This is a genomic window from Paenibacillus mendelii, assembly GCF_024498075.1.
Lineage (GTDB): Bacteria > Bacillota > Bacilli > Paenibacillales > Paenibacillaceae > Paenibacillus_Z > Paenibacillus_Z mendelii.
Genome location: NZ_JANHOF010000015.1, coordinates 1 through 57,671 on the forward strand (window position 1 = coordinate 1; position 57,671 = coordinate 57,671).

A 57,671-nucleotide genomic window follows, 5' to 3' on the forward strand; every position below is an offset into this window, starting at 1 on the left:
TAGCAGGTTTTATTATTTCACCTGTCTACCGTAAGGGGAGCATATCAGCGGCAAACTGCTCCTGTTTCGTTCAAGTAAAAAGACGCACCGGCTACGGCTAGCGACCGTGCCGCGTTTGTTGCTGCCACAGCTCGCGTATTATCGTCACAAGCTTGCCGGCAATTTTTTCATGACCATAATCAGAAGGATGCAATTGATCTTCGAAATCCGGCAGCCCCGCGTCCACCCACCCTTTTGTATCGATAAAGTGAACGTTGACATCACCGGCGGCTGCTACCTGTTGAACGGCTTGAATTGTCGGCTCAGTCAGCATGTCTGCCAATGTCCCAAGGACAAGAATAGCGGCTGCGGGATAATGACTGCGGATGCGTTGGATAAATGCAGCATATTGCTCCTGAAAAACTTCGGCTGTGACGCCGTTGTTATAATCGTTTGTTCCCAGATTGACGACAACCATGTCCGGTTGTCTGCCTGTAAAAGACCAGGTCGGTGAGTCCGGAACCTCGACGGTGTGCAGTTTGAAATACTGCTTGCTCATTCCGATTTCATTAGGCGAAGCACACTTCACCCCATCGACAAGACAGATGCCCGAATAGGCGATCTGGGTATGATCGGCCTGGAGCTGTTCAGCCGCAAGCCACGCATAGCTCCTCAAGACCCAATTCGCATTGGATGCGCAGCAGCCGGCCGTGATGGAATCGCCAACAAATTCAATCCATTTTTCCCGCCGTTCGGCAGGTAAAGTCTGTGCATTTTCATCCAAAATCAATCCTGCAAAAGCAACCTTATCCTTCTCAGAACGAGCGGTTACGCGCAAACTGTGTATCCCCGGCTCCAACGGTGTCGGCGTCAAATTGACCATCCCGTCTTCACCCGGCATATAGGCGTAATAAACATCTGCTCCGTTATCAATGCTGACAAAAATATCACTGCCTGCCTCCAGCTTCAACCGCGCTGTCGTTCCCGTGAAGTTGACCCGGAAATACGCACCCGGCCAATTGCTCTTGAACACCTTAGGATTGCTTTGATCCCATCGGCCGACATAGTGAATATGAGGATCGTCAGGAATGCCTGCCCGTGCTCCTACAGCCGTTTTTTCTATGTATGGGTCTGTTTTACTGTTCAGTAGTCCGGCTATCACCATAACTGCCGCAATCACGAAAGCTGCTGAAAGGAATACTTTTTTGTTCACACGATTCATGCTATACCCCGCCTTTCTCCAGTACCCTTCTATCATACAAAATGGAGTTCTGAGGCAAAAGCGCTATTTTATTTGGATTGGATCCAATTTCTTTAGTGATTGAGAAATCCGGGCAAGTTCGGCTTGTTTACAGACTCATCCGAGTACAGCTTTGTATCCGGTCCTGTCAATAAACGAAGAAAAAACCATCCATTGTGTTTCGTAAGGATGGCCGGTTGAATGAAATTAAAATCCAAGCATTGATACATACCGAAAATTTACGTTCAAGCCGCCTTGCTTCAAATACCATTAACCTTGATACCTATGTTCTCCATTACTTCTTTTGTTTTCTCTATTAGACTTGGCTCACTTGGAACCTCATCAGTTGCTTTTCCATCCAGAATTATCTGAGCTTTATCACCATTCATTTCGTTCAGATCCTCAGATTGGATAACCGTTTCATGTCCGCTATTTTCCACTTTAGACTCCTTTGTTTAGTATTCTTTGTATCTGCCATTGTCATCAACAATTACTATTATTCCGATATCCCCGATCCTTTATGCAGGTATGCATGGATCAGCCATTCTCCTTGATCCGGCTCTCTACCACCATTGCCCGCTTCCCCATATCAAAGGCTGAAAATCCGGGAGTGCATGATTTGCTTTGGCTAACACCTTACATATTTGCGTTTGAAACCAATTTGCCCTTTATCAACTGCCTTTTGAATATTGTCGGATGCGAGTAGAAACTTGCTTTTTTTCTTGTCCTGTTTGACTTCTACTGGGCCGACTGCCTTTGCGGTCTCAACCGCCTTTTCATGGAGAGGCAAATAGGATACCGCCATTGTGTAAAGAAAATTATTCATAGCGTATTTTGTTCGTTCGGGAGAATCGTGAATCGTATTTTGCACAATTTCGAGCATATGGGCAAGTTTGCTTTCGGAAAATTCATGGTCCGGTCGATTACCCAAAAGCCAGCAGTAACAACTCCAGCCCGCTGACATTCTCAGCTCTTCGCCGCATGCGATCCATTGATCGGCAACTTCTTGTGCAATATCTGTTTCTGCTAAGGTTACAGCCACCACATAATCGGAAAGCATATAAAAATAAGCCGAATCGATCCAGCGCTTAAAATCAGCTTCATTCATTGCTTTGGGGTCTGCAATTACACCGGCCATGTACATGGCGTCGTAATTCCCCGTTGCATAAAGCTGCTCAGCCAAAGATTGATTTTTTTTAATTTTCTTGGCGATGGGCTTCATTTGGCCTGTAGCCACGCCAAAAAGCGGTTCGTGCGCGCCATTGGATACATACATTTTCTTGGTTCGTTCCTTGCCGAGAGCTTCAAGCTCCTGCATAACCATTTCGAAATTCATTATTTAACACTTCCTTATTCTTTGAAGGATTTCATCCATTTTATCATAACCGTAGACTGGACAGCGATCGTGTACTCACTTCTGCCCTTTAACACTTCATGGCATGTCCAGAACGTTTCAATCTCCTGACCTACTGTTCCAGCAATTTATTTGCCGCTCTATCCGCACGCGAGTCCCTCCAGGTATCAATCAGAACAATGGCAACTCCTATACAGAGTACGGAATCCGCAACATTAAATATAGGGAAATCAATAAAATATACTTGGAACATATCCACGACTTCCCCCTTGTAGATACGATCGATAAAATTACCGAGCGCTCCGCCTAATATAAGGGCAAAACCATACGAGAGAAGCTTTTTCTCACGATGAATTTTATACAAATAAAGAATGATGCCGATCAGAACAATTGACGTTGCGATAATAAAAAAAACACGTTGACCTTGCAGCATGCCAAAGGCCGCACCTCTGTTACGGATGGAGGTCAATCCGAACACGCCGGGTATAACTGTAATTTGCTGGCCTATCGTCATATACATCGATATAAGCCATTTGACAATATGATCAGCAATAGTCACGCCTATTACAACCAGAAAATAACGAAACATCCCGACAACTCCTTTTTTCTACAAACATTGTTTGTCGCTCATTCCAACCGACATTAGATCGACTTCCCTATAAAAATGATCCAATTTGGAGTAAGCAATACCTGCCGTCCATTTGATTATACGACATTAAGATGAGATATTCATCGTTATCTCCTTCGCAGGATAATGGAAACCTAGTTAAGACAAGGCCACCGATCATTATCGGCTAACGTTCTTCCGTTAGTTAAACGATGCTTCGTTTAAAGCACTATTCAAACTTGACTAGCATAGTTGTTTCTACTATACTGGGATTCGATTCCAAGAAAGGAGGCTAATTCATATGTCCACAGCAAGACTACTGGTTTTAGGAATAATACTTCGACGGGGAATTACTCACGGTTATGGAGTTTATCAAGAACTAACTTCATGGCGGGCCGAAACGTGGACAAATATAAAACCTGGTTCGATTTACCACGCTTTAGAAAAACTTGAGTCTCAAGGAATGATCAAAGCCGACGACTCAGGGGATCGTGTCAAGCGCGGACCATCCCGTACTGAATATACACTAACTATACAAGGCGAAAATGAATTTATAACCCTTCTTGAATCAGCGCTTAAGAGCAATGATTTTCAGGTGTATGCAGCGGGGATCGCTTTCATGGAGATGCTTCCTCGTCACCATGTCATTTCGCTCTTTGACGAACGTCTTGTCTCACTTAGAGGAATTCTTACTTTCTTGAGATCATTACCAACCGAGTCCTTACCTTCCAACCCTTCTAAGCATCCTGAGCTTGTTGGCATGTGGGTTGGATACTTTGAATACGCAATAGAGGCCACTCAAAAGCTCAGGCAGTCTCTTATATCAGGTAACTATATTTTTAAAAATGAGGAATCTGAACTGGAGGGCGTTGACCATGATTAAAGCATGCTTGCATGACGGAAGTATTATCCATGTGGAAGTTCATGGAGAGGGACCCAACCTATTGCTTCCTGTAAATCCCCAACCAATCGAAGGACCCCAAGCTGACGAAATGCGAAAGTGGGGAGCAGACCCTGCACTGGGACGTTCACTAATAGATGGTCTTAGCGATAAATATCGTGTAATCGCCTTCGACTATGAAGGTCATGTCTTAAATACACCTAAACCAGATACATTAACACCAACTAACGTTACTAGAGACTTGCTGGCAATAGCCGATTCGGCAGAAGCAAAGCAATTTGGCTATTATGGCTACTCATGGCTTGCTCTTTGTGGAATGCAGCTGGCCATTCGAACGGATCGACTGTCTGCACTAATTATGGGTGGCTTTCCTCCTATTGACGGCCCGTATAAAGAAATGTTAGATGTAACAATGGCGACACATGAGATGTCTGCTCAGAGGAGTTCATCCCCCTCAAAAGAAACTTCAGATGAATTTGATTGGTCACATGTTGAGGTCACCATGAGTGATTCTCAAACAAGGCAGTTCGTCACGCTATATCAGGAATTACAAGCTTTCAACGATCGGATAGTCCAAGATAAAATCTCTTGCCCTCGCCTTTGCTTTGCAGGTACTGCCGATAAAATCATTTATGGCGAACGTTGGGGCAATGTCATTGTAGATATAGCTGGACCACTCATGAACAGACGCAAAGAGATTGAAGCTCTCGGCTGGGAAGTTAAGGTTCTTGAGGGTCTCGATCACACACAAGCTATGCAAGCCGCCAACATCCTTCCCATCTTACGTCCTTGGTTAAATTTAAAATTAATATGAGGATTGTAAAGGCCCGTTGCTTCAATGAAAAAAGCAGACTGCCGCTGCAATCTGCTCCATTCCGCTATCGACTCCCATGAGTTGCCGTATTTCCTTGCACACCTTGTAATGATCCCTCGAAAGATTGAAACATGATACAAGCAGCAAATCAGAGTCGCAAAACCGTTATTAGCTCGTCTCCAATGATTTCGCTGTTGTCACGGAAGCCGAAGCTTTCATAAAGCCTTTTGGCGGCCACGTTATCAGCCTTATAAGATATCCAGCAGTAGTGTGAAGGCCCTGCCGGAAAGGTGCGGATAAATTCCAAGATTTTGTTCATAGCTTCCCGACCGTACCCCTTGTTCTGGTATTGCTTGTCAATCATCAGCCGCAGGATGCAATAGCTGTCGTCTGCGATTGCCGGGAGTTCGTACCCGGTGATTCGATAAGTAATCATAACAAAACCGACCGGCTGTTCATCTGCATAAATGGCAAACGGAAATGGATGTCCCCCATTGGTTGCAAGGACATAACACGAAGCCACGCTTGACAGATTGGACGCAACGAAACGGCGTTGATCTTCTAAAACCTCCAAGTTAAATATGGCACGTCGGTTTTCCAGCGTGATTTTTCTGAGCGTAATCATGCAGGGCTTCTCCTTTCATTAACTTTGGTAAATTACTAGTTACGTTGTTGTTTGTAGCTGTTTACCGTCCCTACAAAATGGTTCCGTGTTTAATCTCTCTTATCGATTTTGCGCCGCGGTCGCTTCATAAACATACATTTTATGCCAAAAAAGTAATAGACTTATGTTGAATTTTTTTATAGACTATTATGTATCCGTGGCATTTTTAGGGCTCATCCTTTTTTGGCATTATTGGTTAACCGGCACATATTTGTGCCGGTTTTATTTTTTCAATAACGTAAACTCCTCTTAAGCGCAACGAGGCTACCAATCCAAGTTGGCAGCCTCCTTCTGATCATTATTGAGCTCGTTCTCGTACCCGTTTGTTATATGAATATGTTAACGCATTATAAAATTAGTGACCGCTGAAATAGCCATTAAAACCAAAATAATTAGTGCAAAAACAATTACAAAGCTTTTAACAATACCAATTATAAAGGATGGCTCACCCTCTTTTCGTGGACCAAGATAAATTTCTCTGATCCATAGAACGACAGTTGTTGCTAAGCTTGCCTTTACAGAAAATCTGAGTAATTTAAGCACATACTCTCGCATCGGGATTGTATAGCTTGTAGACACCCCTGATTCTACATGCGTAATAGTATCAGCAATAAATATAATTGCAAGGGCTAAGCCAATTAAAAATCCGTATATAGCTCCCTTAACCAATCTCTTTTCGATTTCGATGACCTCCTTTTATTATAGGGATGACCTTTAACCATCGTTCGATTTCAGACATTCTTTGTGAATAACGTATTAAAGGCATTTATTGTTACTGTAACTTGTTCAGTCCCCATCTGCTGTTCTTTTGCCAAGCTTCTCGAATACCGATCGGAGAGGTATTAAGTGAAATGGCTAACAAGAATCTACCTTAAGTATGTTGATTGTCATCTATTATAGCAACGCTTTACTGTCAATAGGATGTTATAACAAAATTAAATATTCCAATTTTGATATATATATCCATCTTTTTAACGAGAGAGAGAAACTTTTCTCACATGTTAGACGTTTAAGTTGACGTGAGTTTAATGTTCTGACCCACCGGGAACGAGCAATAGGGGTTCAATTAGCGGAAGAAAAAGGAGATGCGACATGAAATCATTGAAATGGTTGTTGATTTTGTCACTATTAGCCGCCCCTGTTGGAGCGATTGGCGCAAAGGAAGCAGCGGCCCAGGGTGCTGGGAACCAGCTGACGCTGAAGCTGAACAGCAAGGTCATGATCAAGAACGGTGTCAGCTCGATGTCGGCACAGCCGGTTACGGCGAAGAACGGTACGTCATTTATTCCTCTCAAGTCGGTTGCTGATCAATATGGCTATAACGTTTCATTTGATGCGAAGACGAAGGAATCTGTCGTGAAGAATGCGCTTCATGAGTTTCGCTTCAAGGCCGACCGGAAGACGATTACGCGGGATGGCCAGCCGGTCCAAGCGCCGCTCGCACCGTTTGCGCTGAAAGGATCTATGATGGTGCCGATCCGCACGTGGTCGAATATGACCGACAGCCAGCTGAACTTGACAGGAACGACGATCACGCTCGCCTGGGGAACGAAGCCGACCGCGGATTTCGAAGTGACGCCGACCAAGATTTACGCGGGCGAAACGATTGTCACGTATACCGATCGGTCGACGAATCAGACGGGTCAGCCGTTCATGAACGAACAATGGACCGGTAAAGAGGAGATTTTCTCCGAGGCGGGCATTCATACGATTACCCGGCAGGTGCAGGACGTGACGGGCGAATGGAGCGCCCCGTTTTCGGTATCGGTAGAAGTGCTGCCGCCGAACCAGCCGCCGGTGGCAGATTTTAAGATGGAACGCGAGATATACCGGATCGGCGAGAAGATTATTTTCACCGACCTAAGCACGGATGACGAGAACGCGATCGGCAAGACGAAATACACCGGGCGCCCGGAGGGCGATGCGTTCTTTGAAGCGGGTGAGAAATCTGTGACGCTCGAAGTGACGGACAGCCACGGACTGACCAGCTCCGTGACGAAGACGATTACCGTGACAGAAGAAGTGCTCTATACGAAGGAAGAATATGGCCGTCTATTCACGAACGTTGGAGACAAGTTCACGGTCAATGGCTCCGCAGTATTACAATACCAGGCGATAAAATACGCCATTCAGTCGGATACGGCACAGCTGGTGCGCAGTAACAGCCCCGAGACGCTCATTAGCGAAGGGATCGTTTATGAGGATCAGCTGACGGGCAACGTACGCTTCCTGTTCCACAACTACAATCAGATCGGTTATCCGGTACGCATGTATTTGCTGGCAACGAACAAAGGCAACACGACGGTCAACGTCAATACGAGCACATTCGGCATTGGCGGTCCGGACGCTTACGTGGAGAATACCGGCAAGCTGTCGGTTGTCCGCTACCTGCAATCGCTCCAGAACAATCCTTCGCCAAGCTGGACGACGATTAAGCCAGGCCAGACTATTGAGCTGCTGCCGGAGCTGAGCAAGATGCCGATCAAGGCGAATCAGATTTACTCGGCTTACGCGGACTTGTATTCGGATCAGGAATTGGTGTACGACGTGGTTGTCGTGGCCGCGGACAAAGACCCAAAAACTGCGCTTCCGACACTGTCCGTCATGCCGCGCGACGGCAAGCATGTTCGTGGGACGTTCGATAACGCGAATCGAATGATCGAGATCGTCGAGCCGCTCGGTTACGAAGAGAACCGCATGACGTTCGGTGACGGCACGATGGACTCGTTTTTGTACGGCTACGATTCCTCAAGCGGTGTCAACGAACTGAACGTAGGCAACTTCGGCGTCATGTACACGATGAAGCTCGATCACGTTGCGCCGAATACGGTCATCGCGCTCAATCCGCGCGGAGGCGTTTATACGGGGGCATTCCTCGTGAATGGCCAGTTGGTCACCGTCACGAACAAACACGTGCTGCTAAACAACAATGAAGCAGCCGTCCTGTACCGGACGGGCAGCACCGAGGAATCGGTCGAGATCAAATTCACACTCGCTTCCGGCAGCTTCCTGCCGCTGGCGATGCTATTCCTGCCACTTCCGGAAGTAAGGAACTAGAGGTAAAGGAACTCATCTTTTTTCATCACTTTCTGCAAGAACCCGCCCTCTCCCGATGGCGGGTTTCTTGTATCGAACGCAAGGAAAGCATTTTTAAAGCATGTAGAAACTACCGTTAGTCTAGTATTCAATCATTCCATGAGCGCCCGCGAAAAAGGCAGCCGATCTTTTGAAGCGGCTGCCTGTACATGATCTAAATATTCTCTACCGGTTGTTTTTCTTTCCACAAGACTGTAATACCGAGGCCTATGACCATAATGACTGCAGCGAAAAGATACGGATAGTGGATGTTTACATCAAATAATATCCCGCCCATCGCCGGCCCGACGATATTGCCTAAGCTCGTATAGGTTGAATTCATTCCGGCAACGAACCCTTGCTCTTTTCCGGCAGTTCTTGATAAATATGTCGTCAATGCCGGACGAAGCAAGTCAAATGCGAGGAAAATGAAGCATGTTACCGCCAGCACGGCCCAAAAACCAGAGACCACGGTAGACCCGACCGCCAATATAGCTCCAATAATTAAACAGAGTTGGATCACTTTCTTTTCGCCGAGTTTGTCTACCATTTTTCCAAACAGAAATATTTGCACAACTACACCGAAGATTGAGCTAATCGTAATAATGGCTGCAATTTCCTTGGGCGTATAACCGAATTTATGATCGGAAAACAGGCTAAAAACCGTTTCATATGCGGATAAACCGAATGCGAGCACAAATACAATGACAAAGGCAATAAAATATAGTGGGTTAAGTGACCTCTTTAAATCGCTGAAAAAGTTAACCTGTTTGGCATTCGTAGAAAACTCTGCAAGCTGTGCTTTGGTTAGCGGTTCTTTTAAGATAAACAAGGATAAGAGGCAAGCAATAAAGGCCATGCCCGCCGCAGCGAAGAAAGGCATACGTATGCCGTATTCTGCAATAAAGCCGCCGACGCCAGGCCCGATAATAAAACCGGTGCTAATGGCGGCAGACATATACCCCATCGCCTTCGGCCGTTCCTCTATCGATGTAATATCTGCGAGATATGCCGTGACTGCGGGCATAATAAAAGCAGCGCTAAATCCACCCAGAATCCTCGATATATAGAGCACCGATACATTCGTGCCCAAACCAAATATAAGTTCCGAAGTACCGAAGAGGACTAAGCCGATTGTAATCATGTTCTTTCTGCCGAAACGATCTACCCAACGCCCTGCTAGCGGCGACATAAGCAGCTGTGCCACCGCAAATGCCGCAACAAGATACCCCATCGTTTTGCCTGATAAATGCATAATATTCATAAAAGACGGCATTACGGGGATGACTAGACCGATGCCCAGAAATGCAATGAATATATTGCTTAGAAGAATAATCAATACGGTTTTTTGTGATCTAATTGTTTTTTTCATGTTCATGCCCTCATTATGTTATGAATCACCGATGTGAAATCCCTCTCCAAAATACTGTCCAAGAGGCTTCCAATTTATCCTTCAGCCGTTTCTCATCATTGACATATACAAGCTCCAGCATAATGGAATCAACGATTCCCAAGAAGGCTAGGGTCGGCGTTTTTGCTGAATCCCCGAAGATTGCTTTAGCGTCTATCCAATCGTGAAACTTACTTTCCAGTATCGCCTGCACCTTTTCCTCGATATCGATCACTTCTTTTTCAATCGCTTTTACAAGGTGAGCCGGCGGAAAAAAAGACATGCGAAGCCAAAACTTTAACTGCTCATTTTCTTTGAAAAGAGCGATTACTAATTGTAGAAATCCGTATAAATCCTTCTCCGGATGTTGTGAGCCAATGTTACTGAAATATTGGAGTTTTGAAGATAGCTCAGTCTCTTTCGCATCACGTAAAACCTGCAAAAAAAGATCATCTTTTCCTTTAAAATGAGCGTAGATCGATTGTTTCTTCATACCGACTTCATCCGCGATCTGAGAAAGGGATGCTCCTTCATAACCATGAATCGTGAAATATTTTAGAGCTGCCTCCTTAATCTCATTGCTTTTCAATGAAACCACCTCCCCTAACGAACGTTCGTCAGTTTATAGTATCAGATTGAATCAATAAATGCAAAGCTAGTAATCGGCCATCGGACAGTTGAAAACATAAAAAGCCGCCATAAGGCGACTTCACATGGAAAATGGGATCTATACTATTCTTCTTCTGTATCTCTGAATGCCCAGGGAAAGCTAATCGATGCACTTGCTGTTGATCCGAGCCTTCCTTTGTTTGGCGACGCCCACACCAAATGAACGGTATTAAACTTATAGCGTTCCATATGATCGATATGGATCGGGGACTGCTGAAAAATAGTGATCATATTACGATCCAGATGGCAGCCGACAATGCGTAGAAATATCGGTTCGATGATCTTTTGGGAACTGCCAATCAATCGGTTTGAACTGAGACCATGCTCCATTAACAAAATTTGACCGCCTGGCTTGCACCACCTGCAAAAAGATTCTAACACTTTAACAGGATGTTCGTAACCGCAAAAGGATAATGTCGAGACGATGGTATCAAATGAGTTTTCAGGAAACGATATAGATTCGATATCGGATTGAATGAATGTGGCCTGAACATTGCTAGCAATGGCGGACTCTTTTGCCTTGGATAACATAGCATCGCTGAAATCGACAGCAGTCACATCCACATTTGGGGGGTAAAAGTGAAAATTTGCTCCGGCACCAACAGCTACCTCAAGAACCTTCCCTTTTGCACTCCCAATCAATTTCTCCCGCCAAATTCGTTCCGTCTGCTTCTTCCTTCTCATTTCGTAAACTCTGGATTGATTATCGAATTTACGGATGAGTTTCTCTTTGTCCATAGTATCCTCCTTCTATAAGTGACGATCAGACTTTTGTTACCGCAGCGCTACTTATTTGTTCAACTATAGTACTGCTTGCCTTTATATACCGGTAACCGAAGGGCAACTGTTGTTCCTTTGTTTGGACTACTCACGATCTCAACATTACCTTTGTGTTCATCCAAAATCCATTGTGCAATTGATAATCCAAGACCCGTGCCAGGCGTGTCACCTCTTGAGGAATCAGCACGATAAAATCGTTCAAATATTTGGGGAATTTCATTCATAGCCATGCCGATCCCACTATCACTGATCGTGAATAGAATATCATCTGCTGTTTTGGCTGACTTAAACTCAACCAAACCTTCCAAGGTGAATTTGAATGCGTTATCAAGGAAGATGAACAACAGATGCTGAAGGTATTCTTGATCACCTGCAATATATAGGTTCTCAAGCACGCTGAGGTCTTCAACCTTGAAATGAACCGATTGAGGTAGTAATTGTGCTTTTCTTACTACTGATTCTACAATTGGTTTGATTTCAAAAACGTCTTTTTTTATCTGCTGCCCCGCATCAGCTCTTGCAAGGGTTAAGAGATCATTAACCAATCTCCTCATTCTATTTGTTTCATCTACAATGTCATTAAGAGCCTCCACCGATATTTCAATCTCGTTTTTATCAACTAAATAAGGTGGTTTATTGTAAGCTATCCATATTTTTTTAAGGAACTCCGCATTTCCACTAATCGTAGTAAGTGGAGTTCTCAATTCGTGAGAGGCATCTGAAACAAAGCGACGTTGGTTTAAGTACATCGTCTGAATACGTTCTACCATTCCATTAATCGTCTTACTTAAGAGACTAACTTCATTTGTGTTTTTCTGAGATTGTATTCGTATGCCTAAGTCCTCGCTTCTTTGAATTTGTTGTGTCTCCTCAATTAAGGTGTAGATTGGTTGTAAAGAGCGCTTAGCAGATATCCACCCGATATATGAAGCCACACATACAACAAGTAATGATAAAAAAAAAGAAGAGCTCGCAATATCGATAAAAATTCACTTAATACACCTATATTATACGCCGACTGTAAAACCCCAACTACATTACCGTTCAGTATTAACGGATCTGAGTATATCAAGAAAAGAGAATTTTGGATTTTAGCAGTAACGTAGTATCCTTGTTTCTTTTCTTCAAGGGTCTTCTGGGAAAAAGGTAATTCGACAATACCTAGGTTGATTGACCTTGCCCTATCACCATTGTTCAAATTTATAACCTGTATATACATTCCTGTATGCGCAGTATCGAATTCATCTAATCGGATAAACAAATTCCAACCTAAAGGGTTATATTTTACATTTTCTTGTAATTCTCTTGTTTGATCTTTGAGCGAAGACCTCAGATCGCTATATAGGTAGAATTGTAAAAAGCTATATAATACAATACCGAATAGTAGTAAAGTAGAAGCTAAAATGCCTGAATATAATAGAGTCAACCTCAAACGGATCGTCATTTAATCCTCCAATGGCCTTTCCTTTATTATCCAATCCATTGCTTAAATCAATCTTAATTGAACATAAAAAAAAGTTTTTGACTCGCCGTCAATTACAATGTGTAAAATATCACTTCATTTGTCTATCACACTATCAACCTTCCATGCATAAGCTGTGTATTATCGCTAGAGGAGGTGTATCGATATGAATAAGTTTTTTAACTATCTGGGCGGCGTCATTGGTGGTTTCGGCCTAATTTACGTCCCTGTATCGGATTTGCTGACAAGCCTGGAACCTCTGTTCGACGCGGTAGGCATTATCACCGTGAGTGTATTCGCCGTCGCCTTAGTCGTTAATGGCGTACGTTCCCTGTTAAACAAAGTGTAACGTCATCTCATAATGACCGCAGCCTGTTCTGCGGATGGGGGTATCAATTCACTTATTACCGGTGCTGACGGGATCACTAGGTAATGGTTTTTAGATGGTTCTATATATTTGTGCCGGGCGTCGGTCTTAGTCAGTTTATGATTCATTTACTGGACTCTTACATGTTAAGTAGAGTCAACGTAGGTTGGAACCAACGAGCCCTACTGGCTGAGCCTGGCACGTTATTTTATGATAAAGGGGTCGTAGCCGTCCTCGCAAATCGGCACGGCTGCTATCCCCCTATCCGTTTATAAGTCACCACATCCCTCACCTCCGAATCGTTGAATCGACTATAATTTTAATGTTCAATGACGGATATTGCTCTTTCCATATGCGCTCATCCCAATTCCTTACCCGACTCCGGACAACATTTCCAAGCCCCAGGGGGTCGGTTCCCCATTTTTGCAGCTTCGCGATTACCGTTTCGCACTGGTTTGTAAATTGTTTATTAATCGCATTGCGAACCTCACTAAGCTCAATGGACTTGGAAAGATCAGATTTTGTGAGCTTACCTTCAACTCGTATATAGATATTAAATTGGTTATGGTTGGGCAAATATTTATATCTCACTCGGGTTGTCGAATCTTGAATGGTTGTGTTTTGCTCTGGTAAACGAACGACATACGATCCGTTGCGGGTATTTTTTTTCATCCAGGTAAAGGGGACTATTTCTTCCACCGTGAGTTTCCCCATATACGAATCATCTTTCAATATTGCGATTCCGGCGAGAGTCGCTTTCTTCTCGGAAATTTCAATGATAGGCATCACAGGATCCATTCCGATCCCTTTCCATTCATAAATAAATTGATGTAAGTTCATTCGCGGCAAATCAAAGGTTTTGAAATTGTTCTCAACGATATTACACAAATACCTCCCGACAGGTTGATTATTCGTTCGGAAATCACCTTGAAGGATATGCTCAGCACGCCCTTCTGTCATAGCAAGAATCAATCTGCCGCTAATTAACGGATCGGCATTGAGTGTCTCTGCATATTCGCCAATACCTGAGCGTAGAACATTCTCGCTGAATAGGACGGCTCCCAGTTTGCTGATCGATAAGTATTGATCGCTCTTATGATTAATACTGCTGATCGTTTCCTTAAGTGTAATCCCGCTTTCTTTAAAAGAAATGCTTTCTACCTTGTGGTCCGCTGTATATAAGGGGACGGAAAGGGTTAAATCTATCCCTTTTCTACTCCTATCAAGACTGGCTTCGTCATCGTGGGTTGGCTTGAAATCGACTGCCATCGCCAAAGCCATGTAGATGTCTTCAATAACTTCAGTTTTGGCTATGCAGGAGGTTAGCAGCGTAACCATTAACAGTACAACGATAAACGGTTTCATAGTCCCTTTCCTTTCACTGGAAGCCATCTGGTTACAATTATTAAAAGAGGCACATAAACGAACAAGAGAACAAAACCAACTTGACCGATGATCGAGTAGCTCTTTAGTACCTGTTGAACATCGTGAAACATTAAACTGCCTATAAACACGATGACCAAATAAACAGGGAGCATCCTTCTCTTTGAAAATCGAAATTGCTGCTTTGAGGTTTGGAGAGCCGACCATAAATATAAGGACAAGATTGGAGTTACACGAGACAGTTGAAACGTTGCCCCGATGAATTCGACTCTTTCCATAAAAGGAAACTCGACAAACTTAAATAGGGTAAGCGTCGGCCACATCTCATCCTTTAATTGTTCTTGAGAGAAAAACATAAGAGTAAAAACGAGGATAATCAGGTATACCGTCATGGTTATAGCGTTAGCTCCATGCGACCACCTCTGAGCTTTTTTCCCATTGTTGAGATAGGGGTAAAACATAAGCAGAGCTTCAACTCCCATAAAACTCGGTATGATGCTCCACACAGCTTGCGATATCTCGGGTATCGTATGGGTCATAATGGGAAGTAAGTTCGTTGGGTGATAATAATTTCTCAGGAAGTAGAAAATTCCATTCAAAACAATAAATAATTGTGAAAACATAAAGAATCCGGCAATAACACGAAGACCGCCAGAGACAAGGTAATAGGATAAAAGCAATAAGATCAGTTCCAATACCCATATATGAATGGTTGGAAATATCCAAATCCTCACAATCTCCGAATATAATCGAATACTCATCATACAGATCAATAAAAAATATACGATTAGAGCCGTATTAAACAATGCTCCGATCCATGTCCCCAGCAATCGCTTATTGATTGTCGCCAAATCAGCCTGCTGCCGATTCAACAACGTAAACATCCACCAAATAGCCAAATGGATGAGAAGTGCGGTTATGAGTAACGCGATCCAAGCATCCTGCCCGACAGCTTGCGTGAGCTTCCGCTGAAAGGTCAAGTAATCAAGGCCAACCTGTGTGCCGAAAATGATATACAGCGCTGAGGAAGAAGGAATCTGTTGATTTGCTTGTATGGAATGATGGGATGGCAATTCGGAACCTCCTTCCTACTCATCAATATCCGGCTTTTTTGTCCTTGTTCTGTCTTTCCGTAGAGGGCGAAAGGCTCCAGGTCTTTTGTTGAAGGAAGCGGTAGGAACCCGGAACACCGAATCTTGCCAATCCTGGAATCGCAAGGGGTAAAAGGGCTGCAAATACGGTGTGCCGAGCGACTTAAGTCGCAAAAGATGTACCAACAAGAAGCTTGCACACACAACTATACCGACAAGCCCAAGCATTTGTGCGCTCAATATAAATGGATACCGAATTACTCGGATCGTATTACTGAAGTGAAAGATTGGCACTGCGAAAGACGCTAATGCGGACAAAGCGACGATTGTAAGTAAAATATTGCTCGTTAGCGCAGCCTGAACAGCAGCAGTTCCAATAACAATACCCCCGACGATGCCAATCGTTTGGCCGATTTTGGTGGGCAGTCTTGCACCTGCTTCCCGCAGCAGCTCGATCGTCAATTCCATAAAGATTACTTCCAAATAGGGAGGAAACGGAAGGTTGATTCGCGATGATATAATTGGTCCGATAAGTAGAGTCGGGATAATGTGATAGTGGTACGTGAGGATGGCTATGTAGACAGGAGTAGCAAAGATGGAGAACAATATCGACAATATCCGTAAAATACGAAAAAATGAGCCAAGATGCCAAGACAAGTAATAATCCTCATAAGCAACAAGAAATTGGCCAATCGTTACTGGGCCTGTAAAAGCTTGAGACGATCCATCTACCAATACCGCTATTCCTCCAAACGAAAGCACGTGCGCAAGCCGATCCGGTCGCTCAGTTTCAAGGAATTGGGGAAATAACGAATATTTGTTGTCCACGATGATTTGGATGATGTTCGTACTATCCGTAATGACATCCATGTCGATTTTATTTAAACGCTTCATCATATAATCCAAATTTAGCGGGTTAGCAATACCTTCTAGATGCATGACTGCGCATTTGGTTTTGGATAATGATCCGATCTCCATACGCGTAACACGCAATTCAGGTACGGGCAATCTTCTTCGGATTTGCATAATATTCGTATCTAATTGTTCGATTAATGCATCCTTAGGTCCGATGACGCTAAATTCAACCTCTGGCGCGTTAATGGAACGGGATTCGGTACGGACGGCTTGAACAGCGATACAGGCCTCCTCTGTTCTGTTTGATAATAAGATATATCCAATCATAAGCAATTGCGTTTGCTCATTGGTATCCGTTACGATTTGTTTTCCTGGAAAGGGTAAGCTTGCATATAAATCCTCGATCTTATCACCGTTCAACCGTACAATGACCGGGAATAAATCCTGTAGCAAAGATTTTGAATCAACCATGGTTTCGTAATAGCTAATAAAGATCGATTCATCTACGGCAATGGCAACTGATACAAAATCAGAAGATTTCGAATGAAAATTAACCAGTTCATCGAATTGCTTACCCAACGCTTAAGCCCCCTATTCCATTTATTTGAAAAATGATTTCTTTAGTTTGCCAACGAGTGTTTTAATTATTCATTTCAACACGTAGTATGCTTTAAGACACGAACGCGACTTCAAGCAATAGAAAAAAGAGGGCCCGAAGCCCTCTTCTCCGATGTATTCTTCTATTCACTCACCGCCAGTGCTGCTTTGGGTCTTGTTTTCCAAAAAATAAAGAATGAGATTACGGCAATCGCCAGACAGACCCAATTCACATAACGAAACCCGATATACTGGGCAATGAAACCGCCTCCTAGACTTCCCACTAACCTTCCAATGGTAGAACTGTTGGCATAGAACGTTGTGGCTAGCCCTGGTGAATCAGGAAGAAGAGACGTGAAATAGCTTAGTCCATTGCCCATGACAATAGCCACAAATGTCGCCTGAAGGAGCTGTGCTGCAATCAAATGCCAGGAATCGCTCGATACACTTAAAATTATAAAATAAATGATCGCGATCACGCAGCCGCTGATCATCAGAACCTGGTTCGATATTTTTCTGTTCAAGGCTCCAAGCGCAATCATAATGGGAATTTCCAATCCGGCACAAATGCTCACCACGAGCCCTACTTCCGTATGCGTCCCCTTAAGCTCATTCACAATAAATAACGGCGTATTGATGCTATTGATGGCATTGACGGCGAACAGAAAAATAAAGGCAATTAGCGGATACCGGATCTGTTTGTTTCGAAGCGAAGAAATACCTTTCGTTTTATTTTTCCTTGTATTGCTGTGAACTCGGCTTTGTAGGAATAGATATACTGCAGAGGCAATGATCAGATAGATGACGGCAGTTCCTCCAAAAAGGCCATTGTAATCTAGAGCTCCCAAAAGTAATACCCCGCCTAATGGTCCTACAAGAAATCCGAGAGAAAACAGCGAACGCATCGTAGAGATCGCGAACGTCTTGTCATCGGATTTGCTCTCTGTTGCTGCTTCGTGTGCGCTGGCATAAATTTGCGGTATGGTAGCAGCCCCTATTCCATTCAACAGCGTAACGGCAATGAGCAGGATATAATAATTATGAAACAATAAATATGCAATATAGCTCAACGCCGATGAAAGCGTGGCTGCAATAATAATCCATTTTCGGTCCATTCCGCTGTCTGATCTCTTTGCAATAAGTGAATTGACCACTACGCCGCTTAACGAACTTACCGCCATGAAAACGCCAAACGCTCCCGTACTCATCCCCATAACTTCTGTAAAGTATAGAGACAAATACGGCGATGTAATCGATATTCCGATCCCTAATAGCAGCATACAAAGGACGAATAAACGATAACCTTTGATTGCAAACAGGCTTTTTACACGTAGATACAAATTAGTTTTCCCTCTTTCGATATCATTTCTGTTGTGGTAAAACCATTTCCCTCTAAGCTCACTTTATTATTATGCAGCAAATGAAGTGGAGACCGTTATCCCTTTCGTCTCATAGGATTGCCTAATCCTCTCACAACACTTACATATCAGATGAATGTTGCATTATAATGTATCTATCAAGAAAGAAGTGAAATGGAGGAAACTTATGTCTGAAACCATACACCAGCAGCAGGAAGAGCTCGCTAAACGAATTACAAGTCATTCAGATCAGGAAGGAGTTTACGAGACCGCTATCCCATCGTTGTTTTTTATTCACCGCTCGAATGTGACCGAGCCTGTCCATAGAGTTTACAAGCCTGCCTTATGTTTGATCGCTCAAGGTTCCAAAGAAATATGGCTGGCACAGGAACGTTTTGAATATGGTCCTGCCGACTATCTTATTTCATCCATGAACTTGCCGGTGATGGGCCAGATTGTCAAAGCATCTTCCGGCGCTCCATACTTGAGTTTGAGACTCGAATTTACGCAAAATCAAATTTTAGAGGTTTTAAATGAGTCTCAACTTCAGATCACGTCTAAAGAAAATGCTGCCCGAGCTATGTTCGTCGGCCCAATAGAATCGTCTCTACTGGATGCGGTACTTCGATTGGTTCGTTTGTTGGAGCATCCCCAAGACATTCCGTACCTTGCTCCGATCTACACAAAGGAAATTCTGTACAAGCTTCTTCAAGGGCAATATGGAGTTACGCTGGCACAAATTGCAATGAAGGGAAGCAGCACCTATCATATCAGGGACGCCATCGAACAAATTATGAATAACTTTGATAAGTCTTTGCGAATTGAAGAGCTTGCAGACACAGCCAATATGAGTATTTCATCATTTCACCGGCACTTCAAAGAGATTACCGCGATGAGCCCTATTCAGTTTCAAAAACGACTGCGATTACAAGAAGCCCGGCACCTTCTATTATCCGAATCAGCGGATGCTGCCGATGTTGCTTTCAGGTTAGGCTATGAAAGTGCCTCCCAGTTCAGTCGTGAATATTCTCGGATGTTTGGTTTTCCGCCTCGAGAAGATATCAAGCGCCTGAAGGCACAATTTGACCAAAGTATACACGCATAACCCCCTTTTAAACGAAGTCGAGCTGCCGATACCGAATGAGACCGCTCCTCAAAGGAATTCTGTATCCGTTGACGAAACCATTTATACAGAGATTCGGTAGCGATTAATAAATGTGATGTGGAGGATAATTGCTATGGACGATAAGAATAGGAATTTTCTCGCTTCAATGAAAGAACAAGACAAAGAAGTCGTAGAGCAAGTCACCCAAGCAATTAACAATGACAATGTCGAGACTGTAGAGCGTCTGTTACAAACGCATGCCTGGCTGGTTTCTCTAATTGATGTACCCTGCTTTTCTTTCGATAGTCCGGCAATTGTTACAGCAGCTTCAAAAGGAAATCGCGAGATGGTTGATGTATTGCTTGAGTATGGTGCGGACATTAATGCAAAAAGCCAGTGGTGGGCTGGAGGATTCGGAGTCTTGCATCATGAGCATTACGATCTTTCACGTTATCTGATTGACCGCGGTGCCCATGTCGATCCCCATGCAGCAGCTGCATTAGGAATGATGGAGATGCTTACGAAGATGGTGGAAGAGGATCCTTCTATCGTTAATCATCGCGGTCCTGACGGACAAGTTCCCCTGCACTTTGCCAAAGAACACAAGATCATCGATTTTCTCCTTGTTCATGGTGCGGACATCGATATGTGCGATATTGACCATGGCGGCACACCTGCTCAATGGGCCGTGGATGATCCGGAGAAATGCAGGTATCTCGTCGAGCGGGGCGCTGAAACGGATATCTTTATGGCTTGCATGCTGGACGATCTTGAAATGGTAAACCGTATATTGGAGAGAGATCCGAATGTTCTAAATGCTCAAGTTGGCAAAGGAAACTTTACATCCGGCGATTCAGAAGGCGGACATATTTACGAGTACAAAATCGGAATATATACTCGACCGTTATTTCTCGCTCATCGATTGAACCGTCATGAAGTAATCGAAATGATGCTGAGATACAGTTCAACTGAACAGAAGTTTTTGCTTGCCTGTTTACAAGCGGATAAGGCAAATCTTCATTCCATCTTATCCGAACATCCGAATATGGTAACTTCCCTTCAGCCGATGGATGAAAGTTTGATTGTTGATGCGGCAGGAGATAATCGGTTTGATGCGGTCCGAACAATGCTGGAGGTTGGATTCAATGTCGATGCGCGACGCAGCCCTCAATCATTCACAGCCCTGCATACATCCGCATCTCGAGGGAATCACGAAATCGTTAAATTGTTGCTTGCAACAGGCGCATCCGTACACGCGTTAAACGAATTTGGAGGAACGCCGTTGAGTAGCTGCATTTGGGGGTCTCTGCATATCCAAGATCCTTCTGGGGATTACGCGGCGGTAACGGAAAGCCTCATCGAGGCCGGAGTGAAACTGCCTGATCAAGCGGCGGGCAGCGATATCGTGAAGAAGATACTGATCGAGCACGGAGTAACGGGTTAAGGCGGTACCACTATAGTTGAACAGAAATAATCTCAATAACAATCCGATGTTATTGAGATTATTTCTGGTTTTGACAACAAGCGGTTCGATCGTCCATCCTCATCTTCAGACTCTTGATGGTCTTACGCCTGGAAGTTCACTCCTTGCCTCGACCGCAAACTCTACTTCCATTTCGATTATCCCGACCACGATGGAGTCCTCTTCTCCGGGATAGAGGTTGAATGGCACTTGGCTAAGCTCGAGCTGAACATTGCTGCTCGTATGAAGCTGGATCTCCCCGCTGACGGTCTGCTTGCTATCATTTCGCAAGGCCAGAGTAAGCTTTCTTTCCCCCTTGTGCGAATAGGTTAAACTTGTTAAGATCTTAGGCGGATTCACATCCCGATCTGCTTCTATTAATCCGACCGTTCTTATCTCCCTGCGTTCGTATCCATAGTCGTAAGCTTCGGATCCTTGGCGGACGGCAATGTCGCCCCACTTGGCATCCTCAAAATCAGAAGGTTGGGCTGTAAAATTCTTCTCAAACAGCCATGAGCCCTTTCCGGCTGACCATTCCATATGAATGTCTTGCCTTGAATCTATAATAACGCTGAGCTGTTCCTTGGTCGGTTCTATCAGAGCACCGTCATCATACATCCTCTTGTTATTCTCATCCCGCTTGTCATAAAAATAGCGGAACAGCGTTTTAGAGCAAAATACATTCTGAGAGATTCGTGCTGCGCCCGTCATCGGCCGATTCTCTTTAAACATCCGATCGATCTCGGCTAGCTCAGGGTAGCGATCGATATATGGACTTTGACTTGCGTCCAATGTAGGCTCACTCTGGTCCTTGTGCCACGATGACGCCCCTTCATAGAAGCTCTTCTTAAGCACACCATAGGCCGGTCCCCAGAAATACTTTGTATGCGCGACGCGGCTATCCACTGTAATTGCAGGATAGCACTTGACGAAAACATTGTTCTTCACTATATAATCCACACCGCCGCCCATAAAGGCAGCCCGGCCGACTTCGAGGAAGAAATTGTCCTCCATCACGGTTCCCGATAAACCGTCGTCATTGTATATCCCCATGGTTCCCAGGCCGACACCGCCCAGGTGATGAATGAAGTTATGACATACGCGATTGCCTCTTGCACTTAGATCGCGACCCGAGTATATCGCGCCCGCATCCCCTGTCTCCATACATACGCTGTAAATTTCATTGTGCTCGAGAACGATATCGTTGCCCCAGTACAGAATGCCAATGTGCGGAAGGTCATGAATCAGGTTATGAGTCGCGTGAATCCCAACGCCCTTGATATTGATCGCCGTGTTGTAGCAACGGCTCCATTGCCCGATCCGGTAAATATGATTATTCGTAATTGTAAATTCGCAGGATGCAAGCGTTACACTATCCCCGCCGAATGCGTTGATTCCTCCATCTCCGCAGTGATGAATCGTGCAATTGCGAATGGTATTCCGTACACCGCCTTCCATATGAATCGCTGTATTCCCTATGTGGCGAAACAAGCAGCGATCGACAATCAGGTCGGATCCCTCTTCTGCCTGCAGACCAATTCCACGGGTGCATTCGAATGTTAAGCCAATAAGAGATACCCGCTGACAACCCTCAAGCTTGCAAATTGGGGTCTCTAGCATCGATAAAAGCAGTTCATTATCCGCATCCGGCGCTTCGGAATCCGGGTAGAAATACAACTTATTGGTCTTCCGGTCAAGATAATAATCTCCGGGATTACGAACTTCTTCGAGAATGTTCAGAAAATAAAAGCGCTGCCCGACTCGAAACGGCGATACTGCATACGGCGGGTGCGTAAGGACATGCTTGCTACGCAAATCGATCGATTGGATATGTTCATAGGATTGCGCCCAATCAAAGCTCCAGTAGCCATGCACCCACAGATCATCTTTGGCCGCCCATGCTGCCGGACGCTCGTCGTCGTAATAAAAACCGTGCTCCTGGATTCCAGCCATTTCTTCTAGTTCATTCATGCGTCCCTTTGCAAATCCGGTGATCTTCAAAAACTCGCCCCGCTTGGGATACTGAGAGAGGGATAACGGTCTGCCATTCCAGATCGGCTCGGCATGCGAAGGTGCGCTCTGGCGCCCGAAGCCGCGCGAAACGAGGCCACCCGTTTCATCGATTTCCTGTTCTGCTAGCTCGCAAACCATGACATGCCCTCTAACCTCCGGGTCCAGCCGGGACAATTCCTCCGCTTCCTCAACCGGCTTCCATTTCTTGATCCGCTTGCCGCCAATGAACCTTACGCGTCCTTCCCCTCGCAAAACCAGGTCTTGATAGGCTGCGTCAAGCACTAAAGTGCTATGAAGGAAATAGTCCCCTTCTGCTAGTACGATTTCTGTTACACCCGCTGTACCGCGACACTCGGCTAATATCGCTATCAATTCTTCCGTCGAGGATACCCGATACACCTGGTTTACATTCATCTTCGTAACACCCTTTCTAATTGGGACTGCAAAATAACGGTTATTTCAAATCTTTGGAAGGTTAAAGGAACCGGTTCTCTATGGCTGCCCCATCCCGGTCATCTAGTTGGGACGTGCTTTCCGCACGGCATCATAACAGCGAATCGATAAGGTTTGTCTTAATGGGGTGACGCTATTAATCGTCAAGCGGATCACATCCGGATTCGGCTTTTCGTTACGCATCACGACATCCCGATGCTTCTTCTCCCCCGGTCCGATCTCGATGCATTCCCCGTCATATTCGTAGAGGGCATACCCTTTCGAGAGCTGTAGAATACCTGGAATCTCCGTCGGCCGAACCCCCTCGCCGCCGATCTCGCCGTCCGAATCGAACTGGAACACGTGCTGGAAATAGACGCCTGGCACATTATCGGAAATCAGCGTAATATTCAACCCGTCTTCCAGCAGCTCGAACTCTACCGCGGCCTTAAGAATCGTGACATGTGTCTTCGCACGCTCAAGGTTAGGCATGTCGACAAAGGAGCCGTTCAAGCCTCGAACCCTCTCCGGCGGAAGCGAATCGAAATAACATCCTTCCAGCTCGATCTCCATACGGTATCGTGAATCCCCGACTTGTTCGATAGAGGGGAAAGTCACGTTCGCTATCCCGAACCAGCCAAGCCCTAGCTTGTAACCCACCATCCGCGAACGGCCGAACTGGACATAGAGCAGTTCAGGCTGACCCGACATGACCGTCACGCTTAACTTTCCGCGGCGATGCCGTACGAGCGGGGCACCATGCGGATGTCTCCTGATCTGATTCCCGTAGGGGATGTTGACAGGGACGTTCACCCGGTTCCCTTCGCCTAGAAATACCGTATAGTTCTCGGGCATGGGTTCGATCTGACCCTCGGGCAATGCCATCTTCTCGGGATATAACATCCAATACATCAACGCATTGGACCCGACCTGTGCGGTTTCTTCCGCTAGCACGGCCATGGAAATGAGTAATGGATTACGGTCCTTCGACGCCATGAGATGCAGGGATGTATAGTACCAGTCATTCATTGTCGCGCGCTGGCCCAGATCCTGACGCCCGGAATACTCGGTCACAATATGGTTGTCCGGATGAAACATGTATTGCATCATGAATAAATTACTGCGAACCGCTTCGTACGATGGCTCATGATCGAACACCTCGGCGACGTCGATCAAGTGAATGGCAAGCGCAGAATTATACATCGCATTGCTTCGTTCGGTCCATTCACCATAATCCGTGATATCCAGACCCTCTTCGAGGAACTGGAAGGCCCGATTCTTAAACGCCTCGTCACCGAATATTTCATACATGTTGGCCAAGGCGCCACATATGACCCAGCGATGATTCGGCGTATGAATGCCGCCGGTTAGCAAACAAGGCTTCGCCCGTTCCAAGAACAGCTTAATTCCCCCGGTCACATCTGAAAGCTCAGGGAAACCGCTTCTCTCCAATACATGGTACGCGATCGCGGTGCCATGCACTTGGAAGGCCGTGTCCGGCGGCGAATCAATGTTGCAATTCAGCAACGAAATACAACCACTATCCAATTGATCCTTCAGAAGGCATTCCACCCCCTGCTCTATCCAAGGGAGCAGTGACGCATCCCTATAATAGTTGGATTCTGAATGGCAGTAGAGCGGGGACAGCAGGTTGATTAATCCTCTAGAGACCCATGCTTCCCTCTCCAATTCATCATCAGTTTGTTCGATTTTGTTCAATAGCTGCTCCCAATGCTCTTCCACCATCCGAAGGATCCGCACAGCCTCACTCATTCTCTTCATCTCCTATTCCATTGGAGTTCTTGGTTACATTAAACCAAGGAATGAAAGCGTATTCCATTCTAATAATTGAACATTATATTAGATATTTCGTCATGGTCGGTAAGCACCCGACCTCTCACACCACAACAAAAAGCACCCTCACGAATGAGAGTGCAATTCGTACTATTTCATTTCTTCCATAAAACCCCTGAAGCTCTCAACGATTTCTTGTGAGTGGGTATGGTGTAAATAATGTCCTCCATCTAATAAGATCACTTTTCCAAGTACAGAATCTTTTACTTGCTCTTCATGCAGTGGTATCCAACCTTTCACACCTGTATTATTCGCTTGTACAAAGAGTAAAAGCGGGAGATTTTTGGGGAATGTTAAATTTCTAGATGCTACAAAATTAGGATATATATGTTCCATTTCATTTAAGACACTGGGATTATACAAGTTTTTGAGCGTAATCATTCTCAATTGTTCTTTTGTTTGATCATCAAACGGTAGTGCAGCATATGGGTCAGCACTTAGTTTCATTATCAATCTGGCAAAACCTGATTTTTTGAGCAGCTTAAACGTTTGTATTGGAAATTCAACATCCATACCGCCTTGCGTTGGAACACTGCTATCGATCCCGACAAATGCACTCACTTCGTTTTCATATTTGTTCACATAATCTAGTCCGTAAATGCCTGCAATGGAGTGACCCATTAGAATATATCGGTCAATTTTAAGACTTTGTAAAGCTTCATGAATTTCACTTACAATATTCTCTGTATTTCGTTCCTTTTCGGTCAGATCACTTAATCCATAACCAAAAGGCTCAATTACGACTACTTTGTAAAATGGAGATAGCTCTTCTACGAGCGGCTTAAAATCAAGTGCTGGTGCTGCTGTTCCATAACCGGTAAGAAGCACGATTGTTTCTTTACCTTCTCCTTGAATGGTAACATTCATATTTTTTCCATCAACAGGTACTAACTGGCCATAGGGTTCTATTTTCCCTTGCTCCGATTTGTTGCTAATCTTATCCACAATAAAAACAATGGCTATAAAAACTCCGATGGCAATAATTAATACGGCTATTGATTTAAGTATAAACATAAGCCATTTTTTCTTCATAGATGCACCTGTCCTCATCGGTTATTGGGCTTCCTTAACGGGCCGCTAAGGAAAAGCTTAAACGATGAAGATGTACTCCTTATGACGACAATATGAACTGAATATGAACAGGTGCAAAAAAATGCTTCGGCGTCCGGATGATACGATAGGAACGATAGTAATCTATTTACTCGACCGGCGTTGTGATCGGCAAGGTGACTATGACGGTCGTTCCTCGGCCGGGCTCGCTTTCCACACGGATGTCGCCTTGATGAAGCAGTACGATCTGTTTAACGATGGCAAGTCCCATACCACTGCCGCCATTTTTACGACTGTGGGAACGATCGGCTTTAAAAAACCTCTCGAATATACGCTTCTGGTCCTCTGGAGAAATTCCAATGCCAGTATCGGCTATTCGGACTGTCACGAGTTTGAGTTCTTGTTTGATGCTGACGTTAATAACGCCGCCCTCCTTAGAAAATTTGATGCTATTGCCGAGTATGTTCGTCCATACCTGGTTTAATTGATCGTGATCCGCTCTTAGTCGAACGGCCTTCAAATTGAGCTCGAATCGGATGCTGCGAGCCGACCATTGCGGCTGGAACGCGACGATGACACGTCTGATCTGTTCATCAAGGCTGAACGTGACCAACTGCAGCTGCTGTGACTGCGATTCAAGCAAACTCAGCTTTAGCAAGCTATCGCTCATCTTTGACATTCGATCGGCTTCAGCGATGATAATATCAAGATATCGGCTTCGCTCGTGATCGGCGAGGTCTACTTGCTTGAGCGCTAGAGCATAACCGGATATCGAGGTGAGCGGCGACTGAACCTCGTGAGACACATTCGATACGAATTCCCTGCGCATCTGCTCTAGCTGCTGCAGATCGTGTGTCATTTCCTCGAAGCTGCGAGCCAAGGTGCCTAGCTCACCCTTCTGCTTAATGTTCAGCTTGACGTTGAAATCTCCGCCCGCTATATGCCTAGTCGCTTTTGTCAGCTTTTTGATTGGTCTGACTAGGAACATGGCAGCAACTAGAATCATTAGACTTCCTGCTAGCAATGAATAGGTTGAAAAGTTTAAAATCCATTTTATTACAAAAGGGGTGGATGGGGGTCCGATCGGTTCTACGAACATCGCTTTGGTTCCCATTTCAGTTGTCAACGGCAGCCCTAAGAGAATAGTAGAAATACCACTCGGATTGACATGAACAACTTCTCCATCCAGTACTTTTTTTACTTGTTCCATCGTCACAGTGGCAGGATTGTGACCGTTAAGCGCTCCGTAAGATTGAAACTGACCCGTTACTTCGTAAATTCGAATATGATAAGATTTGAGCTGATTCATCCCACTTACGAATGAGTCCGCTTCACGTAGCGGCACTGTATCGTAAATCCGGGCGATGTCCTGGCCGAAGTGAAGTAAGGGGATTTTCAAGTTTTCGTTCAATTTATCTCTAAATACCCAAGTTGCCACAAAAAAGGAAATGATCGTCCCCCCGATTACGGAGACTAGAAATGCCAGGACGATACGTGTATATAAGGAACTGATCATTCGCTAACCTCAAGCCGGTAGCCAAGCCCACGCACCGTCTCGATACGAAAATCGGGTGTAGTCGCGAACCGTTCGCGCAGGCGTTTAATATGTACGTCTATCGTTCGATCATCTCCAGCATAATCGATCCCCCAGATTTGATCGATCAACTGCTCGCGCGTATAGACTTGTCCAGGTGTTCCAGCGAGCTTATACAGCAATTCGAACTCCTTGAGCGGCAGCGTGAGCGACTCCGTCCCTCTCATCACCTTATAGGTCTTCCGATCAAGGATGACGCTGCCGAACTGGATCGTCTGCGTGGAGCCAATCCTGTATCGTTTCAATAGTGCCCTAACACGAGCCGTCAGCTCCAAAGGATCGAATGGTTTCGTTAAATAATCGTCTGTCCCAAGTTCGAACCCTTTCACTTTCTCCCATGTTTCGCCTCTCGCAGACAGCATAAGTAATGGAAGATCAGGATTTCCTCTTCGGAGTTCCTTGCATAACGTCCAACCATCCATTATCGGCATCATTATATCGAGCACGACAAGATCGACATGCGTAGAGGCAAATACGTTCAGTGCTTCCTTGCCATCCGCGGCTTCGGCTGTTTCGAATCCGTCGTTGCGTAGAAATAAACAGACGAGTTCGCGAATGTTCGCATCGTCGTCAGCAACCAGTATAGTAGGCATTCATTCCCTCATTTCCTGTTATTCATCCTGACCATTGTACTACAATTGAACTTATAATATACGTTCAACGAAACTCCCCGTTAGCTGAGAAAAGGCAGCCAATATACCGGCTGCCTTTTCTTTGTATTTATGAAGCTACCGTTCCTTCGGAACAACTCTGTTTATCATCTGGCTTCGAGGTCGTTACGGACCGACTAATACGCCATGAATGAACTTCTCCAGTACGTCAACATCCGTTATGTTCTTGTTGCAAACCTCGCTGTTCACACACAAGTAATTTCCGATGGCTCTGTAATAATCGGGCGATACACCCGCCGGTTTCCACTTGGTCACCGCTGTGAATAACGCGACCTCAGCATGCCGATTGCACACGAAGCAAACGCCCTTCTTATTCGTCGGCGTATACTTCCCTTCAATGCCGATGAGCTTTCCGTTCAGATCATAGACAATGAACAATTTATTACTTGCAATATCGGTCCAGCCCAGATAGGTCACGAATCTATCATGATTACCTTTAAGATCGGGTACTTTCAGTTTCTTGTGCTTAGGGAAAAGTTTCTTCAGCTGATTGTCCGTCACATGCGCATATTCCTCCACTAAATAAGGCTCTAAGGAATGCAAATAGCGCTGAAAGTCCGTAGTGGTTTGCAGCTGTTCCAGGTTCCCAAGCAATTGCTTTTGTCCATCGGTTGCATCCGGGAACAATCCGCTTAGCTTGGCTTCTGTATCATTGCGAACGGCTAAGACCACTTTCAAATCGGAAACGGTGTTACAGGCCCTTTGCAACTGACCGATCTGCTTCTTAATCTCGTTGTATTGATGGTTTCTAATGAACGGTTGACTCATGGCTTTCAGCTCCTAATTTTTATTAGAAATAAAAATAAGCTGCAAAGCCCCCATGATTAGAAACGATCATATTTTCTCGGGCGATCACTATCAACGAATCACCCCATGCAAAGATCGCCCTAATGAAAGGCTCTGCATGAGTCGCTTCTTATTCCGGCAAAATGATTTGCCATATTTACCGCCTCCTTTATACATTATAAATTATAAGGGAAGTCCTACTCTACCCGCAAGTACGGAGCCCGTTGTGAGCAATTGCGCTGTGGACAATACAAATACTGTGCCGGCTTACTATGCTTTGACTTCATCCACTGAGGAAGCTTACAGAAATACACCAGCCAGGATAAACAGAAGCAGGAAAGGAGAGATCCCTGACTTCTCCAGATGATTCGAACTCGGAATCTTCTTTGGTGTAGAAAATCTCCCGAGCGTTTCCATCCGGATCATGGAATCCACCTCATTTCCCTTCTTTAACGAACTGCTCAATCCGGCTCTTGATTGAATCGCGAACGGTGCGGAACTGATTCATGATTTCTTCTTCCGTGCCCGTCGCCTTTGCCGGATCTTCAAAGCCCCAATGCCATTTGGTGACGTTCTTGTTGGCGATCACGGGACAATGTTCGTCGGCGTGACCACACAGGGTAATGACATAATCGGCACGATTCAAAATTTCCGGATCAATTACATCCGAGCTGTTTTTACTAATATCCACGCCAGCTTCATTCATAACTTGAACCGCACGCGGATTGAGTCCATGCGCTTCAAGCCCCGCGCTTTTCACTTCGTATTTGTCACTGCCCATAGCCTTTAAAAACCCATCTGCGATTTGGCTTCTGCAGGAATTACCTGTGCACAGAAAGTATACTAACGGTTGTTTCTCCATGAATAAAATTCTCCTTATACGATCAATTATTTATGTGCCTTGATGCCCTCGTTTAGCTTGTTTGCTGCCCAAAAACGACTTTATGATTAACGCAGTCACGATAAGTACTACCACAACCGCTGCAATACAGAGCCATACATTCACTTGAAAGGTTTGAAGAACGTACAGCCACAGATAAAGACCGGTAAGCGTAATGAACAATGTGGGAATGGTCAACAAGATGCCAACTTTGAAATAATAGCCCCAGCTGATTTTCATGTTTTTCGTAGACAGCACATGAAGCCATAGCAGGGTTGCCAGTGAGCCGATCGGTGTGATCTTCGGACCTAAATCCGAACCAATCACATTCGCGTAAATCAATGCTTCACGAATGAAGCCATCGGTTTGTGTCCCCTGGATGGCCAGCGCATCAATCATAACTGTCGGCATGTTATTCATTATGGACGACAGGATCGCTGCAATAAAGCCAGTCCCTAACGTAGCCGCGAATAGCCCATTGTCTGCGACCGCTTGAATGATGCTGCCCAGCGCATCGGTAAGTCCTGCGTTTCGCAAACCGTAAACGACCACGTACATACCGATGGAGAAGATCACGACTGCCCATGGAGCACCCTTGACGAGTTTCCATGTATGGATAGCAGGGCTTTTTCTCGCGGCGAACAAGAAGGCAAATGCCGCAACCCCGGCAATAATGGAAACAGGGATCGCCAAATATTCACTGACGAAATACGCAATAAGCAGCGCAGTTAGAATGACCCAAGATAATTGAAACAGCCGAATATCTTTGATCGCTTCCTTCGGTTTTTTTAGTTGGGTAAGATTATAACTGCTCGGGATGCTTTTTCGAAACAACAAATATAACACGATAAGGCTCGCAATGATCGAGAAGAAATTCGGAACAATCATACGGCTCGCATATTCGGCAAAACCGATGTTAAAATAATCCGCAGATACGATGTTGACCAAGTTGCTGACGACAAGCGGCAAGGAAGCCGTATCGGCGATAAATCCACTCGCCATAATAAATGGCAGGATCATCTTATCATCAAATTTAAGCGCCCGCACCATGGCTAGAACAATCGGTGTAATAATCAGTGCCGCGCCATCATTAGCAAACAGGGCAGCCACCGCTGATCCAAGCAAAATGATATAAATAAACATCAGCAGACCGTTTCCGCGCGCCAATCGAGCCATGTGCAAGGCTGCCCACTCAAAAAATCCGATTTCATCCAGTACGAGTGAAATTAGAATAATAGCCACAAAGGCCAAGGTGGCATTCCAGACGATGCCAGTCACGGTGCCAACATCTGCGAAGCTGACTACCCCGAAAAGTAACGCAAGAACTGCCCCGGCGCCCGCGGACCAGCCGATATTCAATCCTTTGGGCTGCCAAATAACAAACGTTAATGTTACTAAGAAAATAAGAAACGCTGTGCTAGCCATATTCTCCTCCTGCACTAGTCGCAATCATTTTTTAATTGATCCATGTTTTCTTTTAACGAAGGAAGGTGACCCAAAATCATCTGAATATGGGGTTTATCTTCAATATTTAAGGAATAATAAATCCATTGCCCTTTCCGGGTTTCATTCAGAAGCCTCGCGGCTTTTAATTTACGCAAATGCTGGCTGGCGTTGGGTTGTGATGTTTCCAACAGCTCCACAATGTCACAAACACAAAGGGCGCGTTCCTTCAATAAAACCATGATCGTGAGTCGGGTCTTGTCTCCAAGCAATTTTAAAGTTTCAGCCATCTCATTGATCGGGTCCATGTCATACCTCCCCTCAATTGCTATAACGATCTCCATAAGCTTGCAAGCTTAGTTCAAACCCCATTTATAAATATATACGTATTCACTTATATAATCAATTGATTATATTATTAATAATTTGTAAAGTGTTTAACCAAGATGCTTCGGCATTTGGTAACCGAGGAGCGTGTTGTAGTCCAGCGGTGATTTTGGTACAGATCGACATAATCATGGCTATCATGAAAGAAGAGTTAACCAGCGATTGGTTAACCCTCTTTTTTATAATAACTTGCTTATATTAATATTGGTCCGGGAGTCTCTTTGGCACCTGCTCCGGCTGGTCTTGTATTCTTATTATTACAAATGAGATCCGCCGCTTGCATCAATCAATTGACCGGTTACCCAACGACTGTCCGACGAGGCGAGAAAGGCGGCGATATCCGCCACATCTTGAGGCTCTCCCCACCTGTTGAAGGTTGAAAGGCCAGCGGCATATTTCTGACCATTGGGATCTTGCAGCGTCCCTTCATTCATCTCTGTATTGATAATGCCAGGAAGGATCGCGTTCACTGTAATGTATCGGCTCCCTAGCTGCTGTGCCAAGACGTGGGTAAGTGTGTTCACCGCTCCCTTCGATATGCTGTAGGTGAACACATTGGGAGAAGCCGCTCGTTTACCAAAGCAATTTTACCTTTCAACTTACTCATACTCTCATCTCCTTGTACTTCATTCATGTATAGTTATAGCACAAGTGGATTTGTGAAATGTTGCTCTCATATTCGTGCACACTCACCCAGACATGACAGGATTTTCGAGGAATTGTCTTGGCAGAAATCATTCAGAACCTAGCTGTACAGCAGCTTGATCTATCTTATGCTAGTGTTAAGGATGGGACAGGCCTGATCGTTTCACGATTTTCCCGTTGCTGCTTTGATGGGATAAAGTTGGATGGTGCGATGGTGTCTCGTCAATTCATCCATTGTTCATTTCGGAAGGGTGTTTGAGGAATGCAGCTTTGAAGGGGCAATCTTTCATCACAGCTCATTAGCTGGAAGCCGGTTTGTGGGAGAGACCGACAAGCTTCCTATTTGGGGAGATACGATCGTGACCAGCGTCAAAATCAACGGAGAAGCTCTAATTTAACCGTCGGAGTCAAAGCTAACTCCTCCTCTTGCTCCAATGAGAAGTAACGATATAAATGCTTGTCCGTGAGTTGGGAGAAGGACTTATACCGTTAACAACTAGTATGTTCATGACCAGGACTTGATGAGATTTAAATAATCTAATTATCGAAATGTCGGTCAATTTGGATGGAATCTAACCTCTTAATAGAAGTGCGCCTTCCCGTATACAATTCAATGAACGGTTCCAAACCTCTTCTGTATTGCGGAAATCAGGAATCGAGACGCTGATCGCAGCGATAATGCTCCCGACCGAATTATAGATTGGAGCCGAGATGCAGCTGATGCCTTCCACGGACTCACCGCGATTGTAAGAAATGCCTTCCTTTCGAATCGTCTCAAGCTCTGCAAGCAACGCCGTTACCGTCGTAATGGTTTGGCTCGTAAGCGGCTGAAGATCTTCTTCCGGATATAAGCTGCGTATGACAGTCTCGGATAGGCCGCTCAACATCATTTTTCCTGATGCAGAGGCATATAGCGGTAACGTTTGTGTGAACTGGATGGCAAACCGCCGCGGATCGGTCGGATTCTTCTGCGCGACATAGACCAGTTGATTACCTGCACGAATACCCAACATGATTCCCTCGTTAACTTCCTCGGCCATCCTACCGCCGATCGTCTCGAATTCGGTCACCAGATTTGTATTCTTCTGGCATATGCTGCTAATTTCGAATATTTTATAGCCGATACTGAATTGCTTGCCCAAGCTGTCAGATTCCAGATATCCTCGGGAGAGCATGTTGTGCAAGAGCTGATGCGTGCTGCTTGCGGGCATATCGAGCCGTTTTGCTATATCCGAAAGGCTAAAGCTATCGTTCTCTCCTTTAAACAACTCTAGAATATCCATCACGCGTTCCGCCGATTTCACTTTAGTTGATTGCGCTTTCATAAAGTTAGTCCTCCTGCCTCGCCTGTAATCGGAATGATTCCAAATGTAAGAAATAGTTATACCATGCTCCAAGATTGCTTATACGATACAGCCAATCACTAGAATCCCTCCCTTAACTATATTTACCATTTATTTTAACGAACGCTTGTTCTCGTGTCAAGGGTCCGTAATGAGTAGTAACACCCTATTTCTCTATCCATTAGAACGCCTCCTTGCCTCTCACACAAATATAAAAACGTTCAGAAACGAAAGTACGCCAAACTCTGATTTTGCGCACTTTATGCAGCACATATGTTCCCGCAACACCCTTCGCTCCTCAAGGTTTTACATAACAAAAAAACGTGGAGAGAATACTCTCATTCCACGTTTTCATTTCCCCAGGTACAGCTAATCTTTACTCCGTTATTTTCTTGGCAAGCACCATCATATCTTGTAGATCGATCACGCCATCATGATTCAAATCCGCCCTCTTCGCCTGCTCCCAATCCGGACTGTTTACATTGCTGTTAAAGTACGTTGACATGATGGCCAAATCGCCAACAGTTACTTTTCCATCCAGATTTAAATCTCCTTCATAGCCGATTACAATCGTGATGTTCGCAGGTGTACCCTGGGTTTCGCTGCCTTGGGCATTCCCAAGAATCACACTTGTAATGGAGATGACTCCAGAAGCTGTTGACGTGATGGGTTTCGCCTTGAAGGTAAGCTCGATAAGCTCTTTATCACTCGACACTGCGTTCCCGGCACCTGCACTAGCGAGAATGAATTGAAGCTTGCCATCTGATGGTTTTACCGTACGGACAAGCTTCACTCCTGTTTGGACCGACTTGGCCGATACGAATTCCATGACCGATGCATCATAATCCAGCTTGATATCCTGAGCGTATACATCACCGACAACGCTGCTCAGACCATATCTGACGGTGAATTTTTTGCCCGGCTGCACGATGCCTTCTCCCGTTAGCGTGGTCTTCGCAGCTGTAGGTTCTGGTTCAGGGGCTATATTCACCGTCACCACAGCTGAATTGGAATCTTGAAGACCATTATTGGCCTTGAAATGGAAGGTGTCCGTTCCGCTGGCCCCCGAATTTGGGGTGTATGTAAATGCCCCTGAAGCCGCATTCGTAATCACTGCCGTTCCTTTGGTACCATTGGTTACAATGCTGTACGTTAACGGATGACCTGCCGCTCCGTTTGCGACTAATGTTCCGCTAACCGCCGAGTTGGCTTGTGTCGCAATGGTGAGATTGCTTGCTGTCAGCTCACCTGCAGACGGTTCGAGTGCATATAGCCTGCCTTCCCCGGGTTCAAATTCAGCTGTCAGTTTCCCGGTGCCGGCATTATATGCAGCAGCCACTTCCAAGCCGGTCGTCTTGGATACTTCGGTGACGGAGGCTGGCGTATTCGACAATGTAAAATGCGCGCTATGCGCGTTCTCCAGATCTTTGTTGACCACCATCACAAACTCTCGGCCGTCCTCGTTCTCGAAGCGCGATACGATCATGGGCATCTCCGGTTCACCGGGAGTTGGCTGCCAGAAATACGTTGCTGGAAGCGCTGTGGCAAAAGGCGGTACCCCACCGGTATGATACACATCTTTGGACGTCAGTGAAAGCAGCGTTGTTCCCAGCTTCAATACCTCGCCATTAACTTCCTTCGCATAGTCGTACGTATCATTCTTTGTACCATCCGGCATAATCAGTCCATTGTCCATCCCCGCAGGGGTATGATAAGTAAAGTACACATACCCTTTAGCCCCATAAGCCAGCGTCGAATAGACTTGGAATTTCAGTTGACTCTCGGATGGCTCTATCATATTGAAATAATCATAAGACATCGATTGAATATAAGCCCAGAGATCCGTTCCATTCAATAAAGATTGCTTGCGAAAATATTCCAGGGATTGATAATAGGGTTTCTCGTCAAATCCGGTCGATAAATACGGATAGGAGTCAAAGGAAATCATGTCCGGGTCCGTTGCCAGCCAGCTGTTCACGTAATTCTCGTAGCCGCCATTCACCGGATCATCCGTACCGCTGTAGTAATGCTGGCAAACATCGCATACCCCGTATAAATTCGTATATACCATATGGTCCGGATCGATCGCCTTGATCTTGTCCGATACGGATTTCAGCTTAGGGAACACATCAGCGAACGGTTCATCGACCAGGTTATATCCGAGTATGGCGGGGTTGTCTTTATAGTGATTTACATAGGCTGTAATATATTCATCGGATAAATCGGCCGTCGGCGAGAAAGCGTTCCAATTTCCTCCACCTGCTCGGGGAAGCGTCATTTGAAAATATAAATCGTTGTTTAAAGGTGTGCCGTTGGCATAAGCTTGGCCATCGGCATAAGCGTCGGATACGCTTGTGAGGAATGGCCCCAAATCAGTCGTGCTGTTTGTCGTCAACTCCATATAGTAGGTTGTGTCGGGTGATACGACCGCGCCGTTGATGACAAACTCCGGATAATTACTGACGATTGGCCCGTTAAGTGTAGAGGTGCCGATCAGCGTTGTTTTGGCCGGGCTGTCATAAATGCTGATCGTGGCTGATTTGCCTGACGGCCACGCGCCGCTTTTCTTGAATGACAGCTTCCAAATCGCCATCTCCGGCTGCGCGGGCGTTCGGAAGGATTGGCCGATGGATTTATCGTTGCGGATAGACAAAGCATCTCCATCGTCATCGTTCTGGGAGACCCATTCTGATCTGTACCAGCGGATTCCCGTGTCCGTAACCAGCATCTTCAAGCCATTCGCTGCTGCCTTTTCCAAAGCCCAGTCGGTAGTGGCCGGCGTCGTATTCAGATTGCTGGCAACAATAAAATTAGCATTCATCGCCCGAATGTCTGCGAATGAAGCATCGGAGACGTCAACTGGAGGCGGTTCAACAAATATCCCGATCGGAAACTCTCCGGACACCGTCGGCGTCGGGTTAGGGTTTGCGTTTGCGTACGCGAAAGAACCAAACATCAGTCCAAATGCCAGCATAAATACGTAAAACCCCGCCATTGTTTTTCTCAGCATTACGTGTTCACCTCATCCATCCTCATCATTTGTTAAGCATCAAACCAACGCAACGATAAACCTCGTCTCGTTATACCCTCCCCCTTCTTCGAACCATTGACTACATACAGTAAGCGTTTACATGGTTATTATAAATGGCCCCCACTTGTGAATGCTATTTGCCAATGTTGCTTTTATTGACATCTATTGCGTTCCTATCATCCTAAGGAGAGGTGGCTGCAAAAAAGTTCAATCCCCTCATTCTCCGGATCCAGCTCATGTCCGCCGTCGAAAGCTCGGGAAGCAAATCGGTTCGCGAGGTTCAATTGCTTATATAGATCTGCCACCTTATCGATCTCAGGCTGCGCATGCTTATAAAGGAATAGATCATCCCGCTTCCCGACCTCCAGGTAGAGAAAGCGCGGAGCAATCAGCGCACAAACCTCGGCATCCAAGAATCGGTTACCGGCATTAAACCAGGTGAAGTCCGACCAATCCACTTCAAAGCGATTATTAATAAAACAGGAGGAATACACAGCTTTGATTCTCGTATCAACAGCAGCCGTAAACATCGTATAAAACCCGCCATAGGATAACCCGATCATTCCAATTCTAGAGCCGTCAATGTCCGGCCTTGCTATCAAATAATCGATCGCCCGCCGGATTTTGTGAATTTCCACTGCAGCTATCGAACTTCCGACCTGCTTCAGCTGGTTATCGTATTGATTACGATGGAATTCAGGGCCGTACGAATCCGGGTGCCAAAGCAGCAGCTGCGGTGCGAATACGGCCGCACCCAGCTTCAATACCCGGCGTGTCATATCGTTATAATTAGAGGCTCCGTAGAACCCGGAACACAGCTCAGGAGTTCCCCACCCTCCATGCTGAGCAATAACAAGAGGATAAGGCTCGTCCCCGCTTGGAAGAAATAAGAGACCATAGGTCGTTAAGCCATAGTCCACCTCTACCTCGACCCGGTAGATCCGTCCTAGCTTATCCTCGGATACGAAGTTAACCTTGGCCTCCGGTATTGCCGGAGCGCTGTCCCGGAAGCTGGATTCATGCCCCATCGTAAGCGGCCAGCCCAACATATGCTTAAGCTGCTCCCGCATGGGAGCAGCCTCTTTCTCGAATGCGGCAGCACTCGATGTATCCAGTTTAAAAAAAGATTCCCTCTTCTCTTCTGCTTCCTGACGCAGACGATGAATCAAATGATCGAATTGGAATTTTTGTTGTTCGCGGAACACATTACCGACAGCTGGATCCTCCTTGTACAGATCGTGGTCCATAACCTTTCATTCCTTTGCTCAAGATTCTCCCAGTGCGTATAATCTCCCGTCTCCAGGTGCTAGACTCACGGATAGCGTCCCTTCTGCAGCATGAAAGGTAGTCGCAATCTCATTACCAGTAGATTTGCAAACTTCTTGGACAGCTTGCAGTTCAGCGGACAGTGAGAACGTGAGCGATTGAGCTTGCTCCAAGTCCCGATTGACAACCATAATGAACTTTCTGCCGGTTTCATTCTCGAAATAAGAGATTATGAGCGGAACGGCAGATTCGCCCCCGGCGAGCTGCCAGAAGAAGTCCTCGGGCAGCGGCTCGGTAAACGGCGGCACAACACCCGTATGATAGACAGCCAAAGATGTAAGAGATAATAACACGGACCCGATATTCAGAATCTCTCCGTTAATCGTTTTGGCATATTCATAGGTTTCGTTTTTACTTCCATCCGTCAGAATAATGGCGTCATGGATCTGTGCCAATTCGGGATCGGCACCCGTTGGTGTGCAATAGGTCCAATAAACGTATCCCTTGGCTCCATAAGCTAAGGTTGAATAAATCTGAAATCTCATTTGAGGCTCGTTTGGCTCCAAAATGTGAAAATAATCATAAGCAACACTTTGAATATATGCCCAAAAGTCAAGCCCATTTAACAGGCTCTGCTCGCGGAAAAACGCCAATGTCTGATAGTGGACCTTTTCGTCGAACCCCTCTTTCTTAAACGGATAATAGTCATAGGAAATCATATCCGGATTCGTTGCGATCCAGTTCTTATAATAATCCTCATATCCCATAGGCGGGGTACCCTCAAGGGAGTAATAATGTGTGCCTTCCTCATTGAGCGCATAATGATTGGTATAGATCATACGACCTGGATCAAGCGCTTTGATCCTGTCCGATGTCTCCTTGAGCATGGGATATAACTCACCGAAGGGTTCGTCAATTAAGTTATAACCAAGCACGGCTGCATGGTCCTTGTAATGATCAACCAGCGTCTCAATATAAGCATCCGATGGCCTGCCCGTTGGCGAGAATGCCGATATGCTGCCTCCATGCGGCGTTTTCAAAGTGATTTGAAAATAAAGATCATAGGATGCGGGAGAACCATTCACATACGCTTGCCCGCCAGCATAACGATCGGCTGCACTCGTACTGAAAGGACCGAGCTCTGCCTGGCTATCTGTCGTCAATTCCATATAATAGGTTGTATTCGCTGCTACCGGATAATGAGGCGTATCCGGTTTTACCGGCATATCATTCAGTCTGAATTCGGGATAATGACTCTCGATTGGTCCTATAAGCGTAGAGCTTATTATGTGTTTTTCTTTGCTAGGTGAATCATAGACGCTTAAGGTCGCTGCTATTCCTTCCGGCCATGCGCCGTTCTTCTTGAAGGAAAGGATGGCAAGGCTCAAATCATCCACCCCGGGTGTTGTGAAGGTTTGACCGATCGAATGATCCTTGCGTAGATATACCCCTTCCCCATCATCGTCATTCTGGGAGATCCACTCCGACTGAATCCAGCGCATACCCGTGTCAGTGACGAGGATCTTCAATTGATTCGCCTCAGCCTTCTCCAATGCCCAATCTGTTGTGGCCGGAGTAGTCAGCTGCTGGGCAACGATAAAATTCGCATTCATCGCCCTGATCTCAGCATAGGTGGCATCGGATGTTGCAGATGGAGACGGTTCGACGAAAATACCGATCGGAAATTCCCCTGAAACAGTTGGTGTCGGGTTATTATTTTTACGTTTTCCCATTTCTTGTAGCACCTCATTTGTTATCATTTACTCAAGAATGAAGCCTTTAAAGTCTGCTTGAGTTGATGTACCTGTGAATACTTCAAGGAAATACAAACCCAGATCTAACTGGTCAATGATGGTTTCCGCACCGGTCAAGCTTTTGGTTATGCCATTTATTTTGACATACGTAACAGGCGAGCTGCCTTTGTAAGCCTTCAACGTCAGCTTCCGTTTGGCGTTAACAAACACCCATACGGACATGATGATCATGTCTGCAGCATCCGCCTTCAAGCAGTCAACGTAAACTTTGAATGGATCCGTTGGCTCATTGGGCATGGTCAACCAGTCCTCCGGAACACTGTCCTTGATTCTTTGACTGGAATAATCGATTTTGGTATATCCATCTGCGACGATGGTACGATGTGACATATGAGCGAAGAGTACTTCCGCTTCGTACTTATGTCCAACGTCTCCAAAATGAAGCCGATCGGAAATAATTCGCTGTGTACTGATGGAAGAATACAGCAAGAACATCTCCGTATAGTGGTTCATGTCAATAAACTGGAGTCCGAGCTCCTCTGCCAATTCTCTCTTGACCTCGTTAGCTATACTTTCAATATGTTCACTCGTTCTCATCGGATAGTCTTCCATATATTCTGTTAATACTCCCGGTTGGACGATCGCTTGGGTCGTCAGGAGAAAGGGTTGGATTTTTTTCGAGAAGCACCAATATATAATCTGTTTGATCGCCCCTTTGAATCCGTCCCTATAGGCTTTTTCACTGGCCTCATATAGCGGGTCATTGCGGTCATTGATCCCAAAGCCAATTCCAATCATTCGGACGTCATGGTAAGCGGACGCCTCACCGAACTGCTCCTCTAATATGGTTAGCGCCCATCTCGCGGTTGTTGCAGTGAACCCCGCGTTATAAATGCGTAATATATCGTTATGGGCAGCCTGGCGGAGCAATTCTTCCAGTTTCTTAGTGAAGACATTCGGCGATGTGCTGTCCGCTCCAACGGTATTGGCGACCCAGTCTGTTGTATTAGCACCATCCACCGTACTGTCTCCGAGAAAAGCAATCGGGAATTTACTTCCCTGCAGCCATTCCGTCCAAGCATCGTTAAATGTGCAAATTCGAGGCGGTTTCCACGTATACCACGAATCAGCAGATGGATTTATATGCAAGCCGTCGCCTCCCCTATAATTAAAGTACGGATGACGTTCTCGTGTTACGAGCCACCTGAAAACCAATCAAAATTCAATTTCGACAATAACCATGCCCCTGCCGGGTACATACAAACTGAATTCAGAACCAACCGGAAAAATAGGTATACCCGGGAAATCGGTCAGCACGCTTACCTTCGCTATGGCGCGGCCGACATCAAGATGTGCCGTCTTATAGTTCATATGCAAATTGCGGATCAGAATACGCCATCGTCCTGGTTGGATTTCCAAAGTTGTCGTACGGATATGCTCTTCATTCCTAAGGCTTATCGGTGCACCTGAATCACCTGCCAACGTCTGAACGCACCGGTTCAGGAACTCGCCTGATAGTTTGCTGAAATAAAGAGGCTCAACCCAAGACTTCGCATCGTTCAAGTGAAGGAGATCATCCATACCACCATGCAGCAGGTCCCCATCATGTACATTCGAGAATACCTGTACCACTGCACCTGTTCGATCCCTTACCATACCAACGAGCTGGTCCGGCTTACACTCAATATTCAAGCCTGCGCTGGCAGCCGCCTGGGAAATCCGTTCTGTCATCTTGCCGATCAATAATGAAGGTCCATTCCGGTAATTCAGTACGCGTGTAAGCTCCTCTTCGGGCAGAAGGTGCAGGCCTGTTACGCAAATCATGCCACTAGCCAGATCCAGATCATTCACATTCACCATGGTGTGGAGCGGAGCGCCGTGGTCTATGAATGTCATTAGGAATTTGTAAGCAGGCCAGTCACGGGTGGAAGGGTACTCTTCCAGCGAACCGTTCAATCCGTTGTCGGACCATACGAAGCTGGCGCCGATCACCGATTCCGGCTGACCCTTGTAACCCAAATTCCAGCGTTTCAATATCCATTCCCAGCTATCCCGGCTTATTCCGTCACCCAGACAGGCAACAAAACCCGATGAACAGCGCCGCACGCCTTCGCGATCCTGTAAATAAATATTGGAGAATGAAAATATATCCCGCTCCAATACAGTCGGTGCATGGCTGATCGCATCCCACTGCTCATTCGTGTCCTGTATCGCATTCAAGCAAATCAGCTTCATATCCGGCACATAGGCTTTGATCGTCATGAGCATCGCCATAAATTCCGTGCCCGGTTCATACTCAATTTCACCCGCACCGGCTGAGCAGGAGGCCGCCACGGATTCCACAACAAACCCGTCGACACCGGATGCTGCGAGCAGCCGGTAGTCTACCCCGTAACGGTATAAGGCTTCGAACGGGTCCCGGGTCCAGACTGAATTCAGAACAGCTTTCTTACCTTCCTTGCGAAGCGCCGGCATAATCTTCTGCCAGAATGCTCCCCATCTATCGGCATAGAAACGGATCCATTCCATCCTTTTGAATTCCCAGATCCAGTCGCCCCGTTTCTCCATTTCCTGCGGAACGCCGTCGCATTCTTCCTTTAGACCCTCAGCCAGCTCCACCCCGCTTAAGCGTATGAATTGCCCGACCATATCGTCCGAGTAATCAGCTTCTGCCAAACTTAGGCGGGGACTTGTGTAACCATCCGCCCCGTGATAACCGTCAAAGTTGTAGTCTCTCATGACGGTTGTCAGATCGCGGATAAACAAGTCCTCATAATACGTGCCGTCCTTGAGCCGCTTCAACGGATTGATAACCGGGAACGCTTCTCCCGTCTTTCTCATTTCGTAGAGTTCAGGGTGCGCTGCGCACCATTCGCTTGCCCTTCCCTGACCATCTATCCGATACAGAAACAAATTGAAGAAGCTGCAGTAAATGTCTATGCCGTGCTTCTGCAGCTCCTTGACCAGGCCAAGAAGCTGGTAATTGGTCCATTCTTGCCTATTGCGCAGCTTGCCGTAAGGGCGCGCCGCATAGGAACAGGTTTCAACCGGCAGCCAGTACTCTTGTTCCATACCTTTATGGGCATGCACAAAGTCAGGGGTAAATAGAAGCAGCGAAATTCCATTGGGACTAAATCCTAATGTGTTCATATAAGCGGTAACCCCAAAATCACTTTCGGTATTATCGAAGCCGATCAGCTCGATCCACACCCATTTTTCATAATCCATCTTGTTCCCTCCAATAAATAAGCATTATCCTTTTACACTTCCAAGTACAATTCCTTTAACGAAATACTTCTGCAGAAACGGATATACGATAAGAATCGGAAGAGCACCCAAGAAAATTTGCGCCGCCCTTGTTGTCCGTTCTGAAATTTCCAATGCGCCATTTAAATTGTTAATATCCATCTTCATCGGGTTGCTGTTAATGACCATGAGCTGCAAATAAGTGGACAGCGGATATTTTTCCGGAAAATTCATATAAATTAATCCGTCAAACCAGGCGTTCCAGTGACCAACCAAAGTAAATAAGGATATGGTTGCGAGGACAGGCATGGACATGGGTACATACATCCTCGTCAATACGGTCCAGTGCCCCGCCCCATCCATGAACGCGGATTCCTCAATCTCCTTGGGCAAGCCGCGGAAGAAATTGAGCAGCAGGATCACATTAAACACCCCGACCGCGCCAGGGATAATCAACGCCCAGATCGTATCGAGCAGACCTGTCTCGCTAACCACCACATAGGTCGGAATAAGACCACCGCCGAACAGGATGGTGAACACAAAAAACCAGGCGTAATACGTTCGCAGCCTGAACTCCTTCACTTCCTTGGACAACGGATACGCGCATAAGAGTGCCAGTACGATATTGAGCGAGTATCCAAGCACAACCCGCTGCAGCGTAATGCTGAATGAGTTGATGAACTCTTGTTTCTGTAAAATGTACGTATAGGAATCCAGGCTGAAATCCACCGGGATCAACTTGACCAAGCCGGCCGAAGCTGCAGGACTGGAACTGAAGGAAATCGCCAGCACCTGAACCAGCGGAAGCAGACAAAGCAGAGAGACCAGCACCAGGAAAACGTAATTGCCAATGACAAATATCTTTCTGCTGAAGGATGCGTGATGCATAAGGTAACTCCTTTCGCCCAGAGATAAACGATTCATGATGACAGATCCGGTTACCTTAGAAAATACGGTAGTTGGCTACACGATAGGCCAGTATATACGAAATCGAGATCAGCACCAGTGAAACCACAGATTTGAACAATCCGATTGCCGTTGCCACGCCGAATTGGGCATCGATCAGGCCGATCCGGTAAATTAAGGTATCCAGTATATCTCCACTTTGATAGACGGACGGACTGTATAAGTTGAACACCTGGTCGAAGCCGGCATTCAGAACGCTGCCCAGACTTAAGGTTGCCAGCAAAATGATGATCGGCACCATACCCGGCAGCGTAATATGCCAGACCTGCCGGGTGTGACCCGCTCCGTCCACAATGGCGGCTTCATACAGGGATGGATTAATGCTTGTAATCGCTGCCAAATAGACAATCGTACTAAACCCGAATTCCTTCCATACGTCAGAAATGATGATGACGGCAGGAAACCATTGGTTGCTGCCAAGGAAAAAAACCGGGTCAAACCCGAAGGCCTGTAGAATTTGATTCACAATGCCTTCTGACGGCGACAAAATATCGACCAGAATCGCACCGAGGATGACCCAGGATAAGAAATGGGGCAGATAAATGAGCGTTTGAACCCCGCGTTTTACGAATGCGCGTTTCATTTCGTTTAACAATAAGGCGATGATGATCGGAACAATCTGTCCCGCAATGATTTTCATCGTCGCGATATAGAAGGTATTCCACAGCACCTGCCAGAAATCCGGCATCTGGAACACGTAACGGAAATTATCAAAGCCCACCCATTTCGAACCGAACAGCCCCTGTACGGGAATGAATTTCTGAAAAGCAAAGGCAATGCCTGCCATCGGTAAATAGCTATAGATAAAGACGATGATTACCCCGGGAATCAGCATCAAATGCAGCGGAAATTCACGTTTGAGTTTGGCGGAGTTCCTCATTCCGAATATCCGATCATGCCGATGTAAGCCAAATTCGGCTGGGCAACATCCATTCTGCCGTATTGGATAATCACTTCGATATCGCTTCTGAACCGCAGCGAATATTGCAGCTGTCTGTCCAGAACGATTCCGCCGATTTCCTCCGGATGATCCATGCGGATACATTTGACTCTTCTCGCCGATGCCGTCAGCCTGATATCCCGATCCGGCTCCCGGTCTTCATAATAGATATCCATGAAAATTTCCGCATCGGCATCATGGCAATTCAGTATCATAATCGCTTCATGACCTTCAAGCGAATCATCGTCTATCTTGCCTTTATAGGGGAGATAGCCGTCGATTACATACCAGTTTTTTGCGCCTTCTTTACTCATACTAATCCTCCTTAAATAACCCTGATCGTCGCTGTTTCTTTCCACGTGCTGCTCAACTGCCGGACCAGCTTCGACATGGATTCATAGCCGGATTCGGTTACGAGCAGGCTCTCTTCTATCCGGTTGGAGCCATGCGGATGCCCGAACAGACTGACATCCGTATTCACTGTCATCCCCGCAATAAACAAGGCCTCTGAATGCTCATCCGGATAAGGCGATTCCGCTTCGGCCAATCCGCAGCCATGAAGCGGCGGATACAAGTCATACTCCGTCATATCCCGCTCTTTGAAGTATGCTTTGACCGCGCGAACCACTCCGCTTTGCCTAGCACCCGCTCTAACGTTGGATAACGCAATATCCTCGGCTTCGACCAGTATATCGATAAATGCTTTCTGTTCTGGACTCATTGCACCCGCGACAAAAGGGAAGTTCAGCGTGGCCACGTATCCTTCGACCTGTACCGCAATGGCGGCCATGATCATATCCCCGTCTGCAATCACTTTTCCCGATGCTCTCCCGATGATCGTATTCACCCGTTCACCGCTTGTCAGCAGGCAGAACGGAATACTTTCCGCACCTTGTCTTGTACATTCCCCATAAGCCAGCGACGCCAATTCCAGCTCGGTCATGCCGGGCTTCACCTGATTAATCATCAACCTGTAACCCGCATCGGCAATCCTTGCTGCCTCCTGCAGGCACGCCACTTCATTCGCCGTCTTGGTCATGCGGAGCTTGAATAGTAAGTCGCCTGCGTCAACCAGCTCAACTCCTCCAAAGCTTTGTTCCAGTATTCGCATCAATGGAGCGGGCATTGCATCAATGCCGACAATCCCCATTCTGTGCAGCGGTCCGCTGCCTTGGAGCCCCTTGCGGATCTCGGTCAAGCTTGTATAATGTGCCTGGGGATATTCAATGATATCCGGTACGGTTACGCAGGCGAATTCAGGCAGAAGCCTGACATCCGGGAATGCGCTCATTTCCCGGCAGAACATCTCCCCTTCCGGTGCAGCCAGGATAAACGGCTCCCCGATAAGAGGGACAATAACCGCCCCTCTTTCGAATAAAGGCCAGTAATTGCTCATGTAACGCAGGTTTTCTTTACGGTATTCATCTCCATAAATTAGACAGGCTTGCAGCTCCTGCTCGTTCATCAATGCTCTTAGCTTCTCGACTCTGGCAGCAAATTCTTCGGCTGGGATTCGTAACATGGTCTGATGTCCTCCTAATAGATCACTTTGCGTATTTTCATGAAATCGGCGATGGTCGACAGCTCTTCCGTTAGATCCCCATAACCAATAATGCAGTGATGGGCAAAACCTTCTTTGATTAGCGACGTGAGAAAGGTCTTAATGGGCATGGCCAGTTGTACGACCGCGGTAATCTCCTCGCAGGGAATGTTCTGTGGAACAGGCAGGGCTTGACCTTTCACTATGAGCATCTTGTAGCCTTCGGCATCGATGATCAGATGGCTAATCGTGACTTCGCCGGGTTGGAGTGTATACTCAAAGCCGAAGCCCGCTCCCTGCAGTCCCCATTGCTCCGGCGAGCGGTTGACCTTAACCGTGCTTCTGTCTGCGGCATATTCCGTATTGGCGTAACCATGATGAACCATGAGCAGGGCGTTAAGCTCCTCGTCATATTCGCCCCACTCCGCATAAGCCGGAACCTTGCCGCTGAGCATATTCATTAACGTCATGATGATCAGGCCATGCACGTCGCCTTCCGTGTTCACGACATAACGGCCTTCCTCGTGCATCATCGTGTTGGCCAAATAGGAAGTGGTTCCCGTCTTCTGCTCAACATAGTGCTGGCCAAGCAGTGTCAGCGCATCCAGTCTGAACCGCTCCAGCGTATTCTTTAGGGCAACATAGAATTTCGCTGACTTGTAAATATCGTCCTCACCCAATCCAACAATGTTAAACCTGCTCTTCGTTTCCGCTTCGATTATCCGGATATCCTCTTCCGCAGCTTTGGTGAACTGCTCCAGTAAATGATCTACTTGTATGGAGATGATATTAGGCCCCAGCGTGCCTTTGATCATGGTCTTGTCGTATTCGAAGTCGTACATCCCTCTGAATACATGGCCGATGACTCCGATGTTGGTGCTTTTGAGGCTAAGATACGCTTTGTAGGCCCTGAGATATTTCGTCATCTCTTCATAGGCGGCGGTATCCCCGATGGATCCTACCACAACCTTCAGATCGGGATACCAGCCCATCTTCCGGAACGTAGCGGCCAGCTGCAAATTGGCAATTAAGGCGCTGTTTCGCAGGATATTCTCATAACTAGTTCCAAGATTAATCTTGTTTGTATGCTGAGTATTGAATAATACGACCGGTACGTGACGGACATGCTCCAATGCCTGGATCGCCATATAGTCGGGACAATAGGTCCCGGCGACATAAACGATGAGGTCCACCCGCTGATTGGCGAGCTCCCGGCCCGCTGCTTCCGCCGCGTCCAGCGTGTCGATCAGCCCGGACCAGATGATTTCTTCTTGATTCAGATATTCACGCAGCTTGCCGAATACGCAGGTCATATCCGCGGTGACATTGGCCTTCAGCGTATCCGGGAACATCCGCCAATATTCAAAAAATCCTAACGTGATCAGCCCGATCTTGAGTGGTTTGTCTTTGATTCTAGCTGAGAGCAAATCACCAAAAACATTGCCTTGTGCGGTTTCGAATGATTCTATGATTTCTGTCATGTTATACCCTGAACCTTTCTATGATGAATTTCATATGAAGAATTAAGCGAGGTGCTGTTATGTTAACGTTTCTGTATTCCACCCAGCAGACGCCCCGCATTATGGTGGATTATATTGCGGATATCGTCGTCGCCAATGCCGGAGAATAGTACGCTTCCGAGCATATAGTGGGGGTCATACCAAGGGAAATCAGTTCCGAACAAGACCTTCTCAGAACCGGCCTCCCGGACCATCTTCCCGATCATTCCATTCAAGCGCCCGGTATCGCATAATTCCAGATACACGTTCGGCTGCGCCTTCGCAAGCTGGATGGCGTAATCGGTTTCTCCAGGTGCGGAATGACCAAGCAGAAATTGAATATTTTCGTACTGGCGCGCCAGCTCCCCCATCATCTGCGGCGGATTATAGGGGCTGTGCCCCCAGGTATGGGATAAGAGCAGCAATCCGCGTTCATTAGCGAATTCATAGATTCTGCGGTACTTCTCTCCGGTAAGCGGATACTTGTGATAATCCGGAAGCACCTTAAATCCGACATACCCTTTCACACGGTCAAATTCGGCCAGATCGCGGTCCAGATCATGGTCATAGTGGGGATTGACCACATAATAGCCGTGAATTAGATCCGGGTACTGCTTCATGGCGGAGCGGATTTCCGAATTGCCGCCGATCGGATCGAACAGCGCGCTATGCGGAGCGGAGATAATCGACGCTATATTCTCCCGACGCATCGTCTCTATCATCGTCTCCAGCTTCGCTTCCGGCAGATAGGTGCCGTAGAAGGCGCCCATATGTGTGTGCATATCAATGATCGAGATGCTGGACAGCCTCCCGGTCTCGACAAACTCTTGGGCCAGATGCGACGTATTCGTCATTGCCTTGATGCTCATAGCTTTATTTCCCCCAGTAGTCGCTCGACATTCCGGTGCGCAATGTTCTCGATATGATCGGTGGTGATGCCGGAGCCCAGAAGTGCCGCAAGCGGCCCGCCTATGGCGTTGGTTGGAAAGTCGGAACCAAAGAGCAGACGCTCTGAGCCAAATTTGCTGCAGATTCCCTTGATTTCCCCCGCCGTCTACATATCACCGGTCTCGATATAGAAATTCCGGTAGGCTTGAAACAAAGGGAAGGTCAACCGGGAATGGCTCCATAACCCGTAATTGTATAGAACAACAGTCAGGTTCGGATATTCCTGCAAAATGCTGTAGATCCCTTGCCACCCTTCACTGGGAGATAGATACAGCGGAATTCCTGCCGCCGCCACCTCACCAATTAATTCGCCCATCGCGACCTTAGTAAGCATATAGCGGTTTCGCTCCGGGTAAGCCCGGAGAATCTGCACCCCGCTTGCTTTCATAGCGGGGAATAAATGCTCCGGCGCATAATGCCCTTCCGTAACCGGAGGCAGAATCGTCCATGTCGGAAGCAGCCGGTCAGGCGCTTTGGCCGTCTCGGCCAGTACGGCACGGTTCCCGTAATCCGGATCGACATCGGCCATCGTTTGATGGCTGACCACAGCGCTGTCAATTCCACAGAAATCAAGCTCAGCTAGCAGCTCCTCGGCATTGCGCGCTTGCTTCACCTTCTCTCTGACGCAGATTCTCATGGTTGACCACTTCATAATTCACCGTCTTGTATCCGATAGCACAGCTGCAATCGATTATTTTCATCCGCTTCACCTCTGCTTAGTTTCGTAGAAGCTTTACGTCAATGGATTATCCAGAAAGGCGGCGGGATTATCGCACATCAAGATGTTGATCTGCTCGGGCGAGATTCCTTCGTCTTCCATCATCGGAATAATATTCGTCAGCATATGGTCATAGCCCCAGCCCCCATACCGGTGCAGGCATGTTTTCAGACAGACATCATTGGAAACCAGGATCTGCGAAAGAAAGCCGTCCGCAATCAAGGCCTTAATCGCCTTGACCCGATCGATATCTCTGGCAAACAGTCCTTTCAGAACGCTGTGATGCCTGCGATCCGCGTAAAACTCTTTGCCGAAATTGTCAAATTCAATATAGACGCCTTGATGCAGCAGATCCTTCATATAATTCAGCTTCAGATCGACATCGATATGGTTGATGCATATTTTCTCGCGCGCAGCGCCCTGTTCGGTTAGGATCTTTACAACCTCATATCCATTCGTTGCCCATAAATCGGTATGGATATGAATGCCAAGCCCGGATTCCACCTGGGCTGCCGCTGCAGCAATCAGTGCCTTTCGTTCATTGGGATAGATGATTTCACTCGTGCCAATTTCCCCGATTACACCTGCTTTAATATTCGTACCGTCGATCCCGACGTTAATTTCCCGGAGAATTTCCTCGGTAATGTCATCAACCGTTTTATCATCCATATCCGGCGGATGAGAGGCCTTAATATAGTAGCCGCAGCCGGCAATGATGTTGATATCCGTAGCCCTGGACAAGCGTGCCAACAGCTGGGGGTCTCTGCCGATGTCACGGAGTGTAAGATCAACGAACGTCTTCCCTCCGGCTTTCTTGAAGGCAAGAAGCTCCTCCTCCATGATTTTCTCATCGTCCAGAACGGCATTGTCGAGTACCGCATAAGGATTCCGGTGGAGCTGTCCCAGATTGGTCAAGCTTACTTTCTCTTGTGCCAGTACTTTGCCGGAAATCATCTTCGGTGCTGGTACCAGATCCCTGAGATCAATAAAGGCATGCTCATGAGGCAGCACCAGTCCTAGACTGTCTGCACGAACCTTACCCGTCACGGTCATAACGGACATCCTATTCACATCCCCATTAGAGTTGAACGTTCAGGAAAGCAGGCGCTGCCGGACAAGTCCAACCCGCCAGCTCTCCTCGATCATTCACTGTATTACTTGCTGGCCTTCCATTTCGCTACTTCTTCCGTAATGACATCTCCGCCAAGTTTTTTCCAATTCGTCACATACTCGTCAAAGGCATCGATAGGAACTTCCCCCATAATAATTTTGGTGAACGTTTCCAGCTCCATTTTTTCGAGTGTTGATCCTTTCTCTACCATTGTGGCAGTAGGACCTGCAATATATTTGGTCATGAGAAGTCCACTGTTTTTGTTGTACTCATACAGGAGCTTTTGAGCATCATAGATACGGGCATAGGTCCATCCTTCAATATCGCCTTTTTCCCATTTATGAAGGCTGTCATAGAAGATCTTCTGACCTGCCGCTTTCGGATCCAGAAGCGACTCATCGTTTGTTTCCATCGCTTTCGATACTCTTTCATACATATCCAGATTTTGAGTCGGGTTGGACCCGGTTACAAGCGCATACATCCATTTGGCTATATCACCGTCCTGATTAATGGCCGTCAGAGGATATTTTGTCCGATCCCAATCATAATGGAACGCATTAAGCATCTTGATCAAAGCCTCGGGATGCTCCATCCCTTTTTTCGCGACATAATATCTCCCGACAGGGAACACCAATTGCGGTTTAGCCGGTTGATCGTCGATCGATGGAAGCACGAATGGCACCCAATCCATCTGCGTATCCAGCTTCTTGCCTTCCAGGAAATAACTATTGCCATACATAACGCCGTAAAACATGCCGAGTTTGCCCGAATTACCCATCTGGATCAATTTTTCAATGTCTTTCACACCGAACTCGCGGTCAATCAAACCCGCTTGATACAAATCCCGCAGCTTTGCGAGCGCTTCTTTCATCTCAGGCTGGATGCTGCCGTATACATATTCGCCGGCTTCATTCTCTATCCAGATTTGCGGATAAGCGTGGTAACCGTTGAAGAAGCCGCTGAGACCAAATACCGGATCATATAAGAGCTTATCAAGACCTAAACCATACGTATCATTCTTCTGGTTTCCGTCCGGATCTTGTTTAACGAACGCCTCTGCGATTTTGAATACTTCTTCCATCGATTTCGGTTCAGGCAAATTCAATTTCTTCAACCAATCCGTACGTATCCATAACAGCGGGGCGTTATCGACTGCACCGGGATTCACAGGAATTCCCAGCAGCTTCCCGCCGAATGTCGCTGAATCAAGTCCGACTCCACCGTCCTTAGTCAGCAGTTCTTTCGTAATCGGAAGGCCGTAGTTCTCCAATGCCTCCGTAAGATCAGCCAACTGATCGGCTTCCACCAACTGGTTAAATTGAGTGGCGTCAACCGGCATAATGTCAGGCAGCTTGCCGGAGGCCATCGCAACGTTGAATTTCTGGTTATATTGTGTCGGGTCGGCAACCCACAAATATTTCAGCTTAATGCCAAACTCATCTTCATAGAGTTGATTCCAGGCATTCTTTTCAATAGATTCCCCTTCTACGAATTTTGTGGTCGCATCCAGCTGCCTGACTGCCGTCACTTCGATCGGCGGATCGATTTTCCCCATCGGGTCATAGGTTTTTACAGCTTCTGTTCCATTTGTTTCTGCAGCATTCGTTGGCTTATTCGATGCGGGTTCATCTTGATTGCCATCATTGTTTGAGGTGCAGGCCGATACAAAAACCATCGAAAAGACCAATACGGAAAGCCACTTTGCGGTCTTACCTTTCATACTTCGTTCCCCCCATAATCAATATATGCTTTACTTGCTTTATCATAAAAGAAGTGGAAAGTCGAAGCTATTTGCCATTCTTGCTTTCCTTGACATCTGTTGCGTTATTCATCTCATGGGCTGCAAGAAACCATTCTCTATATGCTTGAGGCGTCATTTTGAACATTTTTTTAAATATCCGGTTGAATTGAGGGGCAGCCTCATAGCCGACTAGAGAGGCTATCTCTTGAATCTTCATAGAGGTTTCCGTCAGCTGCTTCTTGGCTCTCTTCATTCGCTCTTCTGTTATGTAATCGGACAGCATACTTCCTGTCACCCGTTTGTATAAACGGGATAAGTAAGTCGGGCTGTGATGAACGACAGTGGACAACATCGTCAAGGAGAGATCTCCGTCCAGATGATCTTGAATATAGTGATGAATCGTATGAATAAGCCGATCGCTCTGCTCTTCAGGAACTGGTTCGTACTGCGCAAGAAGATAGTCTGCAACCCGGGCTAAATATGCAGAAGCGTCCAACCATGATTCATGTACGTCATACTGCGTCGTTTTTCCGAGATCCATCTTCAAGAACAATTCATGAAACAGTCCCATCCGGATGGCATAGGAAATCAAATGGAGGGATGCGGCATAAAACAGCTCCAATTGGAATTTATATCCCGGTAATTCATCTGGATTCATTATGTCGTTATACAGCTTGAGATAAGCATCCCTCTGCCCGCTGGACATATATTGTTCCAGCAGCTCCAGCTGCTTGTTTATCTGCTGCGACTTGTGTAGATCATGGTGGTGGCCCTGCTCCGAATGAAGCCCAAACCTGTCCGTGTCTTGAATGAGCAATTCATGTCCGCTGTTAGCGCCATGACCGAGCAAAGCTTTTAAATAATGAAACTGAGCCCCTATATGATTCCATTCGATAGACTCACGCCCCATAACAAGAGAAATCGAAATCTTCATCAGCTGCCTGCACGACTGTTGAACCGCTTCCATGATTCCGTACACCCTAGTTTTCATATGCTGCCAAGCCCGATTCTCCTGCTCTTCATCTTGGCCTTCATCGAGGAGCTCCTTGGGCTGCATAAACCAAACTAATTTCGTAGACTCATATACGACCGAGACACTTACAACAGACGGAGCCAAATATTCCTCGGCAATGTTCTGGCAAGCATAGATGAGGAGCGTCCGGTCCACATCGTTAGCGCCCTCCTTCCAGCCGTCCATTCTTCCTGTAACCAGCAGCACCCCTTTGTCCGGCAGCAGGGGGATTTCCGCCTCTATAAATCTTTTGACCCTTTCTTTGGGAGTGAGCGACTGTTCACGCATCAGGTCAAACAGCGTATTTTTCTGCATGGCTGGAATCGCAAGCTGCAGTTTTTTCTTCGCCTGATGCATATAATCGGCGCCGTCTTCAACCTGATCCAATTCCGTGATGGCTTTCTCCACAGCCGCCAGAATAATATGGTCATCTTCATTCTTCAGCACATAGTCAACGACCCCGCCTGAGCGAATCGCTTGCCGTGCATAATCAAAATCATTGTAGCCCGTCAGAAAAATCACTCTGCACCGCGGCCAGCTTTGAATGATTTGCTGATGAAGCTCAATGCCGCTCATGCCCGGCATACGGATATCTGTAATGACGATATCCATCCGGATTTGCTTTAGGCAATCCAGCGCTTCATAGACGTTGAAGGCACGATAGACCTCTACTTCCAGATGGCTGGATTCTTGAAGCAGCTGATACAAGCTGTTTACAATGATGGGTTCGTCATCGACGATTAGGATACGATACATACTTATTCTCCTCTGCTAATAGGAATATAAATCCGGACCAGCAAGCCTCCAAGAGCGCTTTGCAGGATTTCCAATCCCCCCTGCTCGCCATACTTCAGCACCAGGCGGCGATGAATATTGATAAGACCCGTCGTCTCTCCTTCTTCCTCCAAGGTAAGCTTCCGGATCAATCTGGCCCGCTGCTCTTCAATCAATCCAATCCCGTTATCCTCCACGGTAAAATACAGCCTGTCTGCTGTGGCTGTAAATCCAATTTCCAATCTGCCGTCCAAGACGATTTCACCCAGCCCATGCTCGTAGGCATTCTCTACCAGCGGCTGCAGGATCAGGCGCGGTACCATAATCCCTTCTAGACCTGCAGGAATCTGCCCGAATTCTGCGGTTATACGATTGGAGAACCGGATATTTTGAATTTCCACATAAGAACGAGCATGATTGACCTCTTCCTCCAGCGTCACCTCTTCCAACCCGTTTCTCGTAATATAGTGAAAATAATCTCCGAGATTCTTGGAGACGAGCTCCGCCGTTTCATTCTCGTCGTTCTTGATCAACCGGTGCAGGATAAAGAAGCTGTTGTAGAGAAAATGGGGGGTAATTTGCATTTGCAGCTGTTTTAATTCCGACTGCTGCAGCCGGATCTTCTGTATATACAACTCATCAATCAATGTTTTCAGACTGAATACAGTCCGTTCGAACCGGTTTATAATATAGCCGAATTCATCCTGCCGGATCACCGCGAGAGCCGTATTGAAATTGCCGCCTTCTATGCTTTTGAATCGTCTGATCAGCGTTTGCAGAGGACGGTGAATCAAGAGATAGATGCCATAGGAAAACAGAATCACAATGATCAATGAGCTGCCGACAAGCAGCCAGAACCAGGTTCCGTACGTTTTTAACTGGCCAACAATAACATTTTCGGGAAAATAAAAGAGGAGAGATGCGTTCATAAATTGCGATTTTTCATAGACAACCATATATTGTTCATTGTCCACGGTAATTTGTTTCGTGAAGGAGGTTTGGATCGAATTGTCTAAGAGCGAATTGTCTAATTTCTGTCTGATCATATTGAGCGGCATCGGGTATTGGTTGTTGGTAATGGACCAGCTATCCGTGAACAGGATAGCTCCGCCTTCCTGCGGGAACGCGTTCAACGTGCCCTTCAACGCCTCGACAGACAATTCGATATTCTGTATAAACAGTGGAGATTTCAATGTCATGTCCCTATTCACCAGATTATTGGGATACGTTAAATTCAAATAGAGACGATTCTGCCAAAAAGTGATTGGAATGCCGCTATTGAAGGTCGCCTTGGCAATGTCTTGCGCTTCTTCTCTCGTGCTGGAAGCATCTACGGTATTGGAGGTGGACACGAAGCCGTGGATCGACTCTATGTATACGCTAATATCTTTGATATACACACTGGAATCCTTCAGCAACGTCATTTTCGCCAGAAGGTCGTTGATCGCTTTCGTTTTCTTGTATTCCGACATGATGGATATCGTGTTGCTCAATTGCATGAGATCCTCGTCGTTAATAAACTCCTGCTGCGACCGGGTAATCCGCTCAAGCTCTTTTTCTAGCGACAAGAAGTAGTAGTGAATGTTCATTGTAATGGAATTGGATATTTGGTTTTTCACCTCCTGTTTGCCAAGCTCATTCAACACCAGGCTTAACGTAAACAAAGGCATCATAATAACTAAAAAGGTCAAGATCAGCTTCGGGAAAATCGGAATATTTTCAATTTTGCGCTTCATCCATGGCAATGATTATCCCCTCCCTCCTATTTTCACACAGTATACGACAGATTCTTCCTATTGACCAAGGAAATTGTGTGACAGGCCATGGTACGCATAGGAATGCTTTATACCCGATTATAAGTTCGCAATACAAAAAGCCGGGCATTGAGCCCGACTATCCCTTCACGTGAACTTGTCCTGTTGTCCATGTTGCTCTAGTAATTTATTCAAAGAAGATAAAAGGGAAATAGAAAATAACAGAATAAGTTTGTACAAGTTTCATCATTCATCTAATCGTTGTCAACCTTATTATCTTTCTCGTATTCTTGGCCCTTGTTCTCGTCGTTTTTCGGGGTCTGATGGTTGGATTTATCCAGAAAATCTAATTCGTTAATACGGCTGTCTAGCACTTGGATATCACGACGGACTTTTTTCTTGGATGCAGCTATCTTTCGATTGTTCATGTCTCACACGCTCCTTTTTAATAGATTTGACCTTATCATCATATGTTTTTATATCAAAAACGGAAGCTGCTATAACCTCTATTGATGTCAAAATAGGTCATGAACAAACAAGGCTGCCCATTCTGAAGCAACCTCGTGGCATGAAAAAACGGGAGCTTGCCGCGCGGCAAGCTCCCTATCGATCACAGTCAGTTCAGTGAGATATCGTCTGATGCCATCACCTTTTGTTTTTTACGGGACCATATCACAACTGGAATTAGCAGAAGCGCGAGACCGCCGCCAGCAAATGATAGCGTTGTGTAACTCGAATGAGCGACTACCATGCCCGAAAGCGCTCCACCCGATACTCCAGCTAGAGCAATTAACACATCAATCTTTCCTTGCGTTTTTGCTCGGGTTGCAGGTTCAGTCGAATCCACGATAAGAGCCGTCCCGCTGATTAAGCCAAAGTTCCACCCGAGTCCCAACAGAGCAAGAGCGAGGATTAGAACCCATAAGGAATCTGCAGGCGCTAAGGCTGCGACAATAGCAGCAGTAAGTAATACAGCTCCCGCAGCAATCGACATAGCTGTGCGGCCTAACTTGTCCACAAGTACACCTGTTATGAGAGATGGGAAGTACATCGATCCTACATGGATACCTATGACGACTCCTATATCACTCAACCCATGTCCGTGGTGCTTCATATGAAT

The 57,671-nt window shown here is 46.3% G+C and carries 50 protein-coding genes and 1 pseudogene (1 of these 51 running past the window's edge); 7 read left to right on the top strand and 44 right to left on the bottom strand.

From position 1 onward, the window contains the following. Window positions 1-97: 97 nt before the first annotated feature. The 4 genes from NNL21_RS28925 to lspA form a co-directional block, all read right to left on the bottom strand. Entirely contained in the window at window positions 98-1,201 is a 1,104-nt protein-coding gene (locus NNL21_RS28925; protein ID WP_204821761.1) for an SGNH/GDSL hydrolase family protein, read from the bottom strand. 278 nt (window positions 1,202-1,479) lie between these two features. Further along, a complete protein-coding gene (locus tag NNL21_RS28930) occupies window positions 1,480-1,659 on the bottom strand; it encodes a hypothetical protein (protein ID WP_204821762.1) in 180 nt (59 codons plus the stop codon). 188 nt (window positions 1,660-1,847) lie between these two features. Continuing rightward, window positions 1,848-2,555, bottom strand: a complete 708-nt coding sequence (locus NNL21_RS28935; RefSeq protein WP_204821763.1) for a DNA alkylation repair protein — start codon at window positions 2,553-2,555, stop codon at window positions 1,848-1,850. Window positions 2,556-2,685: 130 nt separating this feature from the next. Continuing rightward, entirely contained in the window at window positions 2,686-3,162 is a 477-nt protein-coding gene (lspA, locus tag NNL21_RS28940) for a signal peptidase II (protein ID WP_204821764.1), read from the bottom strand. Between the two features lie 319 nt (window positions 3,163-3,481). On the opposite strand from lspA, the gene NNL21_RS28945 reads away from it, so the two are divergent. Together NNL21_RS28945 and NNL21_RS28950 are read left to right on the top strand one after the other, a co-directional pair. Then, complete coding sequence (locus tag NNL21_RS28945; protein WP_204821765.1) at window positions 3,482-4,063, top strand: PadR family transcriptional regulator; 582 nt, start codon at window positions 3,482-3,484, stop codon at window positions 4,061-4,063. Beyond that, window positions 4,056-4,895, top strand: a complete 840-nt coding sequence (locus NNL21_RS28950) for an alpha/beta fold hydrolase (RefSeq protein ID WP_204821766.1) — start codon at window positions 4,056-4,058, stop codon at window positions 4,893-4,895. Before NNL21_RS28945 ends, NNL21_RS28950 begins: the two co-directional genes overlap by 8 nt. Window positions 4,896-5,043: 148 nt before the next feature. On the opposite strand, the gene NNL21_RS28955 is transcribed toward NNL21_RS28950, so the two are convergent. Together NNL21_RS28955 and NNL21_RS28960 are read right to left on the bottom strand one after the other, a co-directional pair. Then, a complete protein-coding gene (locus tag NNL21_RS28955; RefSeq protein WP_204821767.1) occupies window positions 5,044-5,520 on the bottom strand; it encodes a GNAT family N-acetyltransferase in 477 nt (158 codons plus the stop codon). Between the two features lie 378 nt (window positions 5,521-5,898). Beyond that, window positions 5,899-6,228 carry a hypothetical protein gene (locus NNL21_RS28960; protein WP_204821768.1) on the bottom strand — a complete coding sequence of 110 codons (330 nt, stop codon included), beginning with the start codon at window positions 6,226-6,228 and terminating at the stop codon, window positions 5,899-5,901. Between the two features lie 423 nt (window positions 6,229-6,651). On the opposite strand from NNL21_RS28960, the gene NNL21_RS28965 reads away from it, so the two are divergent. Then, complete coding sequence (locus tag NNL21_RS28965) at window positions 6,652-8,616, top strand: stalk domain-containing protein (RefSeq protein ID WP_204821769.1); 1,965 nt, start codon at window positions 6,652-6,654, stop codon at window positions 8,614-8,616. A gap of 193 nt (window positions 8,617-8,809) precedes the next feature. On the opposite strand, the gene NNL21_RS28970 is transcribed toward NNL21_RS28965, so the two are convergent. From NNL21_RS28970 to NNL21_RS28990, 5 genes are all read right to left on the bottom strand, one after another. Further along, the gene (locus NNL21_RS28970; RefSeq protein ID WP_204821770.1) at window positions 8,810-10,006 is read right to left on the bottom strand and encodes an MFS transporter; all 1,197 of its coding nucleotides are present in this window, start codon (window positions 10,004-10,006) and stop codon (window positions 8,810-8,812) included. A gap of 25 nt (window positions 10,007-10,031) precedes the next feature. After that, entirely contained in the window at window positions 10,032-10,613 is a 582-nt protein-coding gene (locus NNL21_RS28975) for a TetR/AcrR family transcriptional regulator (protein ID WP_204821771.1), read from the bottom strand. A 143-nt stretch (window positions 10,614-10,756) separates the two neighbouring features. Next, a complete protein-coding gene (locus NNL21_RS28980) occupies window positions 10,757-11,431 on the bottom strand; it encodes a class I SAM-dependent methyltransferase (protein WP_204821772.1) in 675 nt (224 codons plus the stop codon). 59 nt (window positions 11,432-11,490) lie between these two features. After that, a complete protein-coding gene (locus tag NNL21_RS28985; protein WP_204821773.1) occupies window positions 11,491-12,243 on the bottom strand; it encodes a sensor histidine kinase in 753 nt (250 codons plus the stop codon). 104 nt (window positions 12,244-12,347) lie between these two features. Beyond that, window positions 12,348-12,917 (bottom strand): hypothetical protein, encoded by a 570-nt coding sequence (locus NNL21_RS28990; RefSeq protein WP_204821923.1) that lies wholly within the window; start codon window positions 12,915-12,917, stop codon window positions 12,348-12,350. Between the two features lie 184 nt (window positions 12,918-13,101). Between NNL21_RS28990 and NNL21_RS28995 the strand changes: the two genes are divergently transcribed. Beyond that, the gene (locus NNL21_RS28995) at window positions 13,102-13,284 is read left to right on the top strand and encodes a hypothetical protein (protein WP_204821774.1); all 183 of its coding nucleotides are present in this window, start codon (window positions 13,102-13,104) and stop codon (window positions 13,282-13,284) included. A 306-nt stretch (window positions 13,285-13,590) separates the two neighbouring features. On the opposite strand, the gene NNL21_RS29000 is transcribed toward NNL21_RS28995, so the two are convergent. From NNL21_RS29000 to NNL21_RS29015, 4 genes are all read right to left on the bottom strand, one after another. Further along, the gene (locus tag NNL21_RS29000) at window positions 13,591-14,667 is read right to left on the bottom strand and encodes a Ger(x)C family spore germination protein (protein ID WP_204821775.1); all 1,077 of its coding nucleotides are present in this window, start codon (window positions 14,665-14,667) and stop codon (window positions 13,591-13,593) included. Continuing rightward, window positions 14,664-15,758, bottom strand: a complete 1,095-nt coding sequence (locus tag NNL21_RS29005; protein WP_204821776.1) for a GerAB/ArcD/ProY family transporter — start codon at window positions 15,756-15,758, stop codon at window positions 14,664-14,666. The genes NNL21_RS29000 and NNL21_RS29005 overlap by 4 nt, the downstream gene beginning before the upstream one ends. 15 nt (window positions 15,759-15,773) lie before the next feature. Next, complete coding sequence (locus tag NNL21_RS29010; RefSeq protein ID WP_204821777.1) at window positions 15,774-17,210, bottom strand: spore germination protein; 1,437 nt, start codon at window positions 17,208-17,210, stop codon at window positions 15,774-15,776. 161 nt (window positions 17,211-17,371) lie between these two features. Next, window positions 17,372-18,568, bottom strand: a complete 1,197-nt coding sequence (locus NNL21_RS29015; protein WP_204821778.1) for a sugar efflux transporter — start codon at window positions 18,566-18,568, stop codon at window positions 17,372-17,374. A gap of 205 nt (window positions 18,569-18,773) precedes the next feature. On the opposite strand from NNL21_RS29015, the gene NNL21_RS29020 reads away from it, so the two are divergent. Both NNL21_RS29020 and NNL21_RS29025 read left to right on the top strand, forming a co-directional pair. Continuing rightward, complete coding sequence (locus NNL21_RS29020; protein ID WP_204821779.1) at window positions 18,774-19,691, top strand: AraC family transcriptional regulator; 918 nt, start codon at window positions 18,774-18,776, stop codon at window positions 19,689-19,691. 133 nt (window positions 19,692-19,824) lie between these two features. Beyond that, on the top strand, window positions 19,825-21,135 hold the full coding sequence (locus NNL21_RS29025) for an ankyrin repeat domain-containing protein (RefSeq protein WP_204821780.1): 1,311 nt from the start codon (window positions 19,825-19,827) through the stop codon (window positions 21,133-21,135). Window positions 21,136-21,240: 105 nt separating this feature from the next. On the opposite strand, the gene NNL21_RS29030 is transcribed toward NNL21_RS29025, so the two are convergent. From NNL21_RS29030 to NNL21_RS29075, 10 genes and pseudogenes are all read right to left on the bottom strand, one after another. Next, the gene (locus NNL21_RS29030) at window positions 21,241-23,580 is read right to left on the bottom strand and encodes a right-handed parallel beta-helix repeat-containing protein (protein ID WP_204821781.1); all 2,340 of its coding nucleotides are present in this window, start codon (window positions 23,578-23,580) and stop codon (window positions 21,241-21,243) included. Window positions 23,581-23,682: 102 nt separating this feature from the next. Further along, window positions 23,683-25,371: a hypothetical protein gene (locus NNL21_RS29035; RefSeq protein WP_204821782.1), complete on the bottom strand. Its 1,689-nt coding sequence runs from the start codon at window positions 25,369-25,371 to the stop codon at window positions 23,683-23,685. Between the two features lie 171 nt (window positions 25,372-25,542). Beyond that, window positions 25,543-26,484 (bottom strand): alpha/beta hydrolase, encoded by a 942-nt coding sequence (locus NNL21_RS29040; RefSeq protein ID WP_204821783.1) that lies wholly within the window; start codon window positions 26,482-26,484, stop codon window positions 25,543-25,545. A 166-nt stretch (window positions 26,485-26,650) separates the two neighbouring features. After that, window positions 26,651-28,018, bottom strand: coding sequence for a sensor histidine kinase (locus NNL21_RS29045; protein ID WP_204821784.1), 1,368 nt, complete (start codon window positions 28,016-28,018; stop codon window positions 26,651-26,653). Then, complete coding sequence (locus NNL21_RS29050) at window positions 28,015-28,689, bottom strand: response regulator transcription factor (RefSeq protein ID WP_204821785.1); 675 nt, start codon at window positions 28,687-28,689, stop codon at window positions 28,015-28,017. Before NNL21_RS29050 ends, NNL21_RS29045 begins: the two co-directional genes overlap by 4 nt. Before the next feature lie 183 nt (window positions 28,690-28,872). Continuing rightward, window positions 28,873-29,535 carry a FusB/FusC family EF-G-binding protein gene (locus NNL21_RS29055; RefSeq protein ID WP_204821786.1) on the bottom strand — a complete coding sequence of 221 codons (663 nt, stop codon included), beginning with the start codon at window positions 29,533-29,535 and terminating at the stop codon, window positions 28,873-28,875. Between the two features lie 454 nt (window positions 29,536-29,989). Then, entirely contained in the window at window positions 29,990-30,415 is a 426-nt protein-coding gene (arsC, locus tag NNL21_RS29060; RefSeq protein WP_204821787.1) for an arsenate reductase (thioredoxin), read from the bottom strand. A gap of 30 nt (window positions 30,416-30,445) precedes the next feature. Next, entirely contained in the window at window positions 30,446-31,858 is a 1,413-nt protein-coding gene (locus tag NNL21_RS29065; RefSeq protein ID WP_204821788.1) for an arsenic transporter, read from the bottom strand. A 14-nt stretch (window positions 31,859-31,872) separates the two neighbouring features. Further along, window positions 31,873-32,184 carry an ArsR/SmtB family transcription factor gene (locus NNL21_RS29070; RefSeq protein WP_204821789.1) on the bottom strand — a complete coding sequence of 104 codons (312 nt, stop codon included), beginning with the start codon at window positions 32,182-32,184 and terminating at the stop codon, window positions 31,873-31,875. Window positions 32,185-32,520: 336 nt separating this feature from the next. Further along, window positions 32,521-32,844, bottom strand: a pseudogene (locus NNL21_RS29075) (SDR family oxidoreductase); the annotation flags it as partial. Between the two features lie 267 nt (window positions 32,845-33,111). Here NNL21_RS29075 and NNL21_RS29080 point away from each other — a divergent pair. Further along, window positions 33,112-33,306, top strand: coding sequence for a hypothetical protein (locus NNL21_RS29080; RefSeq protein ID WP_204821790.1), 195 nt, complete (start codon window positions 33,112-33,114; stop codon window positions 33,304-33,306). A gap of 174 nt (window positions 33,307-33,480) precedes the next feature. Here the strand turns inward: NNL21_RS29080 and NNL21_RS29085 are convergent, their stop codons facing one another. The 19 genes from NNL21_RS29085 to NNL21_RS29175 all read right to left on the bottom strand — a co-directional run. Next, on the bottom strand, window positions 33,481-34,233 hold the full coding sequence (locus NNL21_RS29085; RefSeq protein ID WP_204821791.1) for an IclR family transcriptional regulator: 753 nt from the start codon (window positions 34,231-34,233) through the stop codon (window positions 33,481-33,483). 394 nt (window positions 34,234-34,627) lie between these two features. Continuing rightward, window positions 34,628-37,261 (bottom strand): cohesin domain-containing protein, encoded by a 2,634-nt coding sequence (locus tag NNL21_RS29090; RefSeq protein WP_204821792.1) that lies wholly within the window; start codon window positions 37,259-37,261, stop codon window positions 34,628-34,630. A gap of 197 nt (window positions 37,262-37,458) precedes the next feature. Then, a complete protein-coding gene (locus tag NNL21_RS29095) occupies window positions 37,459-38,529 on the bottom strand; it encodes a dienelactone hydrolase family protein (protein ID WP_204821793.1) in 1,071 nt (356 codons plus the stop codon). Between the two features lie 18 nt (window positions 38,530-38,547). Next, on the bottom strand, window positions 38,548-40,281 hold the full coding sequence (locus NNL21_RS29100; RefSeq protein ID WP_204821794.1) for a hypothetical protein: 1,734 nt from the start codon (window positions 40,279-40,281) through the stop codon (window positions 38,548-38,550). A gap of 27 nt (window positions 40,282-40,308) precedes the next feature. After that, window positions 40,309-41,451 carry an SGNH/GDSL hydrolase family protein gene (locus tag NNL21_RS29105; RefSeq protein WP_204821795.1) on the bottom strand — a complete coding sequence of 381 codons (1,143 nt, stop codon included), beginning with the start codon at window positions 41,449-41,451 and terminating at the stop codon, window positions 40,309-40,311. A 66-nt stretch (window positions 41,452-41,517) separates the two neighbouring features. Continuing rightward, window positions 41,518-43,530, bottom strand: a complete 2,013-nt coding sequence (locus NNL21_RS29110; RefSeq protein ID WP_204821796.1) for a hypothetical protein — start codon at window positions 43,528-43,530, stop codon at window positions 41,518-41,520. Between the two features lie 24 nt (window positions 43,531-43,554). Continuing rightward, entirely contained in the window at window positions 43,555-44,436 is an 882-nt protein-coding gene (locus NNL21_RS29115) for a carbohydrate ABC transporter permease (protein WP_204821797.1), read from the bottom strand. 55 nt (window positions 44,437-44,491) lie between these two features. Next, window positions 44,492-45,394, bottom strand: coding sequence for an ABC transporter permease (locus NNL21_RS29120; protein WP_204821798.1), 903 nt, complete (start codon window positions 45,392-45,394; stop codon window positions 44,492-44,494). Further along, complete coding sequence (locus tag NNL21_RS29125) at window positions 45,391-45,768, bottom strand: sensory rhodopsin transducer (RefSeq protein WP_204821799.1); 378 nt, start codon at window positions 45,766-45,768, stop codon at window positions 45,391-45,393. The genes NNL21_RS29120 and NNL21_RS29125 overlap by 4 nt, the downstream gene beginning before the upstream one ends. Before the next feature lie 11 nt (window positions 45,769-45,779). Then, window positions 45,780-46,976, bottom strand: a complete 1,197-nt coding sequence (locus tag NNL21_RS29130; RefSeq protein WP_204821800.1) for a M24 family metallopeptidase — start codon at window positions 46,974-46,976, stop codon at window positions 45,780-45,782. Window positions 46,977-46,990: 14 nt separating this feature from the next. Further along, window positions 46,991-48,475: a hypothetical protein gene (locus NNL21_RS29135; RefSeq protein WP_204821801.1), complete on the bottom strand. Its 1,485-nt coding sequence runs from the start codon at window positions 48,473-48,475 to the stop codon at window positions 46,991-46,993. Window positions 48,476-48,537: 62 nt separating this feature from the next. Further along, window positions 48,538-49,362 carry an amidohydrolase family protein gene (locus NNL21_RS29140; protein ID WP_204821802.1) on the bottom strand — a complete coding sequence of 275 codons (825 nt, stop codon included), beginning with the start codon at window positions 49,360-49,362 and terminating at the stop codon, window positions 48,538-48,540. Between the two features lie 185 nt (window positions 49,363-49,547). Further along, window positions 49,548-50,093 carry an amidohydrolase family protein gene (locus NNL21_RS29145; RefSeq protein WP_204821803.1) on the bottom strand — a complete coding sequence of 182 codons (546 nt, stop codon included), beginning with the start codon at window positions 50,091-50,093 and terminating at the stop codon, window positions 49,548-49,550. Between the two features lie 81 nt (window positions 50,094-50,174). After that, complete coding sequence (locus tag NNL21_RS29150) at window positions 50,175-51,221, bottom strand: phosphotriesterase family protein (protein ID WP_204821804.1); 1,047 nt, start codon at window positions 51,219-51,221, stop codon at window positions 50,175-50,177. A 92-nt stretch (window positions 51,222-51,313) separates the two neighbouring features. After that, window positions 51,314-52,990, bottom strand: coding sequence for an extracellular solute-binding protein (locus NNL21_RS29155; RefSeq protein ID WP_204821805.1), 1,677 nt, complete (start codon window positions 52,988-52,990; stop codon window positions 51,314-51,316). Window positions 52,991-53,057: 67 nt separating this feature from the next. Beyond that, window positions 53,058-54,779 (bottom strand): response regulator, encoded by a 1,722-nt coding sequence (locus tag NNL21_RS29160; protein WP_204821806.1) that lies wholly within the window; start codon window positions 54,777-54,779, stop codon window positions 53,058-53,060. 2 nt (window positions 54,780-54,781) lie between these two features. Continuing rightward, window positions 54,782-56,533: a sensor histidine kinase gene (locus NNL21_RS29165; protein WP_256555568.1), complete on the bottom strand. Its 1,752-nt coding sequence runs from the start codon at window positions 56,531-56,533 to the stop codon at window positions 54,782-54,784. Window positions 56,534-56,805: 272 nt separating this feature from the next. After that, window positions 56,806-56,979, bottom strand: coding sequence for a hypothetical protein (locus NNL21_RS29170; protein ID WP_204821808.1), 174 nt, complete (start codon window positions 56,977-56,979; stop codon window positions 56,806-56,808). A 188-nt stretch (window positions 56,980-57,167) separates the two neighbouring features. Further along, window positions 57,168-57,671, bottom strand: partial view of an MFS transporter gene (locus tag NNL21_RS29175; RefSeq protein ID WP_204821809.1) — the end only. The gene runs 810 nt beyond the window's last position; 504 of the gene's 1,314 nt are visible here — the last part of the coding sequence; its start codon lies off the right edge, out of view — the gene reads right to left on this strand; the stop codon is at window positions 57,168-57,170.

Bases quoted from the DNA above. Each gene is read 5' to 3' on its own strand.
- NNL21_RS28925 (WP_204821761.1), bottom strand. From the start codon at position 1,201: ATGAATCGTGTGAACAAAAAAGTATTCCTTTCAGCAGCTTTCGTGATT.
- NNL21_RS28935 (WP_204821763.1), bottom strand. From the start codon at position 2,555: ATGAATTTCGAAATGGTTATGCAGGAGCTTGAAGCTCTCGGCAAGGAA.
- lspA (WP_204821764.1), bottom strand. From the start codon at position 3,162: ATGTTTCGTTATTTTCTGGTTGTAATAGGCGTGACTATTGCTGATCAT.
- NNL21_RS28945 (WP_204821765.1), top strand. From the start codon at position 3,482: ATGTCCACAGCAAGACTACTGGTTTTAGGAATAATACTTCGACGGGGA.
- NNL21_RS28950 (WP_204821766.1), top strand. From the start codon at position 4,056: ATGATTAAAGCATGCTTGCATGACGGAAGTATTATCCATGTGGAAGTT.
- NNL21_RS28955 (WP_204821767.1), bottom strand. From the start codon at position 5,520: ATGATTACGCTCAGAAAAATCACGCTGGAAAACCGACGTGCCATATTT.
- NNL21_RS28965 (WP_204821769.1), top strand. From the start codon at position 6,652: ATGAAATCATTGAAATGGTTGTTGATTTTGTCACTATTAGCCGCCCCT.
- NNL21_RS28970 (WP_204821770.1), bottom strand. From the start codon at position 10,006: ATGAAAAAAACAATTAGATCACAAAAAACCGTATTGATTATTCTTCTA.
- NNL21_RS28980 (WP_204821772.1), bottom strand. From the start codon at position 11,431: ATGGACAAAGAGAAACTCATCCGTAAATTCGATAATCAATCCAGAGTT.
- NNL21_RS28985 (WP_204821773.1), bottom strand. From the start codon at position 12,243: ATGGTAGAACGTATTCAGACGATGTACTTAAACCAACGTCGCTTTGTT.
- NNL21_RS28990 (WP_204821923.1), bottom strand. From the start codon at position 12,917: ATGACGATCCGTTTGAGGTTGACTCTATTATATTCAGGCATTTTAGCT.
- NNL21_RS28995 (WP_204821774.1), top strand. From the start codon at position 13,102: ATGAATAAGTTTTTTAACTATCTGGGCGGCGTCATTGGTGGTTTCGGC.
- NNL21_RS29000 (WP_204821775.1), bottom strand. From the start codon at position 14,667: ATGAAACCGTTTATCGTTGTACTGTTAATGGTTACGCTGCTAACCTCC.
- NNL21_RS29020 (WP_204821779.1), top strand. From the start codon at position 18,774: ATGTCTGAAACCATACACCAGCAGCAGGAAGAGCTCGCTAAACGAATT.
- NNL21_RS29025 (WP_204821780.1), top strand. From the start codon at position 19,825: ATGGACGATAAGAATAGGAATTTTCTCGCTTCAATGAAAGAACAAGAC.
- NNL21_RS29030 (WP_204821781.1), bottom strand. From the start codon at position 23,580: ATGAATGTAAACCAGGTGTATCGGGTATCCTCGACGGAAGAATTGATA.
- NNL21_RS29035 (WP_204821782.1), bottom strand. From the start codon at position 25,371: ATGAGTGAGGCTGTGCGGATCCTTCGGATGGTGGAAGAGCATTGGGAG.
- NNL21_RS29040 (WP_204821783.1), bottom strand. From the start codon at position 26,484: ATGAAGAAAAAATGGCTTATGTTTATACTTAAATCAATAGCCGTATTA.
- NNL21_RS29045 (WP_204821784.1), bottom strand. From the start codon at position 28,018: ATGATCAGTTCCTTATATACACGTATCGTCCTGGCATTTCTAGTCTCC.
- NNL21_RS29050 (WP_204821785.1), bottom strand. From the start codon at position 28,689: ATGCCTACTATACTGGTTGCTGACGACGATGCGAACATTCGCGAACTC.
- NNL21_RS29055 (WP_204821786.1), bottom strand. From the start codon at position 29,535: ATGAGTCAACCGTTCATTAGAAACCATCAATACAACGAGATTAAGAAG.
- arsC (WP_204821787.1), bottom strand. From the start codon at position 30,415: ATGGAGAAACAACCGTTAGTATACTTTCTGTGCACAGGTAATTCCTGC.
- NNL21_RS29065 (WP_204821788.1), bottom strand. From the start codon at position 31,858: ATGGCTAGCACAGCGTTTCTTATTTTCTTAGTAACATTAACGTTTGTT.
- NNL21_RS29070 (WP_204821789.1), bottom strand. From the start codon at position 32,184: ATGGACCCGATCAATGAGATGGCTGAAACTTTAAAATTGCTTGGAGAC.
- NNL21_RS29080 (WP_204821790.1), top strand. From the start codon at position 33,112: ATGGTGCGATGGTGTCTCGTCAATTCATCCATTGTTCATTTCGGAAGG.
- NNL21_RS29085 (WP_204821791.1), bottom strand. From the start codon at position 34,233: ATGAAAGCGCAATCAACTAAAGTGAAATCGGCGGAACGCGTGATGGAT.
- NNL21_RS29090 (WP_204821792.1), bottom strand. From the start codon at position 37,261: ATGCTGAGAAAAACAATGGCGGGGTTTTACGTATTTATGCTGGCATTT.
- NNL21_RS29095 (WP_204821793.1), bottom strand. From the start codon at position 38,529: ATGGACCACGATCTGTACAAGGAGGATCCAGCTGTCGGTAATGTGTTC.
- NNL21_RS29100 (WP_204821794.1), bottom strand. From the start codon at position 40,281: ATGGGAAAACGTAAAAATAATAACCCGACACCAACTGTTTCAGGGGAA.
- NNL21_RS29110 (WP_204821796.1), bottom strand. From the start codon at position 43,530: ATGGATTATGAAAAATGGGTGTGGATCGAGCTGATCGGCTTCGATAAT.
- NNL21_RS29115 (WP_204821797.1), bottom strand. From the start codon at position 44,436: ATGCATCACGCATCCTTCAGCAGAAAGATATTTGTCATTGGCAATTAC.
- NNL21_RS29120 (WP_204821798.1), bottom strand. From the start codon at position 45,394: ATGAGGAACTCCGCCAAACTCAAACGTGAATTTCCGCTGCATTTGATG.
- NNL21_RS29125 (WP_204821799.1), bottom strand. From the start codon at position 45,768: ATGAGTAAAGAAGGCGCAAAAAACTGGTATGTAATCGACGGCTATCTC.
- NNL21_RS29130 (WP_204821800.1), bottom strand. From the start codon at position 46,976: ATGTTACGAATCCCAGCCGAAGAATTTGCTGCCAGAGTCGAGAAGCTA.
- NNL21_RS29135 (WP_204821801.1), bottom strand. From the start codon at position 48,475: ATGACAGAAATCATAGAATCATTCGAAACCGCACAAGGCAATGTTTTT.
- NNL21_RS29140 (WP_204821802.1), bottom strand. From the start codon at position 49,362: ATGAGCATCAAGGCAATGACGAATACGTCGCATCTGGCCCAAGAGTTT.
- NNL21_RS29145 (WP_204821803.1), bottom strand. From the start codon at position 50,093: ATGAAGTGGTCAACCATGAGAATCTGCGTCAGAGAGAAGGTGAAGCAA.
- NNL21_RS29150 (WP_204821804.1), bottom strand. From the start codon at position 51,221: ATGTCCGTTATGACCGTGACGGGTAAGGTTCGTGCAGACAGTCTAGGA.
- NNL21_RS29155 (WP_204821805.1), bottom strand. From the start codon at position 52,990: ATGAAAGGTAAGACCGCAAAGTGGCTTTCCGTATTGGTCTTTTCGATG.
- NNL21_RS29160 (WP_204821806.1), bottom strand. From the start codon at position 54,779: ATGTATCGTATCCTAATCGTCGATGACGAACCCATCATTGTAAACAGC.
- NNL21_RS29165 (WP_256555568.1), bottom strand. From the start codon at position 56,533: ATGAAGCGCAAAATTGAAAATATTCCGATTTTCCCGAAGCTGATCTTG.
- NNL21_RS29170 (WP_204821808.1), bottom strand. From the start codon at position 56,979: ATGAACAATCGAAAGATAGCTGCATCCAAGAAAAAAGTCCGTCGTGAT.